Origin of the sequence: Verrucomicrobium sp. BvORR034 (assembly GCF_000739635.1) — a bacterium.
GTDB lineage: Bacteria > Verrucomicrobiota > Verrucomicrobiia > Verrucomicrobiales > Verrucomicrobiaceae > Verrucomicrobium.
Window position 1 is genome coordinate 1 of the sequence record NZ_BATQ01000099.1, and the last position, 57,671, is coordinate 57,671.

The 57,671-nt window shown below is 58.8% G+C and carries 42 protein-coding genes and 1 tRNA gene (1 of these 43 running past the window's edge); 22 read left to right on the top strand and 21 right to left on the bottom strand.

The genetic code is table 11. The annotated features are described in order from the left end of the window. The 5 genes from BV034_RS16565 to BV034_RS16585 all read left to right on the top strand — a co-directional run. Positions 1–541: DUF1553 domain-containing protein (locus BV034_RS16565; protein WP_265593088.1), on the top strand; the 541-nt coding region annotated here is incomplete at its 5' end. Positions 542–575: 34 nt separating this feature from the next. Next, a complete protein-coding gene (locus BV034_RS16570; RefSeq protein ID WP_081887876.1) occupies positions 576–1,052 on the top strand; it encodes a four helix bundle protein in 477 nt (158 codons plus the stop codon). Between the two features lie 44 nt (positions 1,053–1,096). Then, a complete protein-coding gene (locus BV034_RS16575) occupies positions 1,097–2,521 on the top strand; it encodes a DUF1501 domain-containing protein (protein WP_050028115.1) in 1,425 nt (474 codons plus the stop codon). A 70-nt stretch (positions 2,522–2,591) separates the two neighbouring features. Then, on the top strand, positions 2,592–5,702 hold the full coding sequence (locus tag BV034_RS16580) for a DUF1553 domain-containing protein (protein WP_265593089.1): 3,111 nt from the start codon (positions 2,592–2,594) through the stop codon (positions 5,700–5,702). A 30-nt stretch (positions 5,703–5,732) separates the two neighbouring features. Next, positions 5,733–7,166: a DUF1501 domain-containing protein gene (locus BV034_RS16585; protein ID WP_343123294.1), complete on the top strand. Its 1,434-nt coding sequence runs from the start codon at positions 5,733–5,735 to the stop codon at positions 7,164–7,166. A 79-nt stretch (positions 7,167–7,245) separates the two neighbouring features. Here BV034_RS16585 and BV034_RS16590 read toward each other — a convergent pair whose 3' ends face one another. After that, positions 7,246–7,437, bottom strand: coding sequence for a hypothetical protein (locus BV034_RS16590; RefSeq protein ID WP_265593090.1), 192 nt, complete (start codon positions 7,435–7,437; stop codon positions 7,246–7,248). A 131-nt stretch (positions 7,438–7,568) separates the two neighbouring features. Between BV034_RS16590 and BV034_RS16595 the strand changes: the two genes are divergently transcribed. After that, positions 7,569–10,034 (top strand): CHASE domain-containing protein, encoded by a 2,466-nt coding sequence (locus tag BV034_RS16595; RefSeq protein WP_050028119.1) that lies wholly within the window; start codon positions 7,569–7,571, stop codon positions 10,032–10,034. Positions 10,035–10,048: 14 nt separating this feature from the next. After that, on the top strand, positions 10,049–11,515 hold the full coding sequence (locus BV034_RS16600) for a sigma-54 dependent transcriptional regulator (protein WP_050028120.1): 1,467 nt from the start codon (positions 10,049–10,051) through the stop codon (positions 11,513–11,515). Positions 11,516–11,517: 2 nt separating this feature from the next. Here BV034_RS16600 and BV034_RS16605 read toward each other — a convergent pair whose 3' ends face one another. From BV034_RS16605 to trpC, 6 genes are all read right to left on the bottom strand, one after another. Then, positions 11,518–12,765, bottom strand: coding sequence for a hypothetical protein (locus BV034_RS16605; protein WP_050028121.1), 1,248 nt, complete (start codon positions 12,763–12,765; stop codon positions 11,518–11,520). A gap of 182 nt (positions 12,766–12,947) precedes the next feature. Further along, entirely contained in the window at positions 12,948–14,192 is a 1,245-nt protein-coding gene (locus BV034_RS16610) for a nucleotide pyrophosphatase/phosphodiesterase family protein (protein WP_050028122.1), read from the bottom strand. Between the two features lie 105 nt (positions 14,193–14,297). Continuing rightward, positions 14,298–14,723, bottom strand: a complete 426-nt coding sequence (locus BV034_RS16615; RefSeq protein ID WP_265593091.1) for a hypothetical protein — start codon at positions 14,721–14,723, stop codon at positions 14,298–14,300. Between the two features lie 165 nt (positions 14,724–14,888). Beyond that, entirely contained in the window at positions 14,889–15,488 is a 600-nt protein-coding gene (locus BV034_RS16620; RefSeq protein ID WP_050028124.1) for a hypothetical protein, read from the bottom strand. A 57-nt stretch (positions 15,489–15,545) separates the two neighbouring features. Continuing rightward, positions 15,546–16,145, bottom strand: a complete 600-nt coding sequence (locus BV034_RS16625) for a hypothetical protein (protein ID WP_265593092.1) — start codon at positions 16,143–16,145, stop codon at positions 15,546–15,548. A gap of 8 nt (positions 16,146–16,153) precedes the next feature. Continuing rightward, positions 16,154–16,948 carry an indole-3-glycerol phosphate synthase TrpC gene (gene trpC, locus BV034_RS16630; protein ID WP_050028126.1) on the bottom strand — a complete coding sequence of 265 codons (795 nt, stop codon included), beginning with the start codon at positions 16,946–16,948 and terminating at the stop codon, positions 16,154–16,156. A 201-nt stretch (positions 16,949–17,149) separates the two neighbouring features. Here trpC and BV034_RS16635 point away from each other — a divergent pair. From BV034_RS16635 to BV034_RS16665, 7 genes are all read left to right on the top strand, one after another. Next, positions 17,150–17,224 (top strand) — tRNA-Gly (locus BV034_RS16635). Between the two features lie 246 nt (positions 17,225–17,470). After that, complete coding sequence (locus tag BV034_RS16640) at positions 17,471–18,328, top strand: STAS domain-containing protein (RefSeq protein WP_050028127.1); 858 nt, start codon at positions 17,471–17,473, stop codon at positions 18,326–18,328. Between the two features lie 19 nt (positions 18,329–18,347). After that, complete coding sequence (locus BV034_RS16645) at positions 18,348–18,701, top strand: STAS domain-containing protein (protein ID WP_050028128.1); 354 nt, start codon at positions 18,348–18,350, stop codon at positions 18,699–18,701. Between the two features lie 6 nt (positions 18,702–18,707). Beyond that, positions 18,708–19,112: an anti-sigma regulatory factor gene (locus BV034_RS16650; protein WP_050028129.1), complete on the top strand. Its 405-nt coding sequence runs from the start codon at positions 18,708–18,710 to the stop codon at positions 19,110–19,112. 15 nt (positions 19,113–19,127) lie between these two features. Next, a complete protein-coding gene (locus BV034_RS16655) occupies positions 19,128–20,123 on the top strand; it encodes a SpoIIE family protein phosphatase (protein WP_050028130.1) in 996 nt (331 codons plus the stop codon). A gap of 1 nt (position 20,124) precedes the next feature. Then, positions 20,125–22,395 (top strand): ATP-binding protein, encoded by a 2,271-nt coding sequence (locus BV034_RS16660; RefSeq protein WP_050028131.1) that lies wholly within the window; start codon positions 20,125–20,127, stop codon positions 22,393–22,395. A 56-nt stretch (positions 22,396–22,451) separates the two neighbouring features. Beyond that, on the top strand, positions 22,452–23,330 hold the full coding sequence (locus tag BV034_RS16665) for an arylamine N-acetyltransferase (protein ID WP_050028132.1): 879 nt from the start codon (positions 22,452–22,454) through the stop codon (positions 23,328–23,330). 91 nt (positions 23,331–23,421) lie between these two features. Here BV034_RS16665 and BV034_RS16670 read toward each other — a convergent pair whose 3' ends face one another. Next, on the bottom strand, positions 23,422–23,787 hold the full coding sequence (locus BV034_RS16670) for a YciI family protein (RefSeq protein WP_050028133.1): 366 nt from the start codon (positions 23,785–23,787) through the stop codon (positions 23,422–23,424). A 145-nt stretch (positions 23,788–23,932) separates the two neighbouring features. Between BV034_RS16670 and BV034_RS16675 the strand changes: the two genes are divergently transcribed. Next, on the top strand, positions 23,933–24,700 hold the full coding sequence (locus tag BV034_RS16675) for a lysozyme inhibitor LprI family protein (protein ID WP_265593094.1): 768 nt from the start codon (positions 23,933–23,935) through the stop codon (positions 24,698–24,700). Between the two features lie 84 nt (positions 24,701–24,784). Here the strand turns inward: BV034_RS16675 and BV034_RS16680 are convergent, their stop codons facing one another. The 6 genes from BV034_RS16680 to BV034_RS16705 all read right to left on the bottom strand — a co-directional run bounded on the left by BV034_RS16680 (position 24,785) and on the right by BV034_RS16705 (position 29,233). Further along, positions 24,785–25,342: a DUF1579 domain-containing protein gene (locus BV034_RS16680; protein ID WP_050028158.1), complete on the bottom strand. Its 558-nt coding sequence runs from the start codon at positions 25,340–25,342 to the stop codon at positions 24,785–24,787. A 35-nt stretch (positions 25,343–25,377) separates the two neighbouring features. Beyond that, positions 25,378–25,740, bottom strand: coding sequence for a DUF1428 domain-containing protein (locus BV034_RS16685; RefSeq protein WP_050028135.1), 363 nt, complete (start codon positions 25,738–25,740; stop codon positions 25,378–25,380). Positions 25,741–25,791: 51 nt separating this feature from the next. Continuing rightward, positions 25,792–27,000: a serine hydrolase domain-containing protein gene (locus BV034_RS16690; RefSeq protein ID WP_050028136.1), complete on the bottom strand. Its 1,209-nt coding sequence runs from the start codon at positions 26,998–27,000 to the stop codon at positions 25,792–25,794. A gap of 78 nt (positions 27,001–27,078) precedes the next feature. Continuing rightward, positions 27,079–27,627 carry an SRPBCC family protein gene (locus BV034_RS16695; protein ID WP_050028137.1) on the bottom strand — a complete coding sequence of 183 codons (549 nt, stop codon included), beginning with the start codon at positions 27,625–27,627 and terminating at the stop codon, positions 27,079–27,081. Positions 27,628–27,821: 194 nt separating this feature from the next. Further along, positions 27,822–28,352, bottom strand: a complete 531-nt coding sequence (locus tag BV034_RS16700) for a DUF1579 domain-containing protein (RefSeq protein WP_050028138.1) — start codon at positions 28,350–28,352, stop codon at positions 27,822–27,824. 65 nt (positions 28,353–28,417) lie between these two features. Continuing rightward, positions 28,418–29,233, bottom strand: a complete 816-nt coding sequence (locus tag BV034_RS16705) for a DUF899 domain-containing protein (protein WP_050028159.1) — start codon at positions 29,231–29,233, stop codon at positions 28,418–28,420. A gap of 319 nt (positions 29,234–29,552) precedes the next feature. Here BV034_RS16705 and rpsO point away from each other — a divergent pair, with 319 nt between their 5' ends. From rpsO to BV034_RS16720, 3 genes are all read left to right on the top strand, one after another. After that, complete coding sequence (gene rpsO, locus BV034_RS16710) at positions 29,553–29,813, top strand: 30S ribosomal protein S15 (RefSeq protein WP_009962082.1); 261 nt, start codon at positions 29,553–29,555, stop codon at positions 29,811–29,813. A 292-nt stretch (positions 29,814–30,105) separates the two neighbouring features. After that, positions 30,106–32,229 (top strand): polyribonucleotide nucleotidyltransferase, encoded by a 2,124-nt coding sequence (locus BV034_RS16715; protein WP_050028139.1) that lies wholly within the window; start codon positions 30,106–30,108, stop codon positions 32,227–32,229. A 177-nt stretch (positions 32,230–32,406) separates the two neighbouring features. Continuing rightward, complete coding sequence (locus BV034_RS16720) at positions 32,407–34,077, top strand: glycosyltransferase family 39 protein (RefSeq protein WP_050028140.1); 1,671 nt, start codon at positions 32,407–32,409, stop codon at positions 34,075–34,077. A 44-nt stretch (positions 34,078–34,121) separates the two neighbouring features. On the opposite strand, the gene BV034_RS36095 is transcribed toward BV034_RS16720, so the two are convergent. From BV034_RS36095 to BV034_RS16745, 5 genes are all read right to left on the bottom strand, one after another. Further along, complete coding sequence (locus tag BV034_RS36095; protein ID WP_050028141.1) at positions 34,122–46,754, bottom strand: autotransporter-associated beta strand repeat-containing protein; 12,633 nt, start codon at positions 46,752–46,754, stop codon at positions 34,122–34,124. A gap of 313 nt (positions 46,755–47,067) precedes the next feature. Beyond that, complete coding sequence (gene rfaD / locus BV034_RS16730) at positions 47,068–48,075, bottom strand: ADP-glyceromanno-heptose 6-epimerase (protein ID WP_050028142.1); 1,008 nt, start codon at positions 48,073–48,075, stop codon at positions 47,068–47,070. A 59-nt stretch (positions 48,076–48,134) separates the two neighbouring features. Next, a complete protein-coding gene (locus BV034_RS16735; RefSeq protein ID WP_050028143.1) occupies positions 48,135–48,551 on the bottom strand; it encodes a four helix bundle protein in 417 nt (138 codons plus the stop codon). Between the two features lie 106 nt (positions 48,552–48,657). Beyond that, positions 48,658–50,070 carry a glucuronate isomerase gene (gene uxaC / locus BV034_RS16740; RefSeq protein WP_050028144.1) on the bottom strand — a complete coding sequence of 471 codons (1,413 nt, stop codon included), beginning with the start codon at positions 50,068–50,070 and terminating at the stop codon, positions 48,658–48,660. 90 nt (positions 50,071–50,160) lie between these two features. Next, positions 50,161–50,664 carry a hypothetical protein gene (locus BV034_RS16745; protein ID WP_050028145.1) on the bottom strand — a complete coding sequence of 168 codons (504 nt, stop codon included), beginning with the start codon at positions 50,662–50,664 and terminating at the stop codon, positions 50,161–50,163. 359 nt (positions 50,665–51,023) lie between these two features. On the opposite strand from BV034_RS16745, the gene BV034_RS16750 reads away from it, so the two are divergent. Both BV034_RS16750 and BV034_RS16755 read left to right on the top strand, forming a co-directional pair. Beyond that, positions 51,024–52,358, top strand: a complete 1,335-nt coding sequence (locus BV034_RS16750; RefSeq protein ID WP_050028146.1) for a PQQ-binding-like beta-propeller repeat protein — start codon at positions 51,024–51,026, stop codon at positions 52,356–52,358. A 108-nt stretch (positions 52,359–52,466) separates the two neighbouring features. After that, the gene (locus tag BV034_RS16755) at positions 52,467–54,482 is read left to right on the top strand and encodes a prolyl oligopeptidase family serine peptidase (RefSeq protein ID WP_265593095.1); all 2,016 of its coding nucleotides are present in this window, start codon (positions 52,467–52,469) and stop codon (positions 54,480–54,482) included. Positions 54,483–54,594: 112 nt separating this feature from the next. On the opposite strand, the gene BV034_RS16760 is transcribed toward BV034_RS16755, so the two are convergent. Together BV034_RS16760 and BV034_RS16765 are read right to left on the bottom strand one after the other, a co-directional pair. Then, complete coding sequence (locus BV034_RS16760) at positions 54,595–55,566, bottom strand: TerC family protein (RefSeq protein ID WP_050028148.1); 972 nt, start codon at positions 55,564–55,566, stop codon at positions 54,595–54,597. Positions 55,567–55,620: 54 nt separating this feature from the next. Continuing rightward, the gene (locus BV034_RS16765) at positions 55,621–56,316 is read right to left on the bottom strand and encodes a zinc metallopeptidase (RefSeq protein ID WP_038168821.1); all 696 of its coding nucleotides are present in this window, start codon (positions 56,314–56,316) and stop codon (positions 55,621–55,623) included. Positions 56,317–56,525: 209 nt separating this feature from the next. On the opposite strand from BV034_RS16765, the gene BV034_RS16770 reads away from it, so the two are divergent. Beyond that, positions 56,526–57,428, top strand: a complete 903-nt coding sequence (locus BV034_RS16770) for a LysR family transcriptional regulator (RefSeq protein WP_050028149.1) — start codon at positions 56,526–56,528, stop codon at positions 57,426–57,428. A 38-nt stretch (positions 57,429–57,466) separates the two neighbouring features. After that, positions 57,467–57,671, top strand: partial view of a ribosome-associated translation inhibitor RaiA gene (gene raiA / locus BV034_RS16775; protein ID WP_050028150.1) — the 5' portion only. It continues 143 nt past the right edge of the window; 205 of the gene's 348 nt are visible here — the first part of the coding sequence; the start codon lies at positions 57,467–57,469; its stop codon lies off the right edge, out of view.

The following is a 57,671-nucleotide window of genomic DNA, read 5'->3' on the forward strand; positions in this document are numbered from 1 at the left end:
GAAGCCATATCAGCCCGAGGGGTACTATGAAAACCTCCAGTTCCCCGACCGGAACTATCTCGCAGAAACGGATGACCGCCAGTGGCGTCGCGGCGTGTACATGCACTGGCAGCGCACCTTCCTGCACCCCATGCTGGCCAACTTCGATGCGCCTATGCGTGATGAGTGTACGGCCAGTCGAACGGTGTCCAACACCCCGCAGCAGGCGTTGACTCTGCTCAATGACCCCACCTTCGTGGAAGCGGCCCGGGTGTTTGCGGAACGCCTGCTGAAGCTGGATGTTGCGGGTGACGACGCCCGGCTCAATGCCGCAATGGAACTGGCTGCGGGGCGGGCGTTGAATGGCGAGGAACGGGCTTCTTTGACTTATTTCCTCAATTCACAGCGGGAGCAGTTCAAGAGCGCTCCCGAAGATGCGGCCAAGGTGGTGAAGGCGGGCCTTTCGCCTGCGGTCACTGGACTGGACACCGTTGAGATCGCCGCGTGGACTTCGGTCGCTCGCGTGATGCTGAATCTCCAAGAGACTATCACTCGGTATTGAGCGGCCAAACTTCAAATTTCAAATACCAAACTTCATGGAATTTCCCAATCATGCAGCTGAGGACGATTGGTCAGCCTTGGAGCCTGCTGAGCTTGCAAACTCTCAGGAAGATGATTCATTCTCCGTGAATGAAGATGGTGAACAGTATGCTGTAGCCAAGCGGCCGTTTGATCTCGAAGAGCGAACAACTCAATTCGGGGCTGCGTCGGTTCGATTCTGCAAGAAGGTGCCTTTATGCCCGACCAACAATCGGTTGATTGATCAACTGGTTGGTGCTGCCACAAGTGTGGGCGCCAATTACATGGAGGCCAGTGAGCGCGTCTCAAAAAGAGATTTTGTATTTATCATCAGTCGTTGTGTAAAAGAGGCAAAGGAGGTCCGCTTCTTCCTTAGAATGATTGCGGTTTCAGAGCCTGAATTGGCGCCTGAGGCTCGTGCCCTTTACAAAGAAGCCAGCGAGTTGCTTTTGATCCTGGCCAAGATACGACGGGTCGCCGGGCAAAGTAGCTGAATTGAAGTTTGGCATTTGAATTTTGAAGTTTTCTTCTCTTCCCCATGTCCTCGCCATCCTATCACCCTGCGCCCCTTCTCCAACGCCGCGCGTTCCTGCAGCAGTCCGCCTATGGACTGGGCGGCATGGCACTCGCCAGCTTGTTGGAGCAATCTTATGCAGGCTCGTCATCAGAACGCTGGCGCGGGGCGGTGCTCAAGCCGCACGCTCCTATCAAGGCCCGGCGGGTCATCCATCTCTGCATGGCGGGCGGTCCTTCGCATCTGGAAACGTTCGATTGGAAGCCGGTCCTGAAGGATCTCGATGGCAAGGCATTTCCTGAATCCTTCACCAAAGGACAACAGCTCGCCCAGCTCCAAGGGGCGGAACTGAAGGCGAGGGGAGCGTTCTGCAACTTCACCAAACACGGACAGACGGGGAATGAGATCTCGGATCTCTTTCCCCACATGGCAGGAGTGGCGGATGAGTTGTGCATCATCCGTTCCATGCAGACGGAGCAGATCAATCACGATACGGCGCATGCGTTCATGAACAGCGGGTCCATCATCAAGGGGCGGCCGAGCATGGGCTCGTGGCTGCTGTACGGTTTGGGCTGCGAGACAGAGGAGCTGCCGGGGTTCGTGGTCTTGACATCTGCCGGCAAATCCGGGCAGCAGCCCATCTCCGCCCGCCAGTGGTCCAGCGGCTTTCTTGCCAGCAAATTTCAGGGCATCCTCTTCAATTCCAAAGGGAATGCGGTGCACTATCTGGGGAGTCCGGAGGGTGTCTGCCAGAGTACCCAGCGGCAGGTGGTGGAGGAGATCCAACGCATGAACGGCCTGCTGGGAGAGCAGCGGGTGGACCCGGAGATCCAGACCCGCATCGCGCAGTATGAGATGGCCTTCCGTATGCAGACCTCCGTGCCGGAACTCACTGACATGAAGAGCGAATCCAAGGAGGTGCTGGACATGTACGGGATCAAGGAGCCCGGCGATGGATCGTTTGCCAGCAACTGCCTGCTGGCGCGCCGCATGGCCGAGCGGGGCGTGCGGATGATCCAGCTCTACCACCGCGCGTGGGATCACCACGGCGGCATTGTGGACGGGATGAAGAGCGCGGCCCAAGACGTGGATCAAGCCAGCGCCGCCCTGATCAAGGATCTCAAACAACGGGGCCTGTTGGACGATACCCTGGTGCTATGGGGTGGGGAGTTTGGCCGCACGCCCATGGGGCAGGGGTCTGGTCGCGACCACCATATTCTCGCATTCAGCGTTGCCATGGCCGGCGGCGGAGTGAAGCCGGGAACTTACGGTACGACAGATGAGCTGGGCTACCGTGCGGTGGAGAACGTGGTGCCGGTGCACGATCTGCATGCCACGATGCTGCACCTTTTGGGCATTGATCACAAACGCATGACCGTAAAATTCCAGGGACTCGACATGCGACTCACTGGAGTCGCTGGAAACGTCGTCAAAGGCATCATCGCTTAAATGCGAGAAACAAGAAAAATCAGGCCGCGTGTCCTAACTGGGCGCGGCAGTGCCATTGAGACCTGACACCATGCCGATGACCGTCACACGCCTGCAATCGTTGTTGCTCCGGATCCTACCACTGATGGTTGGAGTTGGCGGCGTGACGGCGGCTGCTCCAGCGAAGGTACAGTTCAACAGAGATATCCGTCCTCTGCTTAGCGAGAACTGCTTCTACTGCCACGGCCCAGATTCCGCCACGCGCGAGGCGGGGCTGCGACTGGACAAGAGAGAGGATGCCATCAAAGAGGGGGCGATCATCCCTGGCGATGCTTCGAAGGGCACGCTCATGGAGCGAATCTTCACGCATGATGCCGACGACGCCATGCCTCCGCCGAAAAGCAATCGCCACCTGAGCGATGCGGATCGCGCCCTTTTGAAGCGTTGGATTGAGGAGGGCGCAGAATACGAAGCGCACTGGTCCTTCGTCCCGTTGAAGGGCGAGCAGCTATCCAGACTTGGTCAATCTGGAACCTCTGTCATCGATGCCGTGGTTACGGCCGGACTTGCGGGCAAGCACCTGCAGCTCCAACCCGAGGCCACACGTGAAACCTTAATCCGAAGGGTGAGCTTTGACCTCACAGGGTTGCCGCCGAGTGCGGCGGATGTGGAGGCCTTTATCAAAGACCCGGCACCGGATGCCTATGAACGACTGGTGGACCGGCTGCTACAGTCTCCTCACTACGGCGAGCGTATGGCTGTGGACTGGCTGGATATGTCGCGCTATTCGGACAGCTATGGCTTCCAGGTGGATCGTGAACGGGAGGTCTGGCCGTGGCGGGACTGGGTCATCAAGGCGTACAATGAGAACCTGCCCTTTGATCAGTTTGTTACTTGGCAGATCGCAGGGGACCTGCTCCCCCAGGCGACCGATGAGCAAATCCTGGCCACAGCTTTCAACCGGCTGCATCAGCAGGAGTCAGAGGGAGGCAGTGTGGAGGAGGAGTACCGGGTGGAGTATGTCGCGGACCGCATCCAGACGTTCTCCACTGCCTTCCTCGGCCTCACCATGGAGTGTGCCCGCTGTCACGATCACAAGTATGATCCCATCACGCACAAGGACTACTACTCGCTGTTCGCGTTCTTCCAGAACATCGATGAAGCGGGGCTGTACTCTTACTTTACCCCCTCGCAACCCACACCCACCTTGGCTCTGGTCGACAGTGCGACCAAAGAGCGCCTGAATGCCGCCAAGCGCAAAGTGGATGGTCTCAACGAGGACGGTGTTTACCTGGCTCTGAGCCTGGAAAACGGGTTCAAGAACTGGTGGCAGTTCCAGGAGGGTGCCGTGACGGCTAAAGGCGAAACAGCCCGTTTTGACCTGGATCAGCTGGAGGGAGGCAAGTCTCCCAATGCCCTGGATGAGAAGGGGGCAGCCGTGGTTAAAGGAGCCAATGCATTGATCGACGGGCGTCATGGGAAGGCTCTCAAGTTCACCGGAGACGACTCCATGGATCTTGGGCTGGGGAACTACAACCGGCACGAACCGTTCAGCATTTCCCTATGGTTGAAGACGCTGGATCGGAAAGAACGTGCGGTGGTGTTGCATCGTTCCCAAGCTTCCACCGATGCCGCGAGCCGGGGCTATGAACTTTTGATCGAGGATGGACGTCTCAAGTGGTCGCTCATTCATTTCTGGCCTGGAAACGCGGCTTCTGTGCGGTCGAAGGCAGAAGTGCCTCTGAACCAGTGGACCCATGTGACCGTGACCAATGACGGCTCCAGTACGGCTGGGGGGCTCAAGATCTATGTCAACGGCAAGCTTGCGAAGGTGGAAGTGATTCGCGACGCGCTGACCAAGGGCATCACGGGAGGTGGGCACGACAACATCTCGCTGGGGGAAAGGTTCCGTGATCGTGGGTTCAAAGACGGGGCCGTAGATGAAGTCCGGATTTTCAATCGCGAGGTGACGGCCTTGGAAGCGCTGTCGATCTTCGATCCCGAGGCTCCCAAAAAGGAGCTTCAGAATGAAAACCTCTGGCGGGAGTACTTTCTGACGACCGTGGATGATTCCTGGAGCCAGCACCTGACCGCCCTGCAAGCGGCACGGGCTGAGTCTTATGGTCTTCAAGACGGGACCAAGGAGATCATGGTGATGAAGGAGCTTCCTGAGCCGAAGAAGGCCTACGTCCTGTTCCGGGGAGAATATACCCAGCGCCGGGATGAAGTCACTGCCAACACGCCCGAGGCCCTGCCTCCGATTCCCGCAGGACAGCCCAAGAACCGCCTGGGATTGGCCCGTTGGCTGACCAGTCGGGAAAATCCGCTGCTGGCGAGAGTTTCCGTGAACCGTATGTGGCAGGGGCTGTTCGGCCGGGGACTCGTGAAGACGTCTGAGGATTTCGGGAGCCAGGGCGAGCGCCCGTTGTACCCTGAACTGCTGGACTGGCTGTCATGGCATTTCATGGAGTCGGGGTGGGATGTGAAAGGTCTGATGAAGACGATGGTCATGTCTCGCACCTACCGTCAGCAGAGCATCGGCAGCCTGGAGGTCATGACCGACGATCCAGACAACCAGTGGCTGGCGCGCGGACCTCGCTTCCGGCTGCCGGCGGAGATGATTCGTGACAACGCCCTGTTTGCGAGCGGCCTGCTTGCCCCACAGGTGGGAGGTCCCCCGGTGAATCCTTACGAGATGGAAGAGGCTTTCAAGCCCGCGCAACCTTCAGCAGGGCAGGGAGTATACCGTCGCAGTCTGTACACCACGTGGCGTCGCACCAGTCCTCCGCCCGCCATGATTGCCTTCGATGCCCCGCGTCGGGCCGTTTGTTCCGCCAAGCGTGAAAGGACCGATTCTCCGCTACAAGCCCTCATTCTGCTGAACGGCACGCAGTATGTGGAAGCGGCGCGGATGTTGGGTGCCAAGTTGTACAAGGAGCAGGGCGGGAGTGTCGAAGCCATGGTGGATGCCGGCTTCATGACCTGCTTGGGACGCATGCCGGACGCCCGCGAGCGGGAAGTCTGCATGCGCCTCTACCAGGAGGAACTGGAAGATTACCGGAAACAACCTGAACTGGCGGCCCTGCTTCTGAATGTGGGCGCGGCAGACAAAGACACTTCGATTCCCGATCCCGAGGCGGCAGCCGCCATGGTGCTGGCACAAGTTTTGTTGAACCATGACGTGTGCGTGGTGAAGCGATAGGCCCTGACTCTTATGAACTCGACCCTTGATATGCCTCCATCTGGATTGCCCACGCGACGGCAGTTCCTCAACCGCTTTGGCATGGGTCTGGGCGGGGTGGCCTTGGCAGAGATGCTGGCGACCCAGCAAGGTGCGGCGGCGGCCATGGCAGAAAGCGGCGGGGTGTTGGGTGCTCCTCATCTGGCCCCCAAGGCCAATCGGATCATCTACCTTTTCATGTCCGGTGGGCCGTCCCAACTGGATCTGCTGGACTATAAGCCGTTGCTCAACGAGCGGCATGGCGAGCAACTGCCGGATTCGGTACGTGGAGGGCAGCGTCTGACCGGCATGTCAGGCAATCAGTCGTCCATTCCCCTGGTTGGTTCGCCGTTCAAGTTCCAGCAGTATGGGCCGTCGGGGACCTGGATGAGTGAGCTTCTCCCGCACACTGCCAGCATCGCAGGGGATATTTGCGTGGTTCGATCCCTCTACACCGAAGCGATCAATCACGGCCCGGGCGTGACCTTCCTCCAGACCGGCTCACAGATTGCCGGACGTCCCAGCATGGGAGCCTGGCTGAGCTACGGACTGGGTCAGGACAATGCGAACCTGCCCTCGTTCGTGGTGTTGATCACCAAGGGGAAGGGAGGGCAGCCTCTGGGAGCGCATCTCTGGGGCAGCGGCTTCCTTCCCACCAAACATCAAGGAGTGCTTTTCCGTGCAGCCGAGGATCCTGTGCTCTATCTGGGCAATCCCGCCGGCATCACGGATGCGGGCCGCAGGCGCATGCTGGATCGGCTGATGGAGCTTCACGAACACCAGCTCGAACTGACGCCGGATGTAGAGATTCAGAACCGGATCGCCCACTATGAAATGGCGTACCGGATGCAGTCCAGCATCCCGGAGGTCACCGACACCTCGGATGAACCTCAGCATGTACTGGACTCCTACGGGCCCGATGTGAAGACGCCCGGCACCTTCGCTGCGAACTGCCTGCAAGCTCGTCGTCTGGCGGAGAAGGGCGTGCGCTTCATCCAACTCTACCATCAGGATTGGGACCATCATGGTGGCCTGCCAGGGGAGCTCCCCAAGCTGTGCCATGAGACCGATCAGCCAGCCGCTGCACTCGTGAAGGATCTCAAACAACGCGGCCTGCTGGATGATACCCTGGTGGTCTGGGGTGGGGAGTTTGGCCGCACCAACTATTGCCAGGGCAAGATCCAGTCAAACTTCGGTCGTGATCACCATCCCCGCTGCTTCAGCGTCTGGATGGCAGGCGCGGGCGTCAACGCAGGAACCACGTACGGAGAGACCTGCGAGTTCGGGTATAACGTGGTCAAAGACGGCGTACACATCCACGACTTCCACGCCTCACTTCTTCATCTGCTTGGTATCGATCACGAGAAGCTGACCTACAAGTTCCAGGGGCGTCGCTACCGGCTGACCGATGTGCACGGGCACTTGGTCAAAGGGATGATGGCGTAGGGGAGTTTTCAGTTTTCAGCTTGAGCCTCCCAAGTGTCAGCATGCGGGGCTGAAAACTTGAAACTGAAAACTGAAAACTTCACTGGGGATCATCAACTCCTTCATCCCCCTGCGACAAGTCTTCCTTGCGGTGGAGCGGGGCTGTATCGGTCTTGTCCACGCTGGCAAGGTCATCATTTTGCCGTGCGACCTCGCTCTTCTGTAGCTTCTGGTGTTTGCTCTCGTCATCTTGATTGACGAAGCCCTGTGAGGAGGGTGGGGTGACTTTCATGGACTTGGTGTTTGAACGGAGATCGTCCCTCACCGGGTTCATGGCGGTAGGGAGCGTGAGGCTCCCAAGGGGGAAGCTGCTAAAAATGGCACGGGTGGTGCTTCTTTTAGGAAGGCTCGACCACCGTAAAGATGCCCAAACCGCCTCAACCTCAACTGACTGCCAAGGCCTCAGCGCTGGCCGTGCTCAGTCTGGGGCTGGCTCTGACGGTCTGGGTCAGTGGATTGCTCTGGAAGGGGAATCAACGGGCCTGGGAGGAGGAGGTTCGGCGACTCGGCCAGGATCGAGCCGAGCTGCTCCGGGGCCAGGTGCTGCGATCCATGGAGGTGCTGCACGCCATGGTGGCACTGTATGTGGCAAGGGGGGGCGAGGTGACTCGGACAGAGTTTCGGGACTTTGTGAATGAGGCCTTGGCGCGGCAGCCGGAACTGCAGGCTCTGGCGTGGGATCCCCGCGTGGCAGGGGGTGATCGCGAGGCCTGGGAATCCCGCGCTCGACAGGAGGGCTTCCCCAACTTCCACTTCACAGAAGAAAAGTCCGAAGGCCACATGGGCCCGGCCCAGGTTCGGGAGGAGTACTTTCCTGTATTCTATCTGGAGAGCTTGCAACGCAACGCTCAAGCATTGGGTTTCGACGTGGGGTCCGAGCCCACCCGCCGCTCGGCTCTGGAGCAGGCGCGGGACACCGGCACGGCGACAGCCACGGCGCCCATCCGGCTTGCGCAGGAGACAGGATCGCAGCGGGGCTTCCTTGTCTTCGAGCCGCTTTATCGCGGTCAGGCGGCTTCGGTGGAGGAAAGACGGTTGCATCTGCAAGGCTTTGCCACCGCCGTGTTCCGCATTGGAGACATGGTGGAGATGTCATTGCGTCATGCCAGCAATCGGGAGATCCTCCTGACTGTGCGGGATCTCGCAGACGGCCAGTTGATCCATCGGCAGGACGGCACGCGCCTGAAGGGAGCGCCGGTTTGGAAAACTACGCTGGACGTGGCCGGGCGACGGTGGGCCCTCCTCTTCGAGCCCGCTCCGGGCTTCTCCCGCTTTCGTACTGATGGCATGCCCTGGGTGGCATTGGGGGCAGGCAGTCTCATCTCCGTCTTGCTGGCCGGCCATCTGTGGTCTCTGGCCCGACGCGCCGCAGAGATTCGCGAGTCGAATGCGGTCCTGCTCAATGAGGTGGGGATTCGGAAGGCGGCCGAGGCCGCGGCGGAGGCGGCCAACCAGGCGAAATCGGAGTTCCTGGCCAACATGAGCCACGAGATCCGCACGCCCATGAACGCCATTCTGGGCTACTCCCAGATCCTCGCGCGTGAGCCCACCTTGCACCCTTTCCATCGCGATGCGGTGGCCACCATCCTTCACAGCGGGGACCATCTGCTGCACCTGATCAATGAGATTCTGGATCTCTCGAAGATCGACGCCGGCCGGATGGAGCTCTCTCTGACCGAGTTTGATCTCACCGCCACCCTCCGGGATCTGGAAGGCATGTTCCAGCAGCGGTGCGAGGAGAAACAGCTGGGATTGCGACTGGAACTGTCCGGTCCGGATCAGCCGTTCATGGTGAAAGGGGATGAGGGCAAGCTTCGCCAGGTGTTGATCAATCTCCTGGCCAATGCAGTGAAGTTCACCAGCCGTGGGCGGGTGACGCTCCGAGCCCTGCCGGGTGATGCCGACGTGTGGCGCTTTGAGGTGGAGGACACTGGCACCGGTATCAGCGAGGAGATGCGAGAGAAGATCTTTGAGCCGTTTCAGCAAGGGGGAGCCGCCACGGTGCCGGGGGGCACTGGGCTGGGCCTTGCCATCGCCCGGAAGCAGATGGAGATCATGGGCGGCAGTCTCACCGTGCGTTCAGAGGTGGGGCGGGGATCCTGCTTCAGCGCCACGCTGGCGCTCCCGCAGACCGCAGCGGCGCGGTCTGGAAACGGCCGACACGCCACGCCGCGAGTGCTGCACCTGGCCGCAGACTACAAGGTGCGGGCGCTGGTGGTCGATGATATCGCCGAGAATCGTGAGGTCCTGGCCACGCTTCTGACTCTGGTGGGTTGTGAGGTGGTACTGGCTGAAAACGGACGTCAGGCCATCGAAGTCGTGCGCGTCTCGAGGCCGCAGATCGTTTTCATGGATATGCGCATGCCTGAGCTCGATGGCGTCGAAGCCACCCGGCGGCTGGTCGAAGAGTTTGGCAGCATGGGACTTAAGATTGTTGCCACCTCCGCCTCCGCCCTGGCGCATGAGAGAGAGGCTTATCTCAAAACCGGGTGTGATGACTTCGTTGCCAAGCCATTCCGGGCGGAGCGCATCTATGGATGCATGGAGACGCTGCTGGAGGTGAAGTTCGAATACGAGCCTCTGCCCAACGGTATGAGCAGCTGGGAGGAGTCTGTAGATCTTCGACAAGTGAGCCTGCCCGAAGAGCTGGCCACCCGTCTCACCATGGCCGCAGAACTGCACAGCGCCACGGTGTTGAAGGGATGTCTCGTCGAAATGGAGCAACTGGGACCAGCCGGGGAACGTCTGGCGCAGCATCTCCGGGAGTTCCTGGCCAGCTATGACATGAAGACCATCCAACGCATTGTGGCGCAAATCCCCGTCACCTGACCGAACTCACCTGCATGATCCGTCAACGCATCCTCATCGCCGACGACACCCCGGCCAGCCTCAGCCTCATCAGCAATGTCCTTGAACCCCGGGGATACGAGATTCTCGCGGTTTCCAACGGGAGGGATGCGCTCCAGCTCGCTCCCAAGGCCAAACCAGATCTCATTTTGCTGGATGTGATGATGCCGGGTCAGGATGGGTTCATGGTCTGTCGCGAGCTCAAAGCAAGCGATGAGACTCGCAATATCCCCGTCATCTTTGTCACCAGCCGCAATGAGATCGAAAGCGTGGTGCGTGGGTTTCAAGTGGGGGCGGTGGACTACATCTACAAGCCCTTTCAGGCCCAGGAGGTGGTCACCCGCGTGGCGACCCACCTGAAGCTCAGCCTGCTCACCCGCGAGCTCCAGCAGCGCAATGACGAGTTGGAGCGGGAGATCCTGAAACGTCGCGAGGCGGAGCAGGCGCGGGACAAGGCTGCGCAACGCCTCTCCAGTCTGGCGACACGTGAAGCCCAGCGCTGGGGACTCGGCGGATTCGTCGGCGAGAGCCCGCACCTGCGGCGCATTTTGGACGACATCAACCGGCTTCAACAGTTCGGCAAAACCAGCGTGCTGATCACTGGGGAGAGTGGGACGGGCAAGGAGCTGGTGGCTCGCGCGGTGCATCATCACAGCCCCCGTGCAGATGGACCCTTCGTCGCCGTGAACTGCGTGGCGGTGCCCGGTGAGCTGGCGGAGTCACTTTTCTTTGGCCACCTGAAAGGCAGTTTCACAGGAGCCACCAATGATCGCAAAGGGTACTTCGAACTGGCTGATGGAGGGACATTGTTCCTTGATGAAATTGGCGACATGCCAGCCGCGCTCCAAGCCAAGCTGTTGCGCGTGCTGGAAGATGGGGAGGTGACCCCAGTGGGTGGCACCAAGCCGCGCAAGGTGGATGTTCGTGTGGTGAGCGCCACCAATGCGAACCTCCAGGACAAGATTGCCTCCGGTGACTTCCGTCAGGACTTGTACTTCCGGCTGGCTCGCTACTCGGTGCACACGCCCCCGCTTCGGGAGCGGGCCGAGGATTTGTCATTGCTGTCGTCTCACTTCTTAAGCCTGTTTGCTGGAGAGATGGGCATGACCGCTCCCACGCTCAGCCGTGAGGCGCTTGCGGTACTGGGAAATTACGCCTTTCCCGGAAATGTGCGCGAGCTGAAAAATGTCATCGAACGGGCTCTTATCCTCAGTGGTGGGGAGATCATCAAGAAGGAGCACCTGCAATTGCTGGAACCTTCGGGCGACAGACCCGCACCACACCGTTCAGCTGTCTCAATCTCGGCTTCGGAAGGGATCCCGTTCAACCTCGAAGAGGCGGAACAGGTCTTGATTCAACGAGCCCTGGAGCAGACAGGCGGCAACGTTGCCGAAGCCGCTCGATTGCTGGATGTTAACCGCAGCCGCATCTACCGCCGTTTCCCGCATCTGGCCAAGGGGTAGGGCTATTGGCCCTTGGGAAACAAGGCGTTGATTTCTGCCTGGGTCGCAGGGTCAAACTTTTCGACGGGCACCTCAAACACGACGCCGTCTGCGGCGCGCTTGAATCGGGCCGTGGCGGCATTGGCAAAGCCTTCCAGGCTTGCACTCAGCACCCGGCCATCCGCGCTTTTCCAGTCCTTCACGGGAGTGGGCAGTGCTGCTGCCGTTGAGGCAGGGGCAGGTGAGGGAGCCGGAGCGACTGCGGGAGCGGGTGCTGGAGTGGGGGCCTCTGGCGGAGTCATCTCCGTTGCGGCCGCAGGTGGGGTACTGGTGGGGGCGGTCGGAGCGGTGGGTTCAGGAGCCTTGTCAGTAGCGGCAGCAGCAGTCGGGCGCTGGTTTGACGCCTCGGCACTCTTGGGCTCTTTCACTTCAAAGTAGGTGAACAGGACATCCTTGGAGTTGGCACCTTTGTGAACCTCTGGCGCGGTGGTTTCATCGGCTGTGCCGGGCCCGGTGAGGACTCGATCATAGAGGGCGATTCCGCGGACACCCACGGCCACCTTTTCGGGTTTGTCAGGCAGCGTTGCCACACAATGCTGCGCCACACCCCAGGCGGCTTCGCCCATGAACTCCTTGGCTTCGTCCGTGTACTTCCGCAACTCTGGCACATGGACGAGAAAGGCGCAGGTGTCTTCGGCAAGGTGACAGAAGGTGATGAACTCTCCGCCAGATAGGGACACGGAGCGTTTCTTGGAAGGTTCGATGCCAACGTCACGCAGTGACTTGAGTTTGGAAGAAAACTCCGCAGCCAGCTTCTCAGCCTCCGGTGAGTTTCCGTGGGCGACTCCCTCGTTGTTCGTCGTGATTTTGCGATTTGCCGAGTCGAACAAAGCCTCTTCGGCGCTCTTCGAAGAGCTTCCCAGATCAAACCCATCTTTCGGAGCAACCAAAGCCCCTACCGAAATGAAGGCTGCCCCAATCATTCCGAGCACCGCCCAGGCGAACGCCGGAATGAAGAAGAACGTGTGCCGCTTGCGGTACACTGCGGGGCGACCAGTGGCTGGATCGAGATAAGTGTTGTCAACGGTCTTCCCGATGGTCTTGGCGTAGAGCAAGACGCACAAGGCTGAGGCCCAGGCGCCCCCGACAGGTGACCATGCCAGCGACAGATTCATCATGGCCACGGCTGCCGCTGCAGCAATAGAGCCGACGAAAAAGCCAATGACTGCAAAGACGGGAATGAGAATGCCGTGACCGCTGAAGAAGATCATGGGAAGGACGGGTGGGGGAGTTGACCAGCACAAAGGGTCAATCATTTGACCTTGGCGCTGCAACATGCATAGCCGCAGCGGCTCCCCAATGGCAAGCCACATTTTAGTCGAACCGTAGGGAGAATAGCTCCTGGCGGGTTTTTCTTTAGAAGAAGCAGATCATTGCCTCCATTAGCTGTCCTTCACGGAGCCAGCACTCCGACAGATAGTGCCCCTGTCCCGTCGTTCTCAGCAGGTTCAATCCCGAGCGTGGTACAGATCAGATCGTACACCTCCGTGTTGGCAAATTCCGGTACGGCGACACCGCGTCGATAGGAGGGTCCCCAAGCGATGAAGGTGGCTCCCATCGAGGGTAGTTCTGGGGGAAATCCATGCGTTGCCTTCAAGAAGGTGCGTCGCTCCTCCTCGGTTCGGACTGGTTTCCGTACGATGCTCCAGCCCTCATCTGCCACCAGGACAACGGGGGGGATTCTTCGATGGCCCGTGAAATGCCAGCGCTCAGGAACATCACTGGCCAGGTAAGCTTTGAAGCGGGCCTCTGGCTTGTTCAACTTTTCGACAAGAGCCTCCGGAGTGCCTTCCTTGGGCCGCAGGCCCGACACCGCGCCAGTGGAGTCTACTTCGACGGTCTTGATATCGATGAAGTCCGCAAGGTTGATGATGCGGTCGGGGCTGACTTCGGTCATTCCATGATCCGCCACGCAGATGAGATGCACCCGGTTCTCCAGACCGAGTTGTTTGACACCCGCGAGCAATTGCCCCAAGGCTTGGTCCACTACCTTCACGGCTTCAGTCGTTTCGGGAGCGTCTGGGCCGTATTTGTGACCTGCTGAGTCGGCTTCATGGAAATACAGGGTCACCAGTCGGGGCCGCTCTCCTTCAGGACGCCCCAGCCATTCCAGCACGGTTGACACTCGCTTTTCTGCAGTGACGCTGCCGTCGTAGTCACGCCAGTCATGAGGACGGCGGCCCAGGATTTCGGCTTCAGATCCTGGCCAGAACATGCAGGCGGAACGGAGGCCCTGGCGCTCCGCCGTGATCCAGACGGGCTCGCCTCCCCACCAGCGTCCTTCCTTGACCGCCGGGCTGCCCAGGGAGAATTTGGCGTCAAACTCCGGGTCGTACATGCTGTTACCCACGATGCCATGCCGGGCTGGGCGGAGACCCGTTACCAAGGTATAGAGATTGGGGAAGGTGAGGGAGGGAAAGCTGGGCACCATCCGCGGCGTGGTCACGCCCTCGGCGGCCAGCTTGTTGAGCAGAGGCGGCTGGAATTTCTGCAGGTAGTCGGATCGAAAGCCATCAAGCCCCACGACAATCACGATCCGGTTGTTCTCCGGTTTGGGCAGTAATCCCCAGGCATAGATTCCCAGCGCTACGAGCGCCGTGGTGGCGAGGAGGGAGATCAGAACACGTCGAGGGGACATCGGCTATTTGATGGGCGGGAACTCGGTGGCAAACCACAAGTTAACCGCTACGGCCAACACTTCAAATGGCAGCGCGAAACGGCGACGTCACTTGAACAGGCGCGATCACTGCCAACTGGCCAGATTGTCCTTCCAAGTGGCAGGGTCTCCGTCTTTTCCGCCAGACCAGATGATGACGCCACTGCTCAGCGTTTCTGGTTGGGTCTTGTTTTCTGACTGAGGATCCCGGATGGTGCCATCCCCATCGTAGTCGATGCAAATGCGATAAGGTTGTCCGTAGATATCCACCATGCGAGGAACGCCCGCACTGTCCACGAGGTAACCGCCTTTCCCGCCTCTGGCGGCATAGGGATCCAAAAAGCGCACCTTCCTCGGATTGAGCTCGGAGTCTTCCGCCATCAGAGCTTTCAAGATCTTGCCTTCACTGAGCATGGGGGTCTCGTCCGCATTGGCTGTCGCCAACGGATATCTGTTGTATTCTGTCTGGTAGCCCTTGATCGCGATCTCCAGGCCTTTGAAGGAAGATCTCATGGCGTGGAGGGCCTGTGCTTTCTGCTCAGCAGAACGATCAAATTGAAGTATGAGGACGGCGATCGAGATGAACAGCAAAAGGCACACGACGAGGATTACTGCCCTCAGCGCCACCCAACCCTCGTTGGGTGCAGACTTATCGTCATCCATGGGAGTCATCGCTGATTACCAGCTCACCAAATTGTCCGCCCAAGTGGCAGGATCCAGGTCGGGACCTGCGGAGTAGACCAGAACGCGAGCTCGAATCTGTTTCAACTGGCCATCCCTGGGATCTGGATTGGGAGTCGTCCCATCCCCATCGAGGTCCATGACCAGAAAGAAGGTGGTGCCGTTGGAATCCACCGTCCTTATCGTCGCCGCGTTGCTCTGATCGAGACCTGCCTTGCCGGTCCTGGCAGCGGGCGGGTCGTAGAAGCGGATCTTGCGTGGGTTGAGCAGGCTCTCGGCACCCAGGATGGCGGCGACTGTTTCGCCCTCAGCAGGAATCGAGACCGTTTCCGCCAAGGTGCCGGGATCAGAGACGGGAAAGTGGCCGTACTCCTTCAAATAGCTCTCGATCCCAGTGGCGAGGGATTTCATCGCAGCCTGTTCTCGTATGGCGGAGCCGCTGGCGAGGAAAGTGGCGGCCACGATGGCGAGGACGAGGATGGTCAGGACGCTGCCGGCAGCCATCCACAAGACCGGTCGCACAATGCGCAACCGGCCGCTCTTGGACGGGCGGTCGGGTTTCACTGCCTCGTCCCCAAAAGTATCGGGTAGATCCATGTTGAAAATTGCACCATGGAATGTGCCTGACGTCAATGCGTTCCAGAGCGTACCAGGTTACCAACTGGTCAGGTTGTCCTTCCAAGTCTTGGCGTTCCCATCCGCCCCCAGGCTGTAGATGAGCAGGGACCCTGACAGTAGTTTCTTGTCAGCAGGGGCAGAGGGGTCCGGATTCGGAATTTTACCGTCGCCGTCCAGGTCAAACAACACCTGAAACGGCCGTCCGAACTGGTCCGTCAATCGGACCTGGCCCCTGGAATCTCTGTAGAGCCCTCCTCGCTGGGTCGGCGCAGAAGGGAGCGCCAGGTACACGGTGCCCCGGGTGTTCAGTTCGCCCGTCTGCCCCGTCAGTGCTCCCAGCCATACTCCTTGTGTAGGATGCGCCTGGGACTCGTCCTTCCAAGCGGGTTCCAGAGGCAGCTGGAACTGCTCCAGCCGATAAGCGTTGACCGCCAGATCCAGGGCCTTCATGGAGGTCCGGTCGATCGGGGCCTCCAGCTGCTTTGCCAGCAGGGTACGGGAGATGGGTGGGACCACCACCTTCGCCAGGACGACGACGATGGTGATGAGCAGCAACCACTTCATGGTGCCCAGTGAGGCCCGACGGGCGCCCTGAGGACGACGACTGGGGATGCTGCGTCTGGGAGTGCGGGACATTCTCCTGACTACTCTTCGTCCAAGGCCATTTCCACACGCAACGCACGCGCCATCTGCAACGGATTCTCCGCTCTCATGAGCGTCTCACCCACCAGGAGGGCATTGGCACCGGCGATGGCCAAGCGGGCCGCGTCGTCCACGCTCTTGATACCGCTCTCGCTCACCAGGATGACATCGTCCGGCACTTCTTCAGCAAGCGCTTCCGTTGTGGCGAGATCCACGGTAAAGCTCTTCAAGTTCCGGTTGTTGATCCCGAGGATCCGCACGTCGGTGGCCAGCGCGCGTTCCAGTTCCGGCAGATCGTGTACTTCCATCAACACGTCCAACTGGCAGCTGTGAGCAACCTCCAGGAGATGCTCCAGTGTGGGCTGATCCAATGCAGCGACGATGAGCAGGATGGCGTCTGCTCCAGCGACGACTGCCTCATGGATCTGCACTTCGTGAATGATGAAGTCTTTCCGCAGGACAGGGATGCTCACTTCCTGCCGGATCGTGGTCATGTACTCCAGGCGGCCTTGGAAGTACTTTTCGTCAGTCAGGACAGAGAGGGCATTGGCCCCGCCTTTTTCATAGGTGCGGGCGATCGTCAGGTAATCAAAGTTGGGCTGAATGACCCCGGCAGAGGGGCTGGCCTTCTTGACCTCGGCGATCAATCCCAAACGGGTGGGATCGGCTCGAAGCGCATCGTAGAGGGATCGGAAATCATCGCGACCCATGGCGGCAAGCCGCAGCTTCTCGGCCCGGGGCAGCAGGCGTTCTACTTCCTTGTGCTTGGTGGCAATGATCTCGTCGAGCTTGTTCATGAAAAGGGGACCTCTGTAGTATGAAGAGGGGGACCGTAAACCTGCCCTGCCTCAGGGGACTTGCAAGCAGGAGAGTCATGGTGATCAATCAAACGCATTCACCGCGTACTCCGGCAATGATCTGCAGAACCAAAACATTTTTAGCACTTTCAGCTTGAAACGATTCTGATTCTCGCCACACTAACAGTCCGCAACGCAATTGCGGGTGTAGCTCAGTGGTAGAGCACTTCCTTGCCAAGGAAGATGTCGCGCGTTCGAATCGCGTCACCCGCTCCATTGCCCCGTCCCATAGACGGGGCTTTTTTTGTGTCTATTGCCAAAACATGAGCTCCGATTTCTGTGGGGGAGAGTAAAAATTTGCGGTCGATACAACCAGCAGCCCCAAGCAGCTACGATGAGTTGAGTCTGGCTGCGCCCGTGTATGCCCGCGCAAGAAGGTGTAAACTTTCTGCAACAACCCATTGCAAAACCCCATATAAGTTCGAGCCTGAAATATTCCCCCACTGTCTTTTTCCTAACTTTATGAGCAGCAGCGTACTGGCGACGGTCATCAGCAACGGTCAGGAAGACCTTTTGAAAGAATGGGTCCAGCAGCAACTTCAAGCGGAGGGAATGCGGCGGGACTTGATCAAGGTCGAGGAATTAACCGCCCAGTCGCGCGAGTTTCTTCAGCGGTTTCAAGGGGCTGTGGGCTCCGGTGATCTCCTCAACATTCGATCAATGGGCTGGTCGCCGGTGCTTGAGTCTATTGGCGAGCTCTCCCGGCAACGCGGTCGTATGGGCTTCACCCCCACGGAGACGGCCCTGTTTGTGCTGTCGCTCAAGGCACCTCTCACCCGGCTCCTCCGGGAGGCTCACAAAGATGACCCCATCAAGTTCATCGAGGAAATCACAGTGGTCGGTGAGCTGCTCGACAAGCTGGGGCTCTTTACCATGGAGGTGTTCCTCCAGTCGAGGGAGGAAGTAATCATCCGCCAGCAGGAGGACATGTTGGAACTTTCGACCCCTGTCGTCAAACTCTGGGATGGTATCGTGGCGCTTCCCATCATTGGCACGCTGGACAGCGCCCGCACCAGCGTGGTGATGGAGTCTCTTCTGCAGCGCATTGTGGAGACGGGATCTGAGATTGCGATCATTGACATCACCGGCGTTCCGACTGTTGACACCCTGGTGGCCCAGCATCTTCTCAAGACGGTCGCTGCCGCGCGGCTCATGGGAGCGGACTGCATTATCAGCGGTATCCGTCCGCAGATTGCGCAGACGATGGTGCACCTTGCCATCGACCTGAGTGCCGTCACCACCAAGGCCACTCTGGCCGAGGCCCTCAAGACGGCCCTGCAGCGCAATGGCATGAAAGTGGTGTCGAGTTCCGCAGTATAAATTCCGCCCAAAAACAGACATGCAGGAACGGATTCCAATACTGCAAATGGGAAGGGTGTTGCTGGTCACGATTCAGGTGGACATGCATGACCGGCTCGCGCTTCAGCTTCAGGACGATCTCACTAACAAGATCAGTGAGAGCGGGGCCAAGGGGGTTCTGATCGACATTTCCAGTTTGGAAATGGTGGACTCCTTCATTGGGCGCGTGTTGGCGAACATCTCCTCCATGGCCAGTGTCCTGGACGCCAAGACGGTGGTGGTGGGTATGCAGCCTGCTGTGGCCATCACCCTCGTGGAGCTGGGCCTCTCGCTTAATGGCGTGCTGACGGCCCTCAATGTCATGAAGGGGATGAAGCTCCTTGAGAGGGAATAAGCCACCATGCCTGTATTGAATAGCGAAGTTTTACCTGTCCGGGGCGAAGGGGACATCGTGAGCGTACGTCAGGCGGTGCGGAAATGGGCCGTCGAGATCAAGTGCTCCCTGGTGGACCAGACGAAGGTGGTAACCGCAGCGAGTGAACTCGCTCGGAACCTCCTCATTTACGGCGGCGGCGGTGAGGTGCGTCTTGAGAAACTGCAAGAAGGCTTGCGAGGAGGAGTGCGGGTTACGTTCGAGGACAAAGGTCCTGGCATCCCCGACATTCCGCAGGCTCTTTCTGACGGCTTCACCTCTGGCAGCGGGATGGGCCTGGGACTCGGAGGTGCCAAAAGGTTGGTCAACGATTTCAGCATTGAATCTGAAGTGGGCAAAGGGACTCGCGTCACGATCACAAAGTGGAAATAAGTCCTGCGGGAGCCTATGGCACAATCCATCTACATCCCCGTCGAGGAGCAACATCAGGAGGGAGAGGCCAGGCGTATGGCGGCCTCATGGGCCACGGACAGGGGCTTCACTCAGGAGCAGCGGTCCAAGCTTTCACTGGTGATCGCGGAGCTTGCCAGGAATCTGGCGTTGCACACGACCTCTGGCGGATTCCTTCTGCTTCGCCAATTCGAAATTCCATTTAAAGGGGTGGAAATCCTCTGTCTGGATCGGGGACCAGGGATGGCCAACTTCGCTGCGTGTTTAAGAGACGGCTATTCTTCGGCGGGCACGGGCGGGATGGGACTGGGGGCGATTGTGCGTGCGTCAGAGAAGTTTGATGTTCATTCGCAGCCATCGGTCGGCACTGCCTTGATGTGCGACCTCTTTCTGGACAAGGCGCAGAAGCCAGCGACCAGCAAAACTGGGCTGGTCAACGTGGCCAAGAAAGGTGAGACAGTGTCTGGTGACGCCTACGGCTTTCACGAACTCCCCGGTGGGAGGGCTCGTATGATCGTCGCCGACGGTCTGGGCCACGGACCTCTGGCGGCAGAAGCTTCGAATTTGGCAATCAGAGTGTTCGAAGATGGTCACCATATGGACTTGGTGCCCTTGCTGGAGCGCATGAACCTCGCGTTAAAAGCGACTCGCGGGGCTGCGGTGGCGATTGCAGAGGTCAGTTTCGGCCAGGAAAAAGTGAGATATGCAGGGGTCGGCAACATCTCTGGCGTCATTGCCACGATGGACAAATGCACGCACCTTGTATCCCACAACGGCACTGTGGGAGGATCATTTCACAAGCCGCGGGAGTTTGTGTATGATTGGTCGCCCGACTCGATGCTGATCATGAATTCGGACGGGCTGAAAGGTCACTGGCATTTGGAGCGATACGCTGGGCTCCAGCAGAAACACCCCGCGCTCGCCGCTGGCATCCTTTTCCGCGACTTCAATCGAGGCACCGACGACAGCACGGTGGCCACTCTCCGATCCTAAGATGAGCTCTGCCCCTGAGACACTGCAGCTTCTGGCCGTGGAATTGCGGACGGAGCATGATCTTGTGCTCTGCCGCCAACGTGCCCGACAGCTGGGGGAGGCCTTGGGGTTCGACCGTCAGGCGCAGACGGCCATTGCCACCGCCGTCTCTGAGATTGCGCGCAATGCCTACGACTACGCTGGCGGTGGGCGCATTGAGTTCAAAGTGCAGACGGCAGCACACGTCTCCCGCAATCCGCACCGGGCTTTGCAGAGCCTGGTGGTGGTGGTGAAAGACAAGGGCAAAGGCATCCCCAATCTCCAGAAAGTTCTGACTGGGGAGGTTGTTTCCACGACGGGGCTCGGACTGGGCATCCCAGGGTCGCAACGTCTCATGAACGAGGTGGAGTTTGACACGTCTGTCAGGGGCACCACGGTGACGATGCGGAAACACCTCCCACCCCTGGCAGCGCGCCACACGGGCATCCAGCTTCAAGCCATCGTTGACAACATCGGCTCACAGCGTTCATCCAGCACCCTGGAAGAGATTCAGTGGCAGAACCAGGAGCTCATGCGGATCATGGCCAACATGGAGGATCAGCAGAAGGCCATCACGCGGGCGAACAAGGAGCTCGAGGAGACCAATACTGGGGTTCTAGCCCTCTACGATGAGCTGGAAACGCTCCATCGGGTGGGCCTCCTCCTGGCAACCAAAGTGGAACTCAAAGATCTCATCCAGGCGGTGGTGGATGCCACCACGGAGCTGACGATGGCGGATTTTGGCCTGTTTATTCTGAAGGAACAGGATGCCCCGGCATGGACGCTCATTGCCAAAGCAGGCAAGCGGAGCTCTGTCCTCCACCAGTTGCCTTCAAAGTATGACGATGATCATTTCACCACCCAGTTTGGGGAGGGGGAGCTTCTCAAGGTGGAAGATTTGCATTCCATGCCTTCTGAGTTTGTGAAAGGCAATCCTCTTATCCTGGCGTTGACCGGCATGCTGCCCGTCAAGGCATTCCTGGCGGTGCCGGTTATCGATGGCCAGGGACAGTTCCTGGGAACGCTGGTGTTCGGCAGCGAACGGGCTTCGATTTTCACAGAAAGGAGCGAACGCATCGTTTCCAGTATCGCCGTCCAGGCTGTCGTCGCCATTGAGAAAGCCAGACTCTTTGACAGCGTCAAGGCGGCGAGTGAGGCGAAGGACCGTTTCCTCGCGATGTTGAGCCATGAGCTGCGCACCCCGCTCAATCCCGTGCTCGCCATCGTGTCGAGCTTGTATGACGATTCGACACTGCCAGCGGCCTACCGGGAAGATATCGCCACGGTGCTGCGCAACGTGCAACTGGAGGCCCGGATCATTGACGATCTGCTGGACTTCCAGCGGCTGATCAACGGGAAGCTCGACCTCAGGGCTGAACCAGTGAATCTCCATGACATGATTCACAATGTCCTGGAGATCTGCCAGCTGGACATCGTACAGAACAAACATCATCTGAGTTTGCACCTGAATGCCACCCAGGTGACCGTTTCCGGAGATTCAGCCCGTCTCCAGCAGGCGCTGTGGAACATCTTCAAGAATGCGATCAAATTCACTCCTCCCGGTGGAACCATCTCTGTCTCCACCAGCAACAGGGATCAGAATCGTCTGGCGATTGTGATTTCCGACAGTGGTCGCGGCATTGCGGCGGAAGCGCTTCCGGGGATTTTTGATGCCTTCGAACAGGGCGACCGAAACGTGAATGCCGAGTTTGGAGGCTTGGGGCTGGGATTGGCCATCACCCGAACCTTTGTCGAGAAGCACGGCGGGTCGGTGCAGGCGAGCAGCGGAGGTTTGGATCAAGGGGCCACGATTACGGTAGAGCTGCCCTGGATAGCTCTCGAAGCGGGGGACTCTGCGGGGGAAGCCACAGGTCGTAGTGCGGAAAAAATCCCTTCTCATGCGGCAGCGCTCCTGCTGGTGGATGACCATGTGGACACTCTGACCACCCTGGCAAGACTGCTTCGCAAGCGCGGTTACAAGGTGGCCACTGCCTCCACCTGCGGGGCAGCGCTGGAACTGGCCACGACGCAGCCATTCGACATTGTGGTGAGCGATCTGGGCCTCCCGGACCGATCGGGGATGGAGTTGATCGAGGAAATAAGAAAGACTTCGGACGTTCCGGCCATCGCGCTCAGCGGCTACGGCATGGAGTCAGACGTGGCTGACAGCCTCAAGGCTGGCTTCACGACCCACCTGACGAAGCCGGTGCGAATTGAGATGCTGCACCAGACCATCGAGCGGCTGCTGACGTAGCGGGAGAAGAGGTGTTGAACATTTTAGGTCGACACAATGTCTCTTTGCCCCTGCGAATGATTGCCGATTCTCTCTCCATCCCGTTGCTAGGTCGTATCCTCGACCGACTTGAGATTGACCACCCTGCCTCGCCAACGCCTGAGGCGCTGAGGGCGGTGTACGGTGCCTGGTGTCAGAAGGTGCCTTTCGACAACGCACTCAAGCTCACACATGTGCGGGCAGGGGATCCGGGGCCGCTGCCTGGAGGGGCGGCAGGATCGTTTTTTGACGGGTGGCTGCGATACGGTACCGGCGGTACTTGCTGGTCGAGTGCGGGTGCGTTGCAATCGCTTCTCCAGGTCTTGGGCTTCGATGCAATCCGAGGGGTGGCGACCATGATGGCGGTGCCGGATCTGCCTCCCAACCACGGCACCGTAATTGTCACTGCAGCAGGTACTCGCTTCCTGGTGGATTCCGCCCTATTGCATGTGCAGCCCTTGCAATTGAAGGCAGAGGGGGCGGCGCAGGTGGAGCACGGTGCATGGGGCTGCCGGTCTGTGTGGGAAAAGGGGCGCTGGCACATCCATTGGCGGCCCGTGCATCAGCCTGAGGGCCTAGTCTGCCGGCTGGAGTCCTGGGGTGCCACAGGAGACGACTATCGTGCACGGTACGATGGCACGCGGGGTTGGAGCCCCTTCAACTACAGTGTTTATATCCGGAAGAATCGTGGCGAGAATGTCATTGGTCTGGCCTTCGGTAACAGGGTCACGTTGCACGCCGATGGTCGTGTTTCAGAGGAGCCCATTCGGGATTCAAATCACCGCAATGAAATGCTGGTGGAGGAGTTTGGGCTTGCTGAAGAAGTGGTGAATGATCTCCCGGAGGACCGGCCACTTCCGCCGCCTCCGGGTTCAAGGTCAGCCCAGGTGGAGGAGAAAGTGACCATCCCCACCTGATGAGACCAACTTGGTGCGGTGTGGGGTAAAGCAAACCCGCGAGCATGGGCTCATGCTCGCGGTCGCATCATCAGGTCATACTGGGCATTCTTCACACCGCCTCGCAATTGCCGACGATGTGGGGGCGCACCTCCATGGCGCCTCCTGCCTTGAGGCCGGGAAATCTCGCGGCAATCTGCAGGGCCTCATCGAGGCTTTCGCACTCCAGCGTGTCAAATCCGCCGAGCACTTCTTTGGTCTCGGCAAAGGGGCCGTCCGTCATGATGACTTTCCCATCCTGCATACGGAAGGTATGGGCGGTGGAGCCGGGCTGGAGGGCAGAGCCGTGAGGGCTTTTGCCGGCTCTGACCAGGTCGTCATGCCATTCGCCGCATTCTTTGTGGATTTGATTCTGTTCGTCCTTGGACAGGGCATAGAACTTCTTTTCGTCGAGGTAGATAAGGCAGGTGTATTGCATGGTGGTCGCAGATTGAATTCACCCTTTGGTCGATTGTGGTCGCCAGCTTTCGACACGTGACCAGATTTTTTTGAGATTTGAGTGGGTCGCATCGTCATGGGAAAAATCCCATTGCCAGTTCTACGAGATGAAGCACGGTTTCTCCATGACCCCCAACCTTCACACAAGACTCCATCTGCGTCACGGAGCGACAGCGCTCGCCACCTTGTTATTCGTGGCATTCGGCCTCCAGTTCCCGGCGGCCCTCATGGCAGCTCCCCCGGACTCTGCGGCAGCCAAAGAGCGATACGACAAGGCCGATCAAGAGCTGAATGCGGCCTGGGCGGCGGCAAAGACCCAGTTCAGCGAAGAGCGGATGAAGGAGATTGCGACGGTGCAGCGGCAGTGGGTGGGCTATCGGGATATCCAGGCAGATGCGGCCCAGGAGAAAGCGGGCGGCAAGACCAAGTCCTCTGCGTGGTATGAGAAAGCGGCTTCCCTCAGTTTGGATCGGGCGGCGTGGTTGCAGCGGGCCGTCAAGAATGAAGGGGAGCCAGTGACCGGGGTCTGGATCGACGGGCAGGGCGGTACGCTTGAAGTCGTCGAGAAGAACGGCCAGCTCTACTTCGATCTCAACACCGTAAGAGGCCCAGGATATGACTTGGGGGTGATCGCGGGCACGGCCTCATGGAATGCACCTCTGGGCTGGTTCAGTGACAAAGGACGGGACCCGGAAAAGAAGGATGAGTCCAATCTGGCCTTCATTTACAAAGACCTCTATCTGCAACTCGTTTCGGCCAATGCTGAGCACTACCACGGCCGGAGAGCCTATCTGGACGGGCGTTATTTCAAAGTGGCGTCATTGGATCCGGAGACCCAGTCGCTCGTCGTGAAAGCCGGTCAAACGGGCAAGTCACAGGCCGTGCCGGATTGATCCGCACAACCGTTCGTTGAAAATGAAAAAAGCCGGCAGAGACACTCTGCCGGCTTTTTCGCATTGGGACTTGTAAGTGCGCTCCTATTTCTTTTTGGACACGCCGGTGACCAGGGTGATCCACTTGCCGTCTGTTCCCTGCATGCTGGAAGTGAAGGTGCGTTCGCTGTCGCTTTTGAACTCGGTGACTTCCTTGAATTTGAACATCTTGCCAGGCTCCATTGGGCAGGGGCCTTCCGATTCAAGGGTGAGCTTGTTGCCAGAGGCGTCAACTGTGCCGCTGTACTTCCAGAGGTAGCCATTCATGGAGTCCACCCAGGTTCCGGTGTAAGTCTTGGCATCGGCATCGTAACCCAGCGTGAGGTTGAAAAGGAAGGGTTGCCCCATCATTTCGCTTTTGCCCTCGCTGACAATCCAGAAGCCTCCGAGCGACTTCACCGTTTCCGTACCCTGCGCCTTCAACGGCGGTTTGCCGGGTTCCATGTGGATGGAGGTTTCTGAAGTCCAGTCGCCGACGAACTTCTTAAGCCATTCGTGTTCCTTGGTGGGCTTGGGCATCTGAGGTGCCTCTTGAGCCTGAAGGTGAAGGGAAAGAGCGGCAAGAACAAGGGCCGCCAGTGTGGAGCGAGTTAAGCTTTTCATGGTAGGTAGGTTGGAGGTGGATGATCCGCTCTGGATCATGCCGTGACCAGATTGGTGAACCCGCCGTAGTACATGCGGGTGTAGTCAAAAGGACAGGTTGAGGGGTCCATCATCTCGGCCATGCGGGGATCTGCCATCACCTTGGCATTCACAGCATCCCGGTGCTCCCGGGATTCATAGGTGATCCAGGCGAAGACCACGGTTTCGTTTTCGCCGGCAGTCACCGCTTTAGGGAACGGCATTTGACCTTCGACCTGCAGGTCGTCGCCGATCCATTCGCGATATTCCAAGGCACCGCAGTCTTTCCAGATCTGCCCTGCCTTTGCTGAAATGGCGCGGTACTCTTCCACTTTGTCCTTGGCGAGAGGTAGCAGGAATCCGTCTGTGTATTGGCTCATGGTTGGGTGGGTGGTTCTGAGTTTTGTTTCTGTCTGTGGGAAAGATTCTGATCAGTCGCTAAGTGCTTGGTAGGTGCCGGTCCAGAAGTCGGAAAAGAGGGCCGGGGGCTCGGGGGAATCCATCAACCTCTGCGTCATGAGGATGCCGATGAGACCTTCCTTGGGATCCGTATAGGCCGAGGTGCCCAGACCTCCGTCCCAACCGAAACGGCCAGGAGTGGCACAGAGGTCGTCCCGATGGATGCAGACGCCCAGTCCCAGTCCCCAACTCCGGCTGTCACCAAAGAAGACATCTGGGGCCGTTCGCTGCGCGACGGTCAGTTGGTCGGTCGTCATCGTTTCTACCGCCGCGCGTGAAATCAGGCTGCCTCCATCAGGGAGCTGCCCTTGAGCAAGCAGCATGTGACAGAAGCGGTGGTAGTCCTCCACAGTGGAGACGAGTCCACCCGCCGCAGAAGGGAAAAGGGGTGGGGTGGCCCACTGACTCCCAGCGGGCAAGTCATACGGCACAAGCTCGTCAGTTACGTCGCCGCCAGCGTAACATCCCGCGAGGCGATGAAGAGACTCTGCGGGAACATGGAAGCCAGTATCTTTCATGCCCAGAGGGGCGAACACTCTCTCCGCCAGGAACTGCCCGAGCGGGCGTCCTGTTGCGCGGGCGATGAGAACCCCCAGGATGTCCATCCCCAGATCATAGAGCCAGCGTTCTCCGGGTTGATACATGAGCGGAAGGGACCCGACCCGCGTCATCCATTCGTCCACCGACGGAAGGCTCTGAGGCTGGGGTGGCCCGAGCAGAAGGCCGCATTCGTTCAGCAACTGACGAATCGGCCAGTCGTCGCAGGGCTCCATGATGTGCCCCAGTCCCATGCGCAGGGTGAGCAGATCCCGCAGAGTGATGGACCGGTGGGCGGGGACGGTGGCATCCAGCGGGCCATCAATCTTACGCAGCACCTTCCGTTCCGCCAGTTCCGGCAGCCAGTTGTCCAGCGGCGCGTCCAGGCGAAGAATGCACTCTTCCACCAGAATCATGGCGGCTACTGCGGCAACAGGCTTGGTCAGTGAGGCGATGCGGAAGAGGGTATCGCGCTCCATGGGAACCTTGCCATGAACCTCCAAGGTGCCCAGAGCCTCAATGTGGACCTCCCCGGCACGGGCTACCAGATAGACCAGGCCAGGCACATGGCCACGATCGACATGCCGCCCCATGACCAGGGAGAGGTGGTCCAGCTTGTGCCTATGGAACGAAAGACTGCTCATTGCAGCTGGCAGGTTATGGGAAATAGCAATTCCGGCCTCCCGCAGGCCTGCGTGCCACGGGAGGAAGCAAAAAAGGAATCAAGGTTGCGGCGTTTTTGCGGCAGCTTCTGACACGCGCTTCAGGTCGGCCAGGCCTTTTTCAAAGTCGCCGCCGATCATTTTGTCCATGTTCATCACCAGACCAAAGGCTTTGGAGATGAGGTTTTTCTCACCGAGCATGGTCCAGTCAACGGCGGTCTTGTTTCCCTCCGGCTTGAAGGTGAACTCTGCGGTATTGGTGGCCGCGAAGGGCTTGATGAACTCCAGTTTGATCTTCACCAGTTCTCCCGGGCGGCTTTCCAGAATGGTCATGCGACCTTCCCCCACCTGATTGTTGCCCGCCCAGGCGTAGCTGGATCCGGTGCCAGATGCCGGTCCTTCGAAGGTCTGTTTCATCTGAGGGTCCAGCTTGGCCCAGGGGGACCAAGTTTCCCATTTGTGGAAGTCGTTTACCTGGTCAAATACGGTGCCAGCGGGAGCCTCAATGGTTGTAGAGCGGGCGACGCGAAAATCCTTGGGCTGGAAGGCGGCCACGACGAAAACGATGCCGACGATTAGAACGAGAGCGAGGATGATTTTGGTGAACATGAGCAGCTGAGGAGGGAGTTGAAGATGAAGTGCGAGCGAGAGCGAAGTTTGATCTTGTTGAGGGAATTCCAGTGCTTGGAGGGATCGTCTGTCGCCCACACTTTGGGTGTGTGGAGGGAGAGAATGATCTTGCAGGTTGCAACCGTTGCCAAAGCATCTTTTTTGTCACCCTGGCAACGGTCGAATTCTTCATCCTACTGGAGACGTTTTGCCTCGAACTTCATTAGGACTGTCCAGGCGCCGTCTTCTTCCTGGATGGAGGAGGTGAAGACCTTGTGGTCGTCAGACTTGAACTCGGTGACATCCTGAAAGCGGGAGAGGGGAGCTTCGCGGAAGGGGAAGGGCCCTTCGGTTTCCATGGTCAGCTTGTTGCCGGTAGCGTCCACCGTGCCTTCGGCAAGCCAGCGATAGCCGCTCATGGAGTCCACCACGGTGGCGATGTACTTTTCCTTGTCCGGGTCGTAGCCGACGGTGACAAGCTGGGTGTAAGGCATCTCCGGATTGTCGCTCTCAATCACCGTATGGGCCCAGAAGCCGCCGATGGACCGGACCGTTTCAATGCCGCTGAGCTGCATGGCTGGCTGGCCGGGCATGCAGTTGGCTTCGCCTTTGGAGGACCACGTGCCGACCAGGCGATCCAGCCACTGGTGTTGCTTGGAGGGAGGATTCATGTCTCCACAGGACTGGCTGGGGGCTTCGGCTTCGAGGGTGGCGTTTTGGCTCATGGTAGTATGGGGTGGGTGGTTTGGAGGTTTGTTTGTCGGTTCTAGCGTGAAGAAGACTTCAGGAATCAATCTGCGTGGCAGCAGGTCGATTCGGGGACGGGCTCCTGGTATTTGTCATGGTGACGGGTCCAGAAGATGCCCTGGCCATCGAGATCGGGCATGCCGCCCCAGCCTTCGCCCCGCCCAAACGGCGTGAGGTCCAGGAAGTGCAGCGTGCCCAGGACCATCTCCATGCCGCGACCATAGGTGGAGTAGGTGTGGTAAATTTTGTCGTCGAGGGCTAGGAAGACGCTGATCCCAGGCTGCTCACCCTGGATGTGGTAGGTCTCACCCTTTCTCTCGAGGGTGGCCTTGTCCTGGTAGTTGTATTCCACTGGCGTCACGGACTCATCGGTGGTCACATGGAAGTCGTAGTTGAAGTCACTGCCGAAGGAGGAGTACCAGGGAAAGGTCCAGCCCATCCGATCCTTGAACGGGGCGATCTTTTGTAGCGGAGCCCGGGAGATGAAGGCCAGGGTGGTGTCCCTCTCGTGGAAGTGGGAGAGATGCCCCACGTTGTCCGCCATGAAGGAACAGCCCGAGCAGCCCTCGTCCCAAGGCTCACCGGACTTGCCGGGCGGAGGGTCACCGGGCTCAAACATAAAATGGTAGATCACCAGTTGGTGGCGTCCTTCGAAGAGATCCGGCAGGCTCTTTCTACCTGCGGGGGTGTCGAAGGCATAGTCCTTGGCAATCTCCACCATGGGGAGCGCCCGGCGGGCTTCATTTAACAGGTCCCTCTGGCGGGTCAGTGCTTTCTCGTCGGCAAGCAGAGCCTTGCGTTGCTCCAACCATTTTTCTGGCGAGACTACCTCTGGTGTTTTGAAATTTTGGGGGCTCATGGCGGTCTTGGTCCTTTCTTTCAAGGTCTCGACGAACCAGCGGATGTCTGGAGGACAAATCCGTCAAAGTTTTCCAAATAACCTCCAGAGCGGCTCTGAATTCGGGAGATCGCGGAGACTAAGAACCGGGGAGAGCGTTGCCAGCCCTTGCCGCAGAGTCGGAGGTGCCCACATGGTCATTTGCAGCCAGGAACTGATGCTAAAAACTTAACTCCCTTAAACAAAATTCCGCTTGCACACTTCATATTCCGTGCTTGTTTTCAGGCTCCACACATTGCCGTGAACCACCGCCGCCAAGTAGGCGGAGACAGTTTCAACCATGAGCCAAACCGCAACCAACGAAATCAAGTCCTTCCAGCTTCACGAGAAGGACACCGGCAGCGCAGACGTGCAGATCGCTCGTCTCACTGACCGCATCAACCACCTGACGCAGCACCTCGCCACGAACTCCAAGGACCATTCGTCCCGTCGCGGCCTGCTCCAGATGGTTGCCCGCCGCCGCAAGCTTCTTGACTATCTCAAGGTCACTGAAGAGGGGCGTTACGCCAGTCTGCTGAAGGCGCTCAAATTGCGCCGCTAAAGTTTTTGCCGAAAGGCGGGGCTCCAAAGGTCTCGCCTTTCTGCTTTCAGGATCGCAGACCCTAGGTCTGTACGGGCACCGGGAGCTGTTTCCCGAGCGGCCCTTTTCCTGTTTTTAGCATCAGCATTCGCATCCAAACGGGTTGGCCGGATGCCAACCCGCCCGCGTAACCGGGCACTTGCCTCCCAATCAATTCAGGCAAGCGTCACTCATGTCTCCGTCAACCGGAGCAGAGTAGACAATCGTCCGGGCGCAATCCGACCTAAAACGTTAATCTTAAAGATTTTAGACCATGTCTATTCACACTATCACAGCCGCGCTTCCCAACGGCGACATCACCATCGAAACCGGCAAGCTGGCGAAACTCGCTGACGGTGCCGTGACCGTCCGTCAGGGTGACACCATCGTCATCGTGACCGCTGTGTCCGCTACCAAGGTGAAGGAAGGCCAGGACTTCTTCCCCCTTTCCGTCGAGTACAAAGAAAAGGCTGCTGCAGCCGGCAAATTCCCCGGTGGCTACTTCAAGCGTGAAGGCCGTCCGACCGAGAAGGAGATCCTCACCTGCCGCATGACGGACCGCCCGCTGCGTCCTCTTTTCCCCAAGGGCTACTACTACGACACCCAAATCGTCGCCCTTTTGCTGAGCGCAGACGGTGAGAACGATGCCGACATCATCAGCATCAACGGCGCTTCCGCCGCCCTCTGCGTGTCCGACATTCCCTTCGCTGGCCCCGTGGGTGCCGTGCGTGTGGGTCGTGTGAACGGCCAGTTCGTGCTGAACCCCACTCACAGCCAGCGCGCCAAGAGCGATCTGGACCTCGTGTACGTGGGCAACAAGAGCGAAGTCATCATGATCGAAGGCGCTGCCAATGAGCTGCCCGAAGCTGAGTTCATCAAGGCTCTCGCTTTCGCCCAGGAACACGTGCAGGTGCTCGTGGCCGTGCAGGAAGAACTCCGCGCCAAGGCTGGCAAGGTGAAGCGCGAAGTGCCGCTCATGCTGGTGAAGGACGAACTCCTTGAGATCGCCTACGAAGTCGCAGGCAGCCGCATCGAGGCCGCCATCTATCGCCCCAGCAAAGTGGAGCGCAGCAAGGCCGTGGGAGCCCTGCGTGATGAAGTGGAAGCCGCCATCAAGGCCCGCTATCCCGAGTCCGGCAATTTCGAAATCAGCCAGGCGTTCGACTACCTTCAGAAGAAGGCTTTCCGCGTGGCCATCCTGGACAAGCAGACCCGCGCTGACGGCCGTGGCATCGACCAGCTCCGCCCCCTCAGTGGCGAGACTGGCCTCATTCCCCGGTCCCATGGTTCGGCCCTCTTCGCCCGTGGCGAAACTCAGGCACTCGCGCTGGCCACTCTGGCTCCGCTCGATGAAGCCCAGGAAATGGACAACTACGCCGGTGGCGAAACCACCAAGCGTTTCATTCTGCACTACAACTTCCCTCCCTTCAGCGTGGGTGAAACCGGCCGTTTCGGCGGTCAGAACCGTCGCGAAATCGGTCACGGCGCACTCGCTGAGCGCTCCGTTGAGCCGGTGGTGCCTTCCTCGGAAGACTTCCCGTACGCCATGCGCGTGTCCAGCGAAGTGATGGAATCCAACGGTTCCACCTCCATGGCCAGCGTTTGCTCCGGTGTGATGGCCCTCCTCGACGCAGGTGTGCCTCTCAAGCGCCCCGTGGCAGGGATTTCCGTCGGCCTTGTCAGCGAGTACGACGCCAACAACCAGATGAGCCGCTACCTGACGATGCTCGACATCATCGGCAGCGAAGACCACTTCGGCGACATGGACTTCAAGCTTTGCGGCACCGAACTCGGTGTCACCGGCTTCCAGCTTGACCTCAAGCTGCCAGGCATCCCGTTGAGCATCCTCAACGAAGCCATCGTCAAGGCGGTGACCGGCCGTACGAACATTCTCGAAGTGATGAAGAGCGCGATCGCTGCTCCCAAATCCCTTAGCGAGTTCGCTCCCCGCATCGAGAAGACCAAGATCAACCCCGACAAGATCGGTGAGCTCATTGGGCCTGGCGGCAAGAACATCAAGGCCATCCAGGCCGAGTCTGGTGCGGACATCAGCATCAATGACGACGGCACCGTCCTCATCTATGCCAGCTCCAGGGAAGCCCTTGAGCGCGCGCTTGAGCTCGTCAACAACACCGTGGGTGAAGTCGAAGTCGGCAAGAACTACACAGGCCGCGTGGTCAGCACGACCAACTTCGGCGCCTTCATGTCGCTCGGCGGCAAGAAGGACGGCCTGATTCACATCTCCGAACTCGCTGACTTCCGCGTCAACGTGGTGGAAGACGTGGTCAAGGTGGGTGACGTGGTCACTGCCAAGTGCATCGGTGTGGATGACAAGGGCCGCGTGAAGCTCAGCCGCAAGGCAGTGCTCAAGGAAAAGGACACCGCCGCCGTGGCCTAAGCTTCGGTCCTCTGACAGCCATTTGAGCCTCAAGTCCTCCCTGGCGGGGACTTGGGGCTTCTTGGTTTTTACGGCCATGGAGTTCTCCGGCCGTTCCCATCACCATCTGCCAGACAGCGCTGCAACTGCTTGAAATGCAGCGCATTCTCGCCACCACTGTCCCGCTCCATCCCACGCATGAATTCCCCCTGGACCGCACGTCTCATCCTTCTCGTATTCTGGGCCCTCATCTATTTGCCCGGATTAGGAGACCTGGAGATCAAGGGGGAGGAGTGGCGGCGCACAATTCCAGGGCGGAACATGCTGCAGAATGGCGACTGGCTGGTGCCCCGTTCCGGAGGGCTTCCCTATGTCCGCAAGCCGCCGCTGATCAACTGGATCAGTGCGGTGAGCTTCAAGACCACTGGAGTGGTCAATGAATGGACGGCAAGGCTCCCGAGCGTGTTGACGATTCTGGTGGCAAGCCTGGGCATGTTTGGGTTCTCCCGCCGCTGGATGGGAAACAAGGCAGCGCTTGTTGGTGGATTGTTCTTTCTAGCGAGCGTGGGGGTCATTGAGAAAGGCCGTATCGCGGAGATTGAAGTTTACTACATTGCCTTCACAGGGCTGGCTTTCACGGCGTGGATGGCGGGGTTCAAGGGCAAACTCAATCCGTGGGCGGCATGGTTGTGGGTGGGACTTTTCCTGGGGCTGGCCATGCTGGCCAAGGGGCCCATGCATCTGCTCTTCTTTTATCTGCCAGTGGTTGGAGCCTGTTGGGCAACCCGCCGCTGGAAACAACTGTTTAGCCTCCCTCATCTCGCGGGTTTGCTGCTGTTCTTCGCGATCACTCTCGCATGGGCGCTTCCCTTCATTTCCTCGTACGCCCAGCTCATGGGCATTCAGAAAATGGATGTGCTGAGCACCTGGGGAAATGAGGTTTCCAGTCGCGTTACGGGTGAGGAAAAGACCAGCGCCTCTGACTGGCTGATCCGTGGGCCCAAGGCCCTGGTGATGTTCCTGCCCTGGATCCTGCTGGTGCCGCTCTGGTGGCGTAAGGCTGCTTTGGAACGAGCCTTTGGGGACCCGGACTCCCGCAAGACCTTTGACGGCTTGAAGTGGGGTGTAGTGGCAGGGTTTGCTTTCATGATTCTGATCCCCAGTTCCAGCGCCCGCTATGTGGCTCCGCTGCTGGCACCGGTCCTGTTGATGATTGCCTGGGTCCTTGTGGAGGGCGGCACCGAAGCTACCCAACGGCAGCGCACGGCCTGGCACTGGGTCAACCGGGTGTTCTTTGTCCTGGCCATGGTGGCTATCGGCGTGGCGGCGATTCTCTACTGGCCCTCATCACTGATCAGCGTCGCCGTCTGGGCGGCCGGCATCACCGTCCTTACGCAGATGGTGCTGCGCCAGGTGAAGCAAGAGGGGACGCTTGCAGTTGTCTCCCTGACACTCGTGACCGCACTGGCCACCGCCTTACTCATGGGTGGGTTCATCCGGATTGGTCACCACATCATGTCCCAGCGGGAGGACGTGAGGTCCACGGCGCTCGCCATTCGCAAAGCGATGGGCGACACTTCTGAAGGGCGGCTTCTGATCTTCCACTTGGGCCAGATGCCCTATCCGTTCTATCTGCCGGAAACTTCTCTCGAGCTTGATACCCTGGAGCAGATCCCTCAGGATCAGCCGTTCCGCTGGATGCTCACCGGCACCAAGACAGACGAGGGCTTCCGCCCGTGGTTTGAACGGCGCTTCGGTCCGGCCGAGACCGTCGCGGAGTTTGAGCGCACCTGGGGTGATCAAGGCAAGCGCGGCGAGCGCATGGTGCTCGTCCGCTTTGCGGGGCACGCCAAGGGTGGGCAGGAGTAGGGGAAGCTGGTCTTGTTTTTCAAGACTGGCTTCTGGCGCATTGTTTAACGTCTGCGGCGGAAGAACAGAGCGCCCATTCCGAGAAGCAGCAGGCAGATCCGCCCTGGCTCAGGGACGACGACGAGAATGCCATGGCTGGCAAATAGGGAGGTGTCCCACTTCAGGTCGGCACCGTAGGCCGAGAGGTCGGGGAGGTCGAGGTCATAGAGGCCATTGTCAGCTCCGGTGCGGAACCGGTCGCCAATGGTGAAACCATTCAATGCAAGCGTACCCCCTGAATTGACGACCGCCCAATCCATGAGGTCCCAGGCATCTCCGGCCTTCGGTGAATAGGCGCTGAAGTTGAAGTCGATCACCCCTCCGGAGATGAGATTGATGTTGTTGCCAACTTCAACTCTATCATTTGCGCCCGCCACCCGATTTGCGGCATTGGTGTAGGCCGCCACGAGGTTGTTACTCCCATCATAGAAGGCAGAGTCCTGGCCGATGAAACTGATGCCATTGCCTGCTGCCCGGAATTCAAACTTCGCGGTCGCGGCATCCATAGTCAGGTTCGATGAAGCGCCCGCGATCACCAGCGTGCCAGAGCCGCTGCCGCCATTGTCTCCCGGTGCCAGGATGCCACCAGCGTTGAGATTCACGCTGCCGTTGACCGTTCCTGTGCCTGCGAGGGTGGCGGTGGATTGCACCGTGGCGGCGCTGGTGATGGAGCCAGCATTCAAGCGGCCGACCTGAAGGACGCCCTGAGATACGGTTGTACTTCCACTGTAAGTGTTGGTGCCCTCTACGACCAAGGTCCCCGTGCTGGTTTTGGTAAGCCCCCCGGTGCCATTGATTGAAGCGAGATTCTTCAGAACACCAGACCGGAAGTTGAGCTGGGCGATTGCAGCGGACGCCGTTCCGATGGCCTTGTTGGTCATGTCGAGCGTGGCTCCATCCAGGGTGATGGTGGCGTTCTCAGTTCCTGCTCCGCCTGTGCGAATGATATTCCCGGTCACGGTGACGTTGCCGCCCGTGAGATTGAGCAGAGAGGTGACGGTGCGCCCAGTGCCAGCATTTGCCATGTTGATGGCGGTTCCGCTGCCAGTACCGAAGTTCACATTGCCCCCGGACACATTGATGGTGGCGGTGGAGGTGCTGGTAGCGGTGCCTCCCACATTGGCTGCCATCGTGATGGTTCCAATCGTCGTGGTCGGCGTGCCAGCCAAGGCACTGTCCCCGAGATTCAAGGTGGCGGTGGCACTCCCATCGCCTCCGGTTCTGTTGGCCATCACCAGGGTGGTGACATCCAGCGAGCCGTGATTGAAAGAGAGCGTGGCTGTCGCTGATCCGGTGAGTTGCGACCGTTGCGCCATGGTCATCGTCGTCACACGGAGGTCGGCGAAGTGATTATCAAGATCGACGACGGAGACCATGTTGCTGCCGGTGCTGCCCGTCGTGTTGATAATGTTGAAGTTGGTAACGCGCGAGGTGCCACCGGTGAGGCCGCGGATTGTAACGCTGCCGGTGGTGTCGGTGGCATCGAAGAGAAGGTTGCCTCCAGAGCGAATGGTGGTCCCTGCAGAGCCAACGTTGATGGTGGTGGCGTTCAAGGTGTTGGTCCCTGAACCCAACGTCATAGTGAAGGTGTTGAGGCCAAGTCCCACCCCGTTGCCAATGTGGATATTGGTAGCCGTGATCGAGTTGTTGGTGGCCAGCCTCAGGCTGGAGAAGGTGCCACCCGTCCCGCTGGAGGTGTCACCAATCCGCAAGCTCCCCGTGCCCAGTGACGCGGTGAAGTTGCTCAGACCGGACATGTCAACGATGGACCCGTTCGTGTTGCCACTCCCGCTGGCTCCACCGAGCAGGATGTTTGCCGCGGCGCCGGACACCACAAAAGAGCCGCCGCCCGAAAAGACCGTGCTGGTTGAAACTCCCGCCGTCGTGCTTCCGAATGTGACACTCCCATTGACCTGGAGCGTCTTTCCCGTGCCAATCTTGATGCTGTTGGCGGTGGTGTTGACCGTGCTGGATACCACGAGGCCGCCGAGGGTCTGGTCGAAGTCTGTGAGATCGAGCGTGCCAGTCAGTGCGGTGTTGTTGCCCAACGTCACGGTGCTGGTGCTGACGAGTGCATTGGTGGTGCCAATCGTCAGCGTGCCATCCCCAATAATGGTGTTTCCTGCGAAGGTGTTGACTGCTTTGAGAACCAGGTTCCCAGAGCCAAGCTTCTGAAAATTGACCAACGCATCTCCGCTTATCACGTTCTCAATCGTGGCGGTAGTGCCGGCATTTGTAGAAAGGGTGGCGGTACCAGTACCGGCGAGCCGAATCCCTCGGCCCGCGTCATTGATCAGCAAGGTCGCAAGGGCTTGCAGTTGGGCTCCTGCTTGGATGGTAAGATGGTCTGCGGCTGCGGAAAGGGGAGTCGCACCGAGACTGCTCTCATCGTTGATCTGAAGTGTGCCAACCAATACAGTAGTCTTCCCAGTGTAAGAATTGGCTGCCGTGAAGGCCAATACGCCGTCTCCCAGCTTGATGATATCGCTACCCCCTGTGATTTCGTTGGCCAGGGTGGCGGTGGTGCCGGCATCGGTGGAGATTGCCACTGTGCCGCCGTTTCCAATGGTGATGCCTCGCCCGGCATCGTCAATTGCCAGATCCTTGGTAGTTTGAAGTGTGGTGCCCGCTTCCAGATAAAGGTAGTCTGATGCTCCGCTGACTGGAGCCGCGCCAAGGCTGGCTTCAGAGTTGATTTTCAAAGTGCCTTGTAGCACTGCTGTCTTCCCACTGTAGGCGTTTGCTCCATGCAAAGTAAGCGTGCCCACACCTTGTTTGGAGAGAGACGCCGCACCAGAAATCTGCCCCGTAACAACCAGGGAGGAGATCCCCCCGTTGATGGCCCAAACTTGATTGGTCCCCATGGCGATGCGGTTGCCAACAAAGATTTCTCCAGCGCCCGCGTCCAGAGTGAGGCCGTTTTGTCCTGCAAGGGTGAGGGTGCTAGTCCCGCCTACCGTGGTGTTGCTCCCACCACCGCCTGATCCACTCATGAAGGTGACGGACTTGACCGTCAGATCTGCGCCGATAGTGGTGGCAAAGTTGGCACCAGCTACCGCTGAAAAGTAAAGGTCGCTGTCTGCCCCAGGGCCCACCAAGGTGTCTGTAAGACCGTCCACACCTGTAGCCCAGTTGGTGTTGCCTCCTGCCTGAGCACCGTTCCAGACGCCGGTCCCTGAACCTGAGAGGTCTCCTTTCCAATAGTAGGTCGTCGTAATGGGGGCTTGTGCCACAGCATTGAGGATTAAGTTATTGGTCCCGGTGTTGTCGAGGGTGTAGACATAGTTCCCAGGATTGAAGATGGTGCCCAGAGAGAATGCAGAATAGCTCGTGGAGCTATTGCTCTGGACGAGGGTACGGCTCAGGGAGCTTCCCGAAAGTGCGCCTGAGACGTAGATATCGGTGGCCACTGCGCCTGCCGTCGAGAAGGTCTGGCCAGCTCCAAGCACGAGGCGATCACTGCCACCGCTATTGACACCAAAGCCAATCGTTGCGCTCGTTGTGCTGCCTATGGCCACAACATTGCCAGAGCCCGTGAAGGTGGTTGTCACCGCTGTCCCCGTTGAGGCACTGTTGAAGTTCAGACTCGTTCCATCTGCTGTTGTTACTCGGGTGAGAGTGGGTGTCGCGAACTTCAAATGCAAACTGCCGCTATTGACTGCAATTTCCCCGTTGAGACTGCCTGCGCCTGATATGTAGAGGGTGCCAACGCCTTCTTTTTCAAGGCGAGACTCGGGGCCGCCCGAGATGCCGCCCTGAATGGTCAGCAGACTTGCGACCTCGATGTTGGCCACAAGACCATGCAGGGACACGCTTTGATTCGTGCCGAGAATGGTGTCCAGCCCCGTCGACTTCAAGGTGGTGTCGTGATGGAGCTCGATAGTGTTCCCTGAACTGTTGTTTCCAAGGGCGAGATTGCTGTCAAACTCCAACGTTCCTTCACGCACAATTGTGCTGCCCGCGTAGCTGTTGTTCCCGGTCAGGACGATGGTGCCGACACCACTCTTAACCACAGTGCCGCTTCCGGAGATGGACTGAGCGTGAGTACGACTCCCAGAAGTTTGATGAAGCACAAGGCGGGCGTTGTTGACGATGGCACTTTGCCAGTTGGTGACATCTTGCAGCAACAAGGTTCCACCGTTGATCGTGGTCAGACCACTGTGCCGAATGTTTGCGCCAATCAGACTCTGCGTACCTGTCCCTTGTTTGACGAGATTGAGTTTGGCCGCATCGGCTGCGCCGGAAGACGCATCGCGCATGAATCCGTTGAAAGTGAAGTCTGCGCTGCTGCCCACTGTCAGGGTTCCGGATGAACTCACGACATCTGCCTCGCGATTTTCGATCACCCCCCAGGTGCTGGTGTCGCTGATTCCAGCGACTGTTTCATTGAAACCAAGGAGCTTGAAGTAGGCGCTTTCACCACTGGTCCCGCGGAAACTGATCACGGCAGTGTCCACGATCTGCTCATTGGCTCCCAAGGCTACCACGGCATCATTGCTGTTGTCCGTAATTGTACCCAAATTGCCAATTTGGAGATTTCCGTTCACAGCCGCGTTTGTGGCACCATTGAGCACCAAGGAATTGACGGTGCCGCTGTTGACGCTGGTGTGCGCCACCACGAGCGTTCCTGTAAAGGCGGAGGCGCCTTGGATGGTGACTTGACCAGCGCTGGAGCTTGAACGCGTGATCAGCGTCAGTGTTGCGTTTGATGTGCCGGTCAGGGTGAAATCAATGCCATTGGCGAAGGTTTGGTCGGCGGCCAATGCAGCGTTGAGGGTGCCGCCTGCGTTATTAATGGTGCCAAAACGAGTGGAAATGTCCTGAATGAAGCTCGCGTCGAGCAGCACGGTGCCCCCTGCGAGGTTTAGCTTGCCGGTCCCGATGTTCGCCAAGGACGAGATCTGCAAAGTGCCTTCGTTGACGTAGGTTCCACCACCGTAAGTGTTCGCTGCACTGAGCACCAAAGTGCCGCGGCCGGATTTCACCAAGGCCGCGCCGGTAGATGTGAGCGAGGATCCGATGTTGGCAGTCAATGTTGGCGTGGTGGAGGCAGAGGAGGGGTTCACCACATGGATGATGTACTCATTGGTACTGCCGACTGTGATGCCGCCGTCGAAACCATTGAGGTTGGTGGTGTAGCTCCCTGCAACAGCGCTCGTGTTTAACGTAAAGAGGAGTGCCCCGCTGGTGATGGCGAGCGATTGTCCGGAACCAGTGCCGGAAATGCTGGTGGTGGCAGCGGCGACATTGTTGTTGTGGAGGACGAGAGAATTGATGGATTTGCCAGCGAGACCCGACAAGGCACCGGTTTGTGACTCTCTGACGTTGTCAGTGCTGCCAGCTGCGGAGTAGGTGTTGTACTCGTTGGTCAGGTCGAGTGGGCGCAGCCCCACGTTGTCGACATAGGTCAGGAAGGTGTTTCCCATGTTGCCATCTGCCAAAGTTGCGCCGATGGATTCACCAATCGCCCAGGGGACGATGCTGACGTTTTTGTTGGATGCACCGGACGCTCCGCCGCCCCCCACCATGCCACTTTGGAGAAAAGCGGTGTCATTTGCGTCTGCGATCTTGAAGAAAGACCGTTGGTTGGCAGTGGCCCCGAGGCCTCTACCACGAACGTTGAGAGTGCTGCCAATGCTCCTGGTCCAGCCATTTCCAATTAAGGACACCGTGGAGCTGGCGTCGCCATTGGCCTCCAGGGAGGCGTAGTTGGCACCACTGACAATCTCCAGGAGACCAAAGGTTTCAGGTTCTCCTGTGTTGTTGTCCGTGCGGATAGAGAGCCCTCTCGGTCGGGATTCTCCCGCCAAAGTACCGTTTGCGGATTGCAACGTGATCTTGGCATTATCAGAGAGCCGGTCGTTGGGGGCGGAGTCGTCGTTGTTGTCGAGGAGGATGCTGCCGGAGTTGTTGATGGCAAAGCTCGTGGCGGCGTTCAGTCTCCCCGCTGATCCTGCCAGGATGAATGTCCCGCCGTTGACGATGACCTTGCCGGTGAAGCCCGTGTTGTTGCCGGAGAGCTGCAGGTTGCCGGCGGTATTGGTCTTGATCAGCGTTCCGCTGCCAGTGAGTAATCCAGCAAAGCCGCTGGAGGCTGTTTGATTGACCGTGAGGGTGCCGCTGCCCAGCAGAATGGTTCCTGCGCTGACATTGTTGTTGTCGGCGCCTCCCAGTCGTCCGGTCGTCTCCGTCGAGTTGTTCAGATCGAGGACGGCACCCTGACGCATGAAGATGCTGGTGGTGTCGCCAATCGCGCTGCCTCCTGAAACTTGCAGCGTGCCCTGGCTGATTGTCAGCTGGCTGCTCGTCAGGAAAGTGTTGGTTCCTGTAAGGATCAGCGTTCCATTTCCGCTTTTGGTAAGCCCGCCCAGACCAACGAGGTTCGATCCGATGGTGAGGCTCCCACTGGTATTTTCCTGGTGGATGATCAGGTCGGCAGTGGGCGTCGTGGCAAGGCTCTCGATTTCGCCGCCGGAAATGACGACATCGTTGGCTCCGACATTCGTCGTAACGAGAATGCCACCCGAGCTGATCTTAAGGCGAGAACCAGAGGCGATATTCAGGGCAGCTGCCGCAGGGGCGTCAAAGGTGAGGCTCGCGATAGTGTTGATACCCTCCAAGGTGTTCGTCAAGCTGCCCGTGTTGACCACGTTCTCACCATTCAGCCATGTCTTGACGTTGTTTTTGGCGGACGTCGTGGCCTGGATGATGTTACCAGAGCCGTCCACGGCCGCGATCCGCTGGATGCCGCCTGCGGTCACCGTGGCCCACCCAAGGACTCCTGCGGCTGCGGTGGTTGTCGCCTTGCTGTTGGCAGATGAATACTGGAAGTTCACCGTTCCGCCGTAGGAGGTACGGGTGAATGTTGTCATGGCCAGGGTCGTTGATTGGGTGCCCGCCGAGTTGATCGCGATATTGGTACGTCCGGGTGTGATGGTGGTGGTGCCGGTCACGTTTTGTACCGTATCTGCTGTCGCATTCCCATTGAGGATCAGGTTGATGCTGGCTCCCCGGTTTGGGTTGGTTGAGCCAAGCGTAAGTCCCGCGCCAATTTTGCTCGTGTTTGACGTGGTGTAGTCCAGAATCAGCGTGCCATCCGTCACAGCGAGTGCGCCGGTCATGGCGCTGGTGCCGGCAAAGGTAAGGGTTGCCGATGTGGTTTTGGTAAAGGTGCCACCCGCCAGGGTGACCCCGGCGTCAATCAAGCCCTGCCGGACGTCAGCAGTGGTCAGCGTCAGGGTTTTGCTGCCAGTGATCTGCCCGCTGAGAGTGCTTGTGCCCAAAAACAGATCAGTGGCGACGGCATCGCCGAGCAACTCTAGAACAGTCGTGCCGGCAGATCCGTCTGCTGCCACGTTCAGGTCATCCACAGAGTTGAAGCCATTGTTGGCGGCAACGCGGAGTGTTGAGTTGCCCCGCACAAAAACATCATCAGCGGTAAACGCATTGGCGACATTCAGTATGAGGGTGCCGCCTTCCACTACGAGATCATCTTCGATAGTGTTGACCGCATTCAATGTCCAGGTGCCGGTGCCTCGTTTGTAGAGGTCGGGCGTTGCGGTGCTGGTGGCACCGTCATTGGCAGTGATGACGCCATTGAATACCCCGGTGCCGGTGCCGTCGAGAATGAGGATGCGGTTGTCCGTGGAGAATATGCCATTCAATGTCAGCACCGCGCCATTGGCACCGCTTGCCGCTATGGTCACGTCCGCTGTCGCGCTGTTGGAATCGATAATCCGATCAGTGGCGACGCTTGTATTGCCGACAAATTCGAAAGTTCCTGCGTTGAGAAGGATCGTGCCTGCACCAACGGTGGTGGGAGCTCCCAGGGAACTTGCTCCGGCGCCCACGTTGCCGATCGATGCAAATGAGAGTACTCCAGCGTCGATACGAATTGATCCTGTGAAGGTGTTGCCCACGTTGCTCAACAGCAGCCTGCCCGCCCCCAGCTTGGTCACGTTGGCACTTCCACTGATGATGCCGGAGAGTGTCAGTTCCGCAGACGGTGCAATGACGGTGGTGGAGTCCCCAACATCAATGGATCGCGTTCCGGATCCAAGGTCGACATTGGCGCTGATAAGAGAGGCGAGGGGATTGCCTGTGGCGGTGTAGGTGATGTTTCCCGCGAGAATGAGTTGGCCTCCACCTGCAGAGTCGATCACTCGTGAGTGGCTGGTAGCGGTGGAACCACCAAGGGCAAGGGAAGCGACCGTCTGGGAGAATCCGTTGAGATCGAATGTGGCGGTGGTTCCGGCTCCGATCGCATTCACGGTGAGAGCTGCCGCTGTCGGCAAAGCATTGCCAACGCCTAGACGCAGCGTTCCATCGTTGATGATCGTTTGCCCGGCGTAGGTGTTGGCGGCCTGAAGCACCAAGGTTCCCGTACCGCTCTTGGTGAGGTTAACTGAACCGGCGCCTGAGGTGGACAGAACCCCTGTGATGACAGCGTAGTCGCTTGTTGACGAGGCGTTGTCCACCACCGTGATGGTGCGCACCACGTTTGCAGTGGCGGTATTGTTCAGATCGATGGCGTTTTGCCAGGTCACCACATTGTTTGCACTAGTGGAGCCGAAGATGAGAGGGCCGGTTCCAGCCAGAAAATTGGTGGTGGAGCCCCAGACCAGGCCTGAAGTACCCAGGTTAACCGTCAAAGCACCCCCATTTGCGGCAAATCCGCCCCCATTGGCCGTCCATTGAACCTGGCCGACTCCGGTGCCAAGGCTCCTCGTGAAGCTGCCAGATTCGGCAGTGTTGTTGCTTTCATACACGCCGCCATCCAGGCGAATGTTGCCGGTCTGATTGTTGTCGAAGATGATCGAACCACCACTGAGCGTCCATGTGCCGGCATAACTTCCGCCCACACGAAGCGTGCCCGCTCCCGTCTTGTTAAAGCCAAAGGTGCCGGAATCGAGAAGCCCGCCACTGAGGTAGGCGTCGATCAATGCTGCCCCGTCATTGACTTGAATGATGCGGGCTGCACTGGTGGCGGCCAGTTGTATGGTATTGACGATCTCCACCGTGTGAGTGGCGTCAGCAGTACCCAGAATGAGGGTGCCGCTCACAAAGCCATCCACGCCCCAGGTCAACGTTTGGGCGGCCCCGCCGATGTTCACCTGCCGATTCGCTCCGTATGCTGCAAAGCCGCCTGAACCAAAGAACTGCACTTGACCTGCACCCGCACCCAGAGTGCGGGAAAAGTCGCCAGCTCCAAGTCCCAACACCCCACCGTTGAGACTAAGGTTGGCACCTGTGGCGCTGGCCCCGGTCCCACCAGGCAGCGCATTCACGTGGTTTAGCACCAGGGTTCCCGCAGTAATGATCGTGTTTGATGAGTAGCTGTTGGCACCGCCCAGATACAAAGTGCCTGCACCCAGCTTTTCCAACGTTCCGAGCCCTGTGATCTGACCATTGTAAGTCAGGGTTGTGCCCGAGGCGACATCCAGTGTCCCGCCACTCGCTCCCAGTTCCAATCCGCGTGTGTCGGCCAGAGTCATGGTGGCCGTGGTCTCCAATCGACCTCCATTCAAGATCAGGTGGCTGGCAGTGGCGGCTACCGGAGCTGCTCCCAGATTTGCGTCGGAGGAGATGCGGATGGCACCCGCATTGATGGTGGTAGATCCGGCATAGGTGTTGGCACCGTTCAACACCAGGACGCGGGCTCCTGCCTTGATGATCCCCCCATTCCGGATGACGCTGTCGATGGAAGCATCATTGTTGCCCCCGAGGAGGGAACTGGTTTGAACCGTGACGGTCCGGATGGCACCTCCCAGGTCCAAGATCCCGGTGCTTGCTGCTGCACCCGCCGCCGCCACGGTACCGGTGCCAGTGATGACCACGTTGCGTGCGTGAGTCGAAGCATCATTCATGTCCCGGTTGCTGTTGAACGTGATGTTGCCGTTAACCGTCAAAACTCCGTCCGCCCCCAGTCTGACCAGCGCGCCGGAGCCGGTTGCCGAGGTGATGTCCAGGCTGCCAATGGTTTCCTGAAATCCGTTGAGGTCGAGGACACTGAAGTTGGTGGTTGTGCTGCTCGTGACTGCGACGGCGGCCGTGTCTGCGATCTGCTCGTTGGCCAGCAGTCTGACGGTAGCGCTGGCACCGTTCGGCGTGAGGGACAGGTTTCCTGCGCCTGTGGCGTTTCCAGCAGCTTTGTTAAGTAGCAACGTGCCTTGGACCACGGTGGTGCCTCCGGTGTAAGTGTTGCCAGATGTGCCGGACAGTTCCAACACGCCATTGCCTGTCTTGGTGAGGCTTGCGGCGGTTCCCGAGTTGCTGATCACTCCAGAGAGCACCCCGCGATCCACCGTTGAGGTGGTATTGTCATTCACAACTACTGTGCGATTGGCAGCTCCGGCACCACTGTTGAGGTTGATGTCGTTGGTAAGGGTGGTGACCGCTGTGGAGGAGGCGTGGCTCAGGATGAGATTTCCTGTGCCATTGATGAAATTGGCCGCTTCCCAGGAAAGAGGGGAACCGGAGCCGCTGATGGTGACCGTCAGATCAGAAGTCGTTGCGGCGAATCCCCCGGAGGCATTGGTCGCCCAGCTGACCTGGTTGGCTGCGGTACCAATGGTGGCATTGTAGAATCCGGCACGGGCAACCACGCCTCCGTTTAGCAAGATGCCGTAGTTTTCAACCAGGGCATCGCCGCCTAGCGCTCCCTCCAAGACGGTAATGGTGCCACCGATATTGGGCACAGAGGTGACCAGCACCAGCCCCGCCCCATCTTTGTTCAGGTTGAACGAGGAGGGGCCGTCATCGATGAGTCCGCTAAATGCAACTGTGGCTCCGGTTCCCGCTGTAAGTGTAAGGTCTTTGGTCAGACTCAGATCGGACGTGATGTAACTTGTTCCGACAAAGGCGCCTGCTCCAATGCGAGTGGTGCCAGAGTTGACATTGATCACGATTGCATTGTCGAGAACGATGCCAGCGGCACCCAGGAGCAGGCTGGAATTGGCGCTGCCAGTGGAGTCTCCAACCTGGATCTGGGCGGTGCCAATGGCCCCTTGCGCCATGGCAAGCACGGTTCCGCCATTGATTCGTATCGTCGAGTTTGCCAGTATTCCGTAGGCGGGAGAGCCAAGCACCAAGGTGCCCAAGTTGGACTTCGTGATCGTGACCGCGCTGCCGTCATTGTACAAACTGGTAATGGTCAGGGTCCCGGTTCCGGTGCCATTTTGGCCGACATCAAAGGTCGGGCTTCCCGTGAGCACCAGCGAACTGAACGTCAAGCCATAGGCGGTGTTGTTGGTAGTTCCAGAACCCACACGCACGTTCAGTGTTTGTGTGCCCATCGACAACGTGCCCAACGTGTGGGTGATCCCAGCAGCGGCAGTGCCACTATTGCGCCCTGCATTGATGGTGGTGTTGCCCGTAACGCGCACGTTGTTGCCAAAGGTTGTTGAGGTATCCCATCTCAAGTCGAGGATGCCTCCTGCGAGTTCCAGGGAAGCCAAGGTCGCCCCCGTGCCGATGGAGGTGGCATTTCTCAGGCTGAGGGTCCCGGCATTCAGTGTCACCTTGGCCCCGGTGTAGTTGGCCCCGTACCCCACAGATTGTGATCCGATGACCAGAATCCCGTCCCCATTTTTGACAAGATTGCCCGTACCGCTGAACTGTCCTGCATCATTCAGGGTGTAGGTGAATCCGCTTCCTACAGTCACCGTGCCGCCGCCGGTGCCGATTGCCAGACGCTTGTCGTTGGCGCCTCCGGCAGTCGGGTCGAGTGAGGCGATGATGTTCAGGTTGCCCCCATTGACCAGCGTGGTGGTCATGTTTTCACCGCTGGTCGTTAAACCAAAATCACGGAAATCGTTGACCGTGAAGCGGGCATTGTCGACTACAATGCCGCCTTTGAAGGTGTTGCCGGTGTTGCTGAACACAAATTCACTGACCGCCGCTCCTTGCCCCTTCAAGGTCAGGGCTGCGTTTGCCACCACGTTGTTTGGTGGGCCGCCGCTGACAATGCCCGAGAGGGTGAAGGTGGTGGCACTAGTGTTGGTGAGCGCAAGGGTGTTTCCGGTCGCACTACCTGCCAGGTTGCCCAGAACGATGGCGCGGGCAATGGTGACGCTTCCGCCAGTGTAGGCCAGTGTGGCCACACTGGAAGCGGTGCCGAGGTCGATGGCGTTTGCGGAGTTTCCGAGGGCCGCATCAGAGGCAAACTGGAGCGTCCCGTTCTGGATGGCGACGCGCTTGCCGCTTCCGCCAAAGGTGTTCGCGTTTCCTAGAACCAGGGTTCCTGCACCTGTTTTGGTGAAGATCGTCGTTGTTGCGGAAGCACTGGCAGAGATGACGTTGTTGATCGTGGCCGTGAGTGCTGAGGCCACATTAAAAGTGCCAGACCCGGTGCCAAGATTGAGCGTGCCGGTATCGCCCAATGTGACTGTACCCTCTTCAAAGGTAATGCCACCAATGTCTTGGGCGCCGCTGACGCTCACGCCATAGGCGTTGGTCGCATCTGAACCCGCGCTAAAAATAGCGATACTGTTCGCGATCCATCCTGAAGTGGCGCTGGTGCCAGCGTTGTCAGTGGTCCAGAAGGTGTCTGTGCCCCAGGTGCCAGTTGGATTGCTACCGGCTCCTACAGTAGCGCCATTTCCATCCCAATACAATTGGGCGTGTGCCAGCGATCCCATGAGACAGAAAGTGCTCAAAAGGAATCGCATAGAGCGAGACCGGGGACGGAAGTGGGGTAGAGGGGACATGATCGACGGGTGCCGAGAAGTCATTGGGTGCAGGGTTTGTGCATCCTAAGTGCATACAACTCAGATCGTCGATGCAAAAATTTCAAAGCTGAATTTTCGGAAAACCAAGGTGAGGCGGCGATTGATCGACCCTCAAGATTCACTTGCCGATTGCAATAAATAACGCTGCGATTTTGTGCGCAAAAGTGACACAAAAAAGGCCTCGAGGATTCCCTCGAGGCCTTATGATCTGTACAATAGCGGCTCAGCCAATTCTCGCCTCACCGTCGCCCAGCAGTTTGCCAGGGACCATGTACGCGCGGACGTAGTCGGCGACGGCATCGTTCAGCGGGGTGATGGCGTCTTTGTAACCCAGCTGGCGGAGCTTGCTGATGTCGGCACAGGTGTAGTATTGGTACTTCTCCCGCAGGTGGGCGGGGAGGTCGATGAACTCGATGTGCGGCGGGAGTTCCAGAGCGCGGAAGATGCCGGTGACGAGCTGGAGCCAGGTGTGGGCCAGGCCGGAGCCCAGGTTGTACAGTCCGCCGGAAAGGGGATGGTTGCCGAGGAAAAGGGTCATGGCCACGGCGTCTTTCACGTAGAGGAAGTCGCGCATCTGCGCGCCATCTTTGAAATCAGGCCGGAGACTCTTGAAGAGTTGCACCTTGCCGTTCGTGAGGATCTGGTCGAACGCCTTGTTCACCACGGAGCGCATGTCGCCTTTGTGGTTTTCATTGGGGCCGTACACGTTGAAGTACTTCAGACCCACAACCCGCTTGGCGATGCCTGCACGCTGGGCGTAGAGATCGAAGAGATGCTTCGAGTAGCCGTACATGTTCAGAGGGCGCAACACGGAGATGTCCTGCATCTTGTCATCCATGCCATGGGCACCGTCCCCGTAGGTCGCCGCTGAGGACGCGTACACAAACTTCGCCCCCGTGGCGATGGCCCAGTGGGCCAGCACCTTGGTGTACTCGAAGTTGTTCTTCATCAGGTGGTTCGCGTCCCGCTCCGTCGTCGCAGAGTTCGCCCCCAGATGATAGATCACATCGAACTTGCCCAGCGACTCCGGCCGGTTCGTCACCGCGTCCAGCAGGTCCGCTGCATCCAAATAGTCGGCATACTTCAGCGCCACCAGGTTCTTCCATTTTTCATCCGTACCCAGGGAATCTGTGACGACAATGTTCTCCTCACCCCTCTGGTTAAGAGCCCAGACAAGTGCGGAACCGATGAAGCCGGCACCGCCGGTGACGAGAATACGGGAGGATGGCATGGAGGAAAGGGAGAAAGTTGAGGATCCCGCAAGCGGGATAGTTGAGGCGCTGCGCTGGTTTAGGCGGGCTGCGCCCGGGTTGAGGAGGATGATTCGCTGCGGGAGAGTTGGGAGTGGCGAAGCTTATGAATGCGCGCGGACAAGTCTGCGAGGGAGGTTCGGAGAGGGGAAAGGAGACTGTTGTCGATGAACTTGAGGTCAGAGCAAATGGTGAGCAAGCAACTGACCTCCATCAGGGAACTATAAGAGAGCTGGGAGAAGTGAGCCTGATCCTTGGCGCTGGTGCGGGCAGAGCCTTCAGCAAGATTGCACGCTACAGAAACGACCGCCCGGTTTAGCTGGGCCGCTAGACCGAAGAGCTCGGATTTCGGAAATCCACGTGTCAAAGCGTACACCTCCCCGACGAGTACCCGGGCATCGTTCCACACCCTCAACTTCTCGTAGGCGAAGAGTCTAGGCTCACGTTCTTCGTTCATAGGGTGCAGCAGGCATGGAAGACGCCCCGCTTATTTCCAGCGGAGCGCCTAAACCAGCGAAGCGTCTCAACCAACATCGTGCCTAAACCAGCCCCCTTGCGGGCGCCTAAACATTCATCCCAAAGTACTCATGCGCATTCGCATAGCAGATGCGCTTGATCATGGTGCCGACGAGTTCGTAGTCGTCGGGAACGAGGCCGTTTTCGACGTCGCGGCCGACGAGGTTGCAGAGGATGCGGCGGAAGTACTCGTGTCGGGGTGGGGAGAGGAAGCTGCGGGAGTCGGTCAACATGCCCACAAAGCGGCTGAGGAGGCCGGTGGAACTGAGGGAGTTGATCTGCCACTCCATGCCTTCCATCGTGTCCAGGAACCACCAGCCGGAGCCGAACTGCATGCGTCCGGCGATCCCCTGATCATTGCCCTGGTAGTTGCCGACGATGGTGGCAAAGACGTAGTTGTCCTTCGGGTTTAGGTTGTACAGCACCACCTTGGGCAGGTGGCCGCGCTGCTCCAGAGTATCGAGGTAAAACTTGAGCCCGGCGGCATGCACAGGATCGTCGATGGAGTCGCAACCGATGTCGCGCCCGAGTTGGTTGAAAAGGCGCGTGTTCGTGTTGCGCAGAGCCCCGAGGTGTAGCTGCTTGGTCCAGCCTTTTTCCGCATCGAGCTGGCCGAAGTAGAGCATCAGATAGGAACGGAAGCGGACGACATCGCTGGCGGTGAGGGCCTGATTGGCGCGGGCCTTGTCGAAGATCGCCTTGGCTTCGGCGTCGGTCGCCGTCTCTGTGTCCATCGCGGTGAGTCCGTGATCGCTGAGGCGACCGCCCACGGAGTGGAAGAAGTCGTGACGCTTGCGGAGGCCGGTCAGAAACGAGTCAAGCGTGTCACAGGCCTCGCCGCTCACCTCAGCGAGCTTGTTGGTCCACGTGTTCCAGGCGTTGAGATCCTCCAGGCGCATTCCCGCGTCGGGACGGAAGGTCGGATAGGCCTTCACGGGGAAATTGGAGAGCTTGGCCACTTCCAGGTGATGTTCCAGGGAGTCAGTCGGATCATCGGTGGAGCACACCACGCGCACATTCGAGCGGGTGAGGAGGTTCCGGCACGAAAATTCGGGCGTGGCCAGTTGCTCATTGCAGCGGTTCCAGATGGACTCGGCTGTCGACTCGCTCAGGAGTTCGTCCACGCCGAAGAATCGCTTCAGTTCCAGAGCCGTCCAGTGGTAGAGGGGGTTCCGGAGCGTATTGGGCACCGTCTTGGCAAACGCGAGGAACTTCTCCTTCCAAGGAGCCTGGCCTGTGACATGACTCTCAGGCACTCCGTTGGCGCGCATGGCCCGCCATTTGTAGTGGTCACCGCCCAGCCAGATGTGAGCCAGACTCTCGAAGCGCTGGTCACGCGCGATCTCGTCTACCGGCAGATGCGTATGGTAGTCGTAGATCGGCTCGTTCTCCGCAAACTCGTGGTACAGGCGGCGAGCTGCCTTGGTCGTCAGGAGGAAGTCGTCATGGATGAATGCCATGTCCCGACCTAGCGCGTCAGGGGGGGCATCTCAAGCAGGAAGTGCAGGAGTTGCCCTGCCTCTGTGCATACAAAGCCCTGCAAGTGACGGTCAATTCATCCGGTCCTCACACCAGACGTAGCCCGGGGAGTAAACGGCTCCAATCTCTGCGTTTTCCAGGTCATGCCCCGCTGTGGCGGTGAACCAGGCTTCGCCCGGGGAGTGGACCGAAGGGTAGAGCCATTCTTCATCCCCAATGATCAGCCGGGGAATGAGCGCCAGACCGGTGTTCTCCACCTCCCAGCGGAGCACCAGAGGATAGGGAACGAGGCTCGATGGCCAGAGGGAAGGGTCCAGCCAGCCAATCAGACCGGAATTGTTGGCGGTGTCGGTGATTTCACCGGTGGCCAAATTGATGCGAATGCCAAATTCCACAGGAAACTCGCCGCCGTCACTCCGCAGGGCAAACAACAGGGTGGGGTGGGGGGCAGGGTTGGTGGTGGCGATCTGGAATCCGAAAGTGTTCGTGCGACGACCGACTCGAACCGTGCCAAACCCTTTGGTAAGGAAGGACGAGTAGTTCTCCGTGGCGAGTTCGAAAGAGCACACTCTCATTTTGTTGGCAGCTGGAAATTATTCTTGGAGGTCGGTTTCACCAGATTATTGACTATAATTACCATAATTACAAGCGGATTGATCGATTCGCTTTCTAAAAATAATTATTATGGGGATCCGACAGTTCATTGGGACTATAGATTTGGAAAATTCTGGGGCAAGTAGAGACATAAGGAATATGCCTAACTAAACCTAAGTATCAAGACTCCTTAGTTGCTGCACTTCATCTGTCAGACTTTCAGTGTCCATTTTCTGTCCAACCCGGTGCTAAATCCTTGTCCTCCGGGCCGTTAGCAGATTTGCTTTCCTCGTACTGGACTGGCTTGGTTGGTCCTCGTTTCACGCCTTTACTCATGCCTATGAAATACTCCCGCATCATTCCGGTGTGGCTCTTTGCCACCTGTGCCACGCTTTCGGCCGCCAACTGGCCTGGCTTCCGTGGCCCCAATCAAGACGGTTCGAGCCCAGAAACCGGACTGCCGGAGAAGTTCAGCAAGACCGATGGCATCAAGTGGGCAGCGGACATGCCCGGTCCCGCTGCGTCCGTGCCGGCCGTATGGGGAGACTATGTGTTTGTGAGCTCCTCAAACCCGGCCACCCAGAAACTCATGGCCATGTGCCTCGACGCCAAGACGGGTAAAGTGCGCTGGAGCCACGAGGTGACAGATGGCTACCAGCACGATGACCGCAGCAATCTGGCCTCTCCTTCGCCCTGCACAGACGGCCAACTGGCTTATTTCTTCTACGGGACCAGCGTGCTCGTCGCCTATGACTTCACCGGCAAGGAGGTCTGGAAACGTGACCTGGGCAAAGACTACGGCAACTTCGGCACCCAGTGGACCTACTCCAGCAGCCCGGTTCTAGACAACGAACGCCTGTACATCCAGGTGCTGCAACGCAATCAGGCCTTTGAATTCCATGGGCTTCAAAAAGGAGATCCCAACGGAAAAAACGAGAGCTACATTCTCGCTCTTGAGCCCAAGACGGGGAAGGAGATCTGGCGGCAGGTGCGTCCCAGCGATGCCCAGGCAGAGTCGCTGGAAGCCTTTAGCACCCCGGTGTTTCACACCCACAATGGCCGCCGTCTGATGCTCATCTCTGGCGGAGACACCCTTACCTGCCATGACGCGGGCTCCGGCAAGGAACTCTGGCGCATGGTTTCCTACAATCCGTCCCGGATCGGCCACTGGCGGCACGTGCCCTCGCCTGTGGCGGGGGACGGAATCGCCCTCCTTTGCGCTCCGAAGAAGGAGCCGGTGTACGGCTTGAAACTAGATGCCTCCGGCACCGTGGAACCGACCTGGACTTCAGAGAGCAAGGAGGCCAGCAGCGACGTGAGCACGCCGCTTTTCTACCAGGGGAACTTCTACGTGCTCGACAGTGATCGCAAGGCGCTGGCTTGTGTGGAACCCAAGACCGGCAAGGTGCTCTGGCGTGGAGAGTTCCCCACGCGGGTGAAAATGGAGGCCTCTCCCACGGGAGCTGACGGCAAAATCTACGCCATCGACTTCATGGGCAATGTCTTCGTCGTGAAGGCCGGAACCGCCGGCTTTGAGATCGTGCACCAAGCCACCTTTGGGCAGGAAGGCGCCACCGCCACCAACAATGACAAAATCTGCCGGGCATGCGTGGTGGTCGCAAACGGCAACCTCTACATTCGCGCTCAGGACCGCCTCTACTGCGTCGGCAAATAACGGGGCAAATCTGGCACAGCGCTTTTCCTTCTCTTCTCTTGTGTGCCTTTGGGGGCGGACGTTATGCTTAACGTCCGCCCCATTTTCTTTCGCAGACCTCATCTCATCATGAAACACCTTGCCTTCTATCTACTGGCGTTGACCGGTGGTCTCGCCCTGCCCGCTACGGCGTTTGACCGTGTGCTACCTCCTCCGGCCAAGGAGATCCCTGCCGAACTTAAGGCCTCTCTGGAGCAGGAGTTGGCCGCGGTGAGCAAGGAGTTTGAATCGGTTCGCGGACACAACCGGGCCGCTGATGCGGACATTTTTCTCAAGGCCGTTCGCTATGCCCTGGAATTCGGGGAGTGGTATGACAAGAAGCCGGAGGATGGGGTTAAAAAGGCGCAGGACCAGCTCGCCGAAGCACGTCGTCGCATTGAAGGCCTCAAAAACGACACGACGCCCTGGCTGGAGGGGGCGGGCTCCAAAGTGCTGGGATTCTACTCCAACATTGATGACTCACCCCAACCGTATGGCGTGGACATCCCCGAGGGTCTGGAGTGGGGACGTGGCAAGAAGGCCGTACCCCTGTGGATCTGGCTCCACGGGCGGGGAGACACCGCCACGGACCTGCATTTCATCGCTGGTCGCATGCGCTCCAAGGGCGGAGAGTTTCGGCCCAAGGACGCCATTGTTGTGCATCCTTTTGGGCGCTTCTGCAACGGCTACAAATCGGCAGGGGAGACGGATGTCTTTGAATGCCGCAGCGATGCCTTGAAGCGATTCAACGGCGATCCTCGCCGCGTGGCGCTGATGGGCTTCAGCATGGGTGGAGCAGGGGCCTGGCACATGGGGGCGCACTATGCGGATCAATGGGCTTGTGTGCATGCTGGCGCTGGGTTTGCCGATGTGCAGCGGTACTTGAACCGCGTTCCCGGGAAGAAGCCCGCTGGCTTCTCCGCGCCGTGGTATGAGCAGACCCTCTGGGGTGTCTATGATGTTCCGGACTATGCGCGCAACTTCTTCAACGTCCCGCTGGTCGCCTACAGTGGTGAGAACGACGCCCAGCGGGATACGGCGGAGTACATGGCTGAGGTGCTCGCGGGTCAGGGCTTCCAGTTGCAGCATCTGATCGGTCCAGGCATGGGACACAAGTACGACCCTGCCGTGCGCGACCAAGTGTCCGCTATCGTGGAAAAAGCGGTGGCCGCCGGCCGCAATCTCCAGCCAGATCAGGTGAATTTACAGTTCCGCTCCGCCCGCTACGCGCGCATGCACTGGCTCCAGGTGGTACAGGTAAAGGAGCCCATGCTGGACACCCGGGTGGAAGCCAAGCTCGACGAAGTGGGCAGCACGATCACGGTCACGACCAAAAACGTGGAGTCCCTGGAGATGCTCGTGCCTTGGAAGACTTCAGGCCCCACTCGGACAGTCGTGATTGATGGCGCATCCAGCACATTTAAGGAAACGCGTGCCTATCAAGCTGGCCGCGGCCAGACTCAGTACTACCTTCTCACCAAGCAGCCGAATGGTTCATGGAATCTCTCAGGAAAGAGCCGCGCAGATCGTGCCCTGGTCAAGAGTGGAGGCACCTGCATCGAGGACGCCTTTTTGAACCGTTTCGTCATCGTGCTGCCTGACAAGCCAGGTCGCAGCCCTGAAGTGGATGCCTGGGTCAAGGCAGAGAGTGAACACTTTATCCGTCGGTGGAAGGAACTCATGCGTGGCGATCCCTTGGTGGCCAAGGCCTCCGAGGTAGGTCACAGTCTTGCCACCCACGAGAATCTCATCCTCTGGGGAGATGACGTGTCCAACTCCTGCATTGCCCAACGCCTTGCCAGCCTTCCCTTGAAATGGGAAGGGAGCGATGTCGTGGTGGCAGGCAAGCGATATCCCGCTGCCCGCCACGTGCCAGCTCTGATCCACCCCGAGGTGCCCTCCGCTCCCGGCCAAGGGATGGTGGTGATCAACTCCGGTCTCACGTTCCGCGAAGCGCATGATCGCACAAACTCCCTGCAGAATCCCAAGCTTCCTGATTGGGCTGTGATCGATATCACCACTCCGCCCGATGCCGAGAAGCCCGGCAATGTGGTCGATGCAGGATTCTTCGATGCCAACTGGAAGGTGTTGCCTGACAAGAAGTAAACAGTGAGCTCTTCGTTCAAGGAAACGACCTGAGTTCTCGCACGAAAAAGGCCGCCCGGGATTCGGGCGGCCTTTACTATTGTTTTTGGGGTGTTCTTCAATCCTCAGCGGATCACGCTGCTCCACCACCTTCCGGCTCAGGAGTCGCTTCCGACTTCTTCGGCGGGATGTAGAAGGAGGTGACCACCGAGACTGCCAGGATGAGCGTGATGACCGCCAGGGAGATGCCGATCGGCACCTTGTAGAAGTCCACGATGAGCATTTTCACACCCACAAAGGCGAGAATGGCCGAGAGGCCGTAATGCAACATGTGAAACCGGTCCATCACACCTGAGAGGGCGAAGTACAGGGATCGCAGGCCGAGAATGGCGAAGACGTTTGACGTGAAGACAATGAACGGATCTCGAGAGACCGCCAGAACGGCTGGGATGGAATCCACGGCAAACACCAGGTCACTCCATTCCACGAAGATCAACACGACGAAGAGGGGCGTCACCAGAAGCTTGCCACCCTGGCGGACAAAGAAGTCCTGGCCATGCGTGGTTTCGCTCACCGGCAAGAGACGTCTCGTCAGGCGCAGCACAGGATTGGTCGCGGGATCAATCTCCACGTCCTTGGACATCCACATTTTCACACCGCTCACGATCAGGATCACGCCGAAGATGTAGAGGATCCAGTGGAAGCGCTCGATCAAAGCCACGCCGGCAAAGATGAACACAGCTCGCATGACCAAGGCACCCAGAATGCCCCAGAACAGCACGCGGTGCTGGTAGAGCTGGGGGACCTTGAAGTATGCGAAGAGCAGGGCGAAGACAAAGACGTTGTCCACGCTCAGCGATTTCTCAAGCACATACCCGGAGAGGAACTCCAGGGAAGCCTGCTGCTGCAGGCCTTCCGGATAAGCCCCTACGAAGCCCGTGGCAATGCCCAGGCTGAAGAGCAAGGCTAGGACCACCCAGATGGCAGTCCAGGTTAAGGCCTCTCGCACCTTGACCACGTGCGCCTTCCGGTGGAAGACGCCAAGGTCCAGGGCAAGCATGCCGAGAACGAATGCTGAAAAGATGAACCACCAAATGGGAGTCATGAGTAATAAGGAGGAGACGCTGGAGCGGGTTTGTTAGGTTGGATGTGAATGAATTTATTCGTCATTGTTCCGGCCAAAGAGCAGCGGAGCGATGTGCCAGAGCAGGTAGGCCAGAGAGGTGATGAAGGCGGCTACATAGGTCCAGGCTGCGGCTCTGAGCACACGGCTCACGCCCTTGCCTTCATCGGAGCCTTCCACCATGCCCATGTCTGCCAGGACCAGTTTGGCACGCCGCGAGGCATCAAACTCCACGGGCAGGGTGACAAGGTTGAAGAGCATGATCACACCCCAGGCGAGGCCCATGATCATCGCACCCGTGTAGGCGCTCATGATACCGGTGAAGATACCGATCAGCGGCAGCCACATCACGATCTGGCTGGCAAAGTTCGTCACCCCCACAGCGGCCATGCGCCAGTGCAGCGGTGCGTAGGCCACCTTGTGCTGGATGGCATGGCCCGCTTCATGGGCGGCTACGCCCAGTGAAGACAACGAGTTGCCATAGTAGTTGGCGTTGGAAAGCACGAGACGTTTGTTCGTGGGATCGTAGTGATCCCCGAGCATCTCGTCGTGAGGCACGATCTCCACATCGTGGATGCCGGACTCACGCAAGATCTGGGCAGCCGCCTGGGCTCCGGTCACCCCGGAGCGGGCTGGCACCTGAAGGTAGCGGTTGTAAACGCTTTTCACCCGCCACTGCGCCCACAGGGACAGCAGCAGAGTGCCGACAAAGAGTAGAATGGCAGGTAACATAATAGTGAGTTTCTATGGGGTATCGGGTTGAATTGAGGAAAGTGGTGGGGTCTTTTTTAGGGTGGGGTTTTTTGGGTTTGGGGGTTGCATGCTTCACCTTGGGGGAAGGTGGGCATGCAGGATTAGAGCACAGAGGTGAAACTTTGTTTGATACTTAGTTTCTATATGATACTTAGCTTAAAGCTAACAATCATCCCCCCGCAGACCCCATGGACTGGCTCAACTATCACCACTTGCGTTATTTCTGGTATACGGCCCGCGAAGGCAGCCTGCGCAAGGCAGCCGAGGAACTGGGGGTTTCCCAGCCGTCCATCAGCGCGCAAATCCATCAGCTTGAGGAATCTCTGGGTGCCGCCCTTTTTCGCAAAAGTGGGAGGGGACAGGTGCTGACCGACACAGGCAAGGTGGTGTTCGACTACGCGGAGGAGATTTTCTCCCTCGGTCGCGATTTGCTGGGGGCGGTGCAGCATCGCGATGCCAAGCTGGCTCCGTTTCACGTCGGCCTGACCGATACGGTGCCTAAATCCGCAGCCAGTGAGATTCTGAAACCCGTCTTCTTCCTGCCGGAGCCATCACGCATCGTCTGCCATGAGGGGAACCTTGGGGACCTGCTTCAGAGACTTGCCGCGCACAAGCTGGACACCATCCTCGCCGATGAGCCCGCCCCGAGCAGCGCAAAAATCAAAGCTCACAATCACTCACTGGGAGCGTGTGGGATCACCTTGTGCGCCCCGGCAAAGATCGCCTCCAAGCTGCGGCAGGGCTTTCCCAAGTCCCTGCATGGAGCTCCCGCATTGCTGCCCACGGAACACTCCGCCATGCGCAGACAGGTGGACAAGTGGTTCGAGGAACGTGTTCTGCAGCCCAAGATCATCGCCGAGTTCGATGATCCGGCCTTCATGCAGGTGTTCGCATTGGAGGCCCAGGGCTTCTTCCCGTTGCCCTCCGTGGCCGTGGAATCGGCGGTGAAGCGCTATGGCTTCCAGGTCATCGCTGAACTCGACGCCATCCAGAGCGAGTTTTTCGCAATTACTGGTGAGCGGAAGCTGCGACATCCTGCTACGATGGCAGTGACGCAAAATGCGCAACTGCGCCTCTTCGTCCGATCCTGACGGATCATCATGCAGCAACCCCACCTTCCTCATACACCATGCAAATCCACATCAGCCCTCGCAATCTAAAGCTCACCGCCGCCATTCACCAGTACACAGCGGAGAAGATCGAGGCCATTGAGAATCTCGGCGAGATCATCGCGACCCACGTGGTGCTCATTCATGATGAGACCACCAAGCCCAAGGAGCGGTTCCGGGTGAAAGCCCACCTCGCCGTGGCAGGTCCAGACATCCATGCAGATG

Coding starts and splice junctions, on each gene's coding strand:
- BV034_RS16570 (WP_081887876.1), top strand. CDS start 576: ATGGAATTTCCCAATCATGCAGCTGAGGACGATTGGTCAGCCTTGGAG.
- BV034_RS16575 (WP_050028115.1), top strand. CDS start 1,097: ATGTCCTCGCCATCCTATCACCCTGCGCCCCTTCTCCAACGCCGCGCG.
- BV034_RS16580 (WP_265593089.1), top strand. CDS start 2,592: ATGCCGATGACCGTCACACGCCTGCAATCGTTGTTGCTCCGGATCCTA.
- BV034_RS16585 (WP_343123294.1), top strand. CDS start 5,733: ATGCCTCCATCTGGATTGCCCACGCGACGGCAGTTCCTCAACCGCTTT.
- BV034_RS16590 (WP_265593090.1), bottom strand. CDS start 7,437: ATGAAAGTCACCCCACCCTCCTCACAGGGCTTCGTCAATCAAGATGAC.
- BV034_RS16595 (WP_050028119.1), top strand. CDS start 7,569: ATGCCCAAACCGCCTCAACCTCAACTGACTGCCAAGGCCTCAGCGCTG.
- BV034_RS16600 (WP_050028120.1), top strand. CDS start 10,049: ATGATCCGTCAACGCATCCTCATCGCCGACGACACCCCGGCCAGCCTC.
- BV034_RS16605 (WP_050028121.1), bottom strand. CDS start 12,765: ATGATCTTCTTCAGCGGTCACGGCATTCTCATTCCCGTCTTTGCAGTC.
- BV034_RS16610 (WP_050028122.1), bottom strand. CDS start 14,192: ATGTCCCCTCGACGTGTTCTGATCTCCCTCCTCGCCACCACGGCGCTC.
- BV034_RS16615 (WP_265593091.1), bottom strand. CDS start 14,723: ATGAGATCTTCCTTCAAAGGCCTGGAGATCGCGATCAAGGGCTACCAG.
- BV034_RS16620 (WP_050028124.1), bottom strand. CDS start 15,488: ATGGATCTACCCGATACTTTTGGGGACGAGGCAGTGAAACCCGACCGC.
- BV034_RS16625 (WP_265593092.1), bottom strand. CDS start 16,145: ATGTCCCGCACTCCCAGACGCAGCATCCCCAGTCGTCGTCCTCAGGGC.
- trpC (WP_050028126.1), bottom strand. CDS start 16,948: ATGAACAAGCTCGACGAGATCATTGCCACCAAGCACAAGGAAGTAGAA.
- BV034_RS16640 (WP_050028127.1), top strand. CDS start 17,471: ATGAGCAGCAGCGTACTGGCGACGGTCATCAGCAACGGTCAGGAAGAC.
- BV034_RS16645 (WP_050028128.1), top strand. CDS start 18,348: ATGCAGGAACGGATTCCAATACTGCAAATGGGAAGGGTGTTGCTGGTC.
- BV034_RS16650 (WP_050028129.1), top strand. CDS start 18,708: ATGCCTGTATTGAATAGCGAAGTTTTACCTGTCCGGGGCGAAGGGGAC.
- BV034_RS16655 (WP_050028130.1), top strand. CDS start 19,128: ATGGCACAATCCATCTACATCCCCGTCGAGGAGCAACATCAGGAGGGA.
- BV034_RS16660 (WP_050028131.1), top strand. CDS start 20,125: ATGAGCTCTGCCCCTGAGACACTGCAGCTTCTGGCCGTGGAATTGCGG.
- BV034_RS16665 (WP_050028132.1), top strand. CDS start 22,452: ATGATTGCCGATTCTCTCTCCATCCCGTTGCTAGGTCGTATCCTCGAC.
- BV034_RS16670 (WP_050028133.1), bottom strand. CDS start 23,787: ATGCAATACACCTGCCTTATCTACCTCGACGAAAAGAAGTTCTATGCC.
- BV034_RS16675 (WP_265593094.1), top strand. CDS start 23,933: ATGACCCCCAACCTTCACACAAGACTCCATCTGCGTCACGGAGCGACA.
- BV034_RS16680 (WP_050028158.1), bottom strand. CDS start 25,342: ATGAAAAGCTTAACTCGCTCCACACTGGCGGCCCTTGTTCTTGCCGCT.
- BV034_RS16685 (WP_050028135.1), bottom strand. CDS start 25,740: ATGAGCCAATACACAGACGGATTCCTGCTACCTCTCGCCAAGGACAAA.
- BV034_RS16690 (WP_050028136.1), bottom strand. CDS start 27,000: ATGAGCAGTCTTTCGTTCCATAGGCACAAGCTGGACCACCTCTCCCTG.
- BV034_RS16695 (WP_050028137.1), bottom strand. CDS start 27,627: ATGTTCACCAAAATCATCCTCGCTCTCGTTCTAATCGTCGGCATCGTT.
- BV034_RS16700 (WP_050028138.1), bottom strand. CDS start 28,352: ATGAGCCAAAACGCCACCCTCGAAGCCGAAGCCCCCAGCCAGTCCTGT.
- BV034_RS16705 (WP_050028159.1), bottom strand. CDS start 29,233: ATGAGCCCCCAAAATTTCAAAACACCAGAGGTAGTCTCGCCAGAAAAA.
- rpsO (WP_009962082.1), top strand. CDS start 29,553: ATGAGCCAAACCGCAACCAACGAAATCAAGTCCTTCCAGCTTCACGAG.
- BV034_RS16715 (WP_050028139.1), top strand. CDS start 30,106: ATGTCTATTCACACTATCACAGCCGCGCTTCCCAACGGCGACATCACC.
- BV034_RS16720 (WP_050028140.1), top strand. CDS start 32,407: ATGAATTCCCCCTGGACCGCACGTCTCATCCTTCTCGTATTCTGGGCC.
- BV034_RS36095 (WP_050028141.1), bottom strand. CDS start 46,754: ATGGGATCGCTGGCACACGCCCAATTGTATTGGGATGGAAATGGCGCT.
- rfaD (WP_050028142.1), bottom strand. CDS start 48,075: ATGCCATCCTCCCGTATTCTCGTCACCGGCGGTGCCGGCTTCATCGGT.
- BV034_RS16735 (WP_050028143.1), bottom strand. CDS start 48,551: ATGAACGAAGAACGTGAGCCTAGACTCTTCGCCTACGAGAAGTTGAGG.
- uxaC (WP_050028144.1), bottom strand. CDS start 50,070: ATGGCATTCATCCATGACGACTTCCTCCTGACGACCAAGGCAGCTCGC.
- BV034_RS16745 (WP_050028145.1), bottom strand. CDS start 50,664: ATGAGAGTGTGCTCTTTCGAACTCGCCACGGAGAACTACTCGTCCTTC.
- BV034_RS16750 (WP_050028146.1), top strand. CDS start 51,024: ATGAAATACTCCCGCATCATTCCGGTGTGGCTCTTTGCCACCTGTGCC.
- BV034_RS16755 (WP_265593095.1), top strand. CDS start 52,467: ATGAAACACCTTGCCTTCTATCTACTGGCGTTGACCGGTGGTCTCGCC.
- BV034_RS16760 (WP_050028148.1), bottom strand. CDS start 55,566: ATGACTCCCATTTGGTGGTTCATCTTTTCAGCATTCGTTCTCGGCATG.
- BV034_RS16765 (WP_038168821.1), bottom strand. CDS start 56,316: ATGTTACCTGCCATTCTACTCTTTGTCGGCACTCTGCTGCTGTCCCTG.
- BV034_RS16770 (WP_050028149.1), top strand. CDS start 56,526: ATGGACTGGCTCAACTATCACCACTTGCGTTATTTCTGGTATACGGCC.